We start from the raw sequence: 57671 nt of genomic DNA on the forward strand, positions 1-57671 counted from the left end.
CTGCCATCATCACTACAGTAAATGCCATGGCAGGTCCATTTTCTGGGTGTTTGGCTATCATGGTGGTAAGCACCGCCGCCATGACTACTGTCATCGGCCCGGTTGGCTCCGAGATCAAGGTGCGCGAGCCACCAAATAAGGCGGCAAACAAGCCCACTAAGATAGCGCCCCAAAGACCTGCTTGCGGCCCTGCTCCCGACGCAACACCAAATGCCAAGGCCATTGGTAATGAGACAATCGCGGTGGTAACACCACCAAACAGATCGCCCTTAATGTTCATAGATTCAAACTTACCCTTAACCAAACCGCTACTCCTTTTGCTTGGACGCCCCAATTGTATTGAATTCTTTTGGAATTAAAACACTGAATATAGTGCGGTTATTAACTATTTTTCTTAGGGCTTACACACGCTAGCTTGAACAATGCCAAAGAGCTGGGCTTTTGCAGTTGCTAGCTTCACTGCCTAAAGGGGCAAAAACCACATATCAAGAGCCTGAACAATTCACCTGCGTTATGAAGAAAGACTTGCAGACTAATAAACTACCGCTAGTTCTATTGAGCACTTAGTTCGCTGCAGAACATTGTTATTACTATGCTTAAGCGATGCTCTCTAACAGGTCTTTTGATTGGCTCCACTGTTTAGGTGATTGGCCATACATGCGCTTAAACTCGCGACTAAATTGAGATGAACTAACATAGCCCACTGCCATTGCCGCTTCACTTACATTTTTACCCGAGGCAATGTTCATGGCAGCTTGGTTCAATCGCATTGACTTCATAAACTGGATCGGCGACATCATCGTCGCTTGTTTAAACTTACGATGAAACACCGCTCTGCTCATGCTCACTTGAGAAGCTAGCTGGTCTATGGTGACATTTTCGCTTAAGCGAGCAGACAAATACTCTATAGAGCGGGCAATTTCGTTGCCAACACCAAAGGCTCGCCGCGCCGAGATACCCGCTTCTCCTTTTAACACTGCATAGTAGAATTCACGTAAACGACTATTACCCAAAATGGCAGTATCTCTTGAGCTATCGCCTAGTTGCAGCAGTCTTAATAAGGCATCAGAGAAAGTGTTATCCCAGCTAGCCAGCGATAGACTTTGAGCGTTATTTTTGGGGTGTTTTATCACTGCAGCTGCGCTTTCCATCTCTATCGCGAGCTCGGTCATTACTTTGGTATCAAGAGAGATGTACACACCGAGTAAAGGCTCCTCTGGCGAGGCTTCTGGTGTGCCTGCTTCCACCGGCATAGACATAGTGCAACACAGGTATTGGCTGTTATCGTAAACATAGCGATTACCCTCTACTATCGCCTCTTTCTTACCACTTACAATAACCACAACAGTTGGCTCATAAACCGCTGGCGCACAAGGGATTGCCGTGGTTACTTTAAACAAGCGAACGCCTTTTACCCCGGTTTCAACCATTCCTTCATCACTGATGCGACTGTCTATCAGCTGCTTTATTTCTTGTCTGAACATATCACTCATTCAAATTCACAAACAACCAGATTTGATACAAATAGGCATATTTTAGAGCTGAATCAGCCTATTAAACACACAGCGTGAGAGTTAAAGTTATTTTCAAGCAAAGATACTACGACAAAAAAGGGAGTGCAATGTTATTTCACCCCTACTACTCACAGGCAAAATTAACAGGTTTACAGAATGACAACGAAACAATTTACAGCTACAGCTTGGACTCCAGAACAGATTGGCTCTCTTGTTGGAAAAACTTACGTGATTACTGGCGCAAATAGCGGTGCGGGCTTTGAAGCTTGTCGCATCCTACTCACTAAAGGCGCAAAAGTAGTGATGTTAAATCGAAACCCAGCTAAATCGGTAGCCGCCATAAAGGCACTAAAAGCGCAACTGGGGAACGATGTGGATGTTAGCTATGTTCAGATGGATCTGGCTGAGTTGGACTCGGTGAGACACGCAGCTAAACAAGTGTTAGAGAGCACCAACAGCATTGAAGCGCTTATTTGTAACGGTGCTATAGCTCAAGTAGCCAAACAACAGTTCACTAAAGACGGCTTTGAAAGCCAATTAGGCGTTAACCATTTTGGCCACTTTCTCCTTTGTGGCTTACTGTTTGAGCGAATTGAAGCATCTCAAGGGCGCATTGTGGTGGTGGGTAGTAACGCTTACAAAATGGGCTTAAAAAAGATTCAATTTGACGACCTTAATTTTGATGCTAACTACACGGCATGGAACTCTTATGCCCAAAGTAAACTGGCGCAGATGATGTTTGCTTACGAGCTACAGCGACGCATCAAAGCCACAGGTAAACTGGTACAAGTTCATGTTTGTCACCCTGGCGCTTCACGAACTAACTTATTAAAAGACACGGCTAGCACCTTTAACAAAATACTCTGGGCACTGCTGTCTAGGGTAATCGCGCAATCTGCCGAAAAAGGCGCTTGGCCTGAGGTGATGTGTGCCACCAAACAAGGACTAGAGATGAACAAACTCTATGGCCCAACCAAGCGCGCCGATACCGTTGGCCCTGTGAGTGAATGTTTATTAGATGAGGTAGCACTTGATCAACAAATGGCGCAGCAACTTTGGCAGTTATCTGAAGAAAACACCTCGTTTAGTTGGCAGCTATAGGCTTGCCTAAAGTCGATCAAATTTGAACTAATATCTGTAAGTAATAAGTGGCCTTAATGAGAGCAGCAATAATGATAGAAACTAGCTTACTGTTAAGAGGCATTGGTATCGCATTGATCATTGCTGGCATTGTACTGGTAGCCAATCCCGAATTAGTCAGTAACAAGGCTATTCCTGACAATACCTTTGAAGCGATTGAACGGAGAATATGGTGGGGCTTGCTAATTGGCTTTGGTTGTTTGCTGATGTTTCATCATCAATTGCAACCTTGGGTGACAAGCCTGGCTGCCGCCAGCGCATCACTAATGTTTGGCCTACTTGTGGCAAGACTTATAGGAATAATGCTAGATGGCTCTGTGGCCAAACAGTGGCTAAACGTAGGTATAGAATTGATATTGTTAGTGCCTTTAGTGTGGTGGTACCTAAGCGTTCGCGCCTAAGCAAAGCCAGAACGGTAATGCTACCGGTGTCTGGCTTATTAAGTTTATAACTCAGGGGAAATTATAGCGCTTTAGTCGTGACCACCTCTCCCACCTTATTGATGGTAATTTCAACACTTTCTATGGGTTGTTTTAGTTTCGCTAAGGCATTTTTCACCCACTTAGATAGCCCACCGCAGCAAGGGACTTCCATTCGTAAAACTGTCAGGCTTTTAAGTTGGCCATAGCGAATCAGCATATTGAGTTTTTCCACATAAGCGTCTTGGTTTTCATCCAGTTTTGGGCAAGCAATAAGTAGTTTTTTGCCTGTCAAATAGCTGCTGTGAAAGTCTGCTGCGGCAAATGCGCTACAATCTGCGGCGAGTAACAAATCAGCCCCAACAAACACTGGATTGGCGCTATTAATTAGATGTAATTGAATTGGCCAATGACTTAAAGCACTAATGGGTGCGGTGCCATCACTTGAGAGGTGGTTGCGCTCGCCTTTGTCTTGAACAAGAACCTGCTCTTTTTTGCCGGGGCATGAAGTGGGGCTAACTTGTTCCGATACTTGTTTATGCGAGGGCACCGCAATATTTTGCTCCGCCAGCACTTGTAAGGCGATTTGGTAATACTCAAACTCTTGGTGCTCAAGCATATGCTCTAGATGCGCTTTAATCACATTAGGCCCACCTAATATGATATTTTCCATCACTTTACGCTCGTCATAAGCGCTAGCTTCACGCTTTACCACTGTCATTGCTCCGGTGGGACAATGCCCTAAACAAGCTCCTAAACCATCACACATTAAGTCACTAATTAGGCGAGCTTTTTGGTCGATGATTTGCAAGGCACCTTCATGGCAAGCTGGCACACATTGACCACATCCGTCGCATAAGGCTTCGTCTATTTCTATTATCTCGCGTAACATAGCTTCCCCACATTTATCTGTTTATTGAGAATTAAGCTGCAATATCAAAGCCAGTAAAAAGTAAACTAAGTGGCTGATATTTCTTTTAAACCAAGCAGATATGAAGTGAAGCGAACAAGCCAATGTAAGCTTTGTGCTAAGTGCGACAGCTCTAAGCTAAAAAACTAGGGTTTGTAGAAAGGCCATCCAAGGGTGAAAATATTCTCCGATACCACTATTACCCGCATCAATCTTGGCTAAGCGCTGGCTGGCAGAGTGATTCTTACTTATAATGCCCCTACAAACATTAGGTGCTAGTTTAACTAGTGCTGCTTTGGCTTAAGGCGTTAACCTCGCTAAGCCACCATAAACCGAAGATTAAAGAGAAAATATCATGAGCGATCTGCCTCCATGCCCAGAATGTGAATCAGCCTATGTATACCAAGATGGTTCACTACTTATTTGCCCTGAATGCGCGCATGAGTGGAACCCGAACGAAGTGGTTGTTGACCCTGATGCCATTATCTTAAAAGATGCAGTAGGCAACTTACTGGCAGAAGACGACAAAGTTACCTTGATTAAAGACTTGAAAGTGAAAGGATCGTCGCTAGTGTTAAAAGTAGGCACTAAAGCTGTGATTAAACGCTTTGTCGATGCCGACCACGACATCGACTGTAAGGTAGATGGCCACGGCCACATGATGCTGAAATCTAAATTTGTTAGAAAACAAAGCTAGCTGAACTCAGTTCTATCGCTAAATAGAAACCTGCACTAGCAGGTTTTTTTATACTTTTTAGCCACACAACATTAAGGAACACACTTTGGCAATCAATAAAGTACTGTGTTTTGGCGACTCTAATACTTGGGGTTACTCCCCTAATACTGGGCAACGAATGCCTGCAAACTCTCGTTGGCCTGGCATTATGGCAAGCTTGCTTGGCGAGGCTTACCAAATTATTGAAGCTGGACAACCCGGCAGAACCACCTACCCCAACTCACCAGACTTTGGTTTAAGCCGCGGTATAGAAGCCTTATTGCAAGACACCAATAAACACCAGCCAGACTGCTTAGTATTGATGTTGGGCACTAATGATCTATATCCAGATTTTCAGCTTACCGCAGAGCAGATAAGTGACAAGCTTGAGCGCATGATTATTGAGCTAGGCCAGCACTGTGTAAACCAAGGAATAACAAGCCCAAAAGTATTGTTACTTGCTCCACCAGCAATAGATGAAACAGGCCCTTTCGGTCAGCACTTTAAAGGCTCGCAAGCTAAGTCTCAGCAACTTGCTGGCTTCCTCGAAGCGAAAGCAAGTAGGCTTAACTGCGCGTTTTTTGATGTAAACAGCATTATTAAAGTTGATCAGCAAGACGGCGTTCATTTAAGCCCTGAGCAACATAAGCAACTTGCTGAAGCTCTTGCGGCAAAGCTGGCGTTCATTTGCCAGTAAGCGTAACTAAAGCCTCATGCAGAGGCTTTTAAATCATTACAAACCAAAATGCTTCGGCAGCTTGTGCGGTGCCCACTGTTGCCAACGATATAAAGCCTCAATAAAGAAGTAATCGCCAAAAATAGTACCGACTTCTGGCTCGCCCCACTTTTCTGAGCCTTTCAGCAAAATACTTTGGTAGTTAGTGTCCATTGCTAAATATTTCGGTGTTGAAAGTGAAGCTAGCATTTGCTGAGCGTCGTTCAGGTACTTCTCTTGTTGGGTAATCTTATAAAGCTCGATTAGTGCTGATGCCACAATCGCGGTAGCCGAGCTATCTCGAGGGTTATCCTCATCTAGAGGGGCGTCAAAGTCTGAATAGGGCACCAAATCTTGGGTTTGTTGCTTCGTGGCTTCAATAAAGTATTCATAAGACTTGATTGAGCGCTCTAGCATCCGATCTAAACCCGTATAACGATAATACATAGCATAAGCATAAACCGACCACGCTTGCCCTCTTGACCAGGTTGATTCAGTTTTCCAGCCTTGATGGGTTCTTTTCTTAACAACATCTCCACTAAGACCATAACTCACTACATGGTAAGTACTACCATTCTCTCTTACGCCGTGTTCCCAGGTTTTATCGGCATGAGAGATCGCCATGTTGGTGAACTCGGGCTTGTTGGCATGTTTGCCTACCCAAAGCACCAACTCCATATTCATTAACTGATCAATATTGACTTCAAAAGGTAGCCGAGTGGGATTACTTATCCCTTGCCGCCAAGAGCGAAACGCGCCGATATCTTGGTTGTAACGCTGTTTCACTAAGGTAGAGGCTCCATCTATCAATACTTGCTTGTAATCTTCGCTAAGCTCTCCACCCATGGTGTAGCCTAAACCAAAACTATTAAAAATTTGAAAGCCAGTATCATTGTCAGTGGCATAAGCGCGCGACCTTACACCTTCAGTCCAGTGCTTAGCATGCTGCTGCCATTGGTTATCTTCACTTAGCGCATTTAGATACCAAAAGATGCCCGGTATAAAACCGCTACACCAGCTTTTAGCGTACTCGTGCTGCCATTTTCCAGCTTCGTTGGTATAGGCTGTAAACCAATGTTTATTGTTGTTTAATGCCTCGGTGGCAAGCTGTTCAGATTTGCTTTCTATAAGCGCCATCACACTTTGTGGTGGCGCTTGGCCGGCCACCGCCTGGGCGTTGAAGGACAACGTGCTTACTACTAATCCTACGACAACAACGTTTTTAAGATTGGCGAGTTCGAAATGAGAAAGGGGCATTGTTACCTCATGATTTGATGCGTTGATAAAGTGAAGATACTCAAGCAAATTGCTGCCAGCAGGCTTTAGGCTCTAGCGTGGCAGCAAGGTGAGAGCCAACCATATGCAGGCTTCTATGTAGGCTCAGCCGCTGAGTACTCGAGCTTGTAGCAATGTGCTTCACTCATACCAAAGGTAAATTGGTTGTATACGCCGGCTTTAAAGTAACTTAACAGGTGGCGCCAATAATCAATGTCATGCTTAACAAGGTTGGCACCGTCTACGTCAACCGATAACGTTTTGTTGCCCACGGTAATATCAAAAGCGGTAGTTTTGCCTGTCGACGCTTTACCCAAGTCAATGTGGCTATAAGCGACATCAGGCTTACACATGTTCTTGTCTTTATTTATTTTGCCAAAAGACCCTTTACAAATTACTGCATTATTTTTGATGATTGCCCAAAAATGACCTTTCACACCATCGGCGTCACGCTTCCATACCACCCTTAATAGGGGGTGCGGCACATTGTGTGTACCCTCATCATCTAGGCCTTTGTTATGTACTTGTAGAAAGGTAATCTCATCCTGCTTTGAATCTGAATTTTTCATTGAAGCTGCAGGGTTAATCATTTCTACGTCTGCGCGTAATGAGTAAAAATGATCGGGTAAGTCGGTACGGAAGTTTTTATGCACCCGAACTTCATTACGTAAATGGTCGTTCTTCATTTTGAAGACCAGCGCTTCGCTTGTTTTATCTACATAAAAGTAAGGATTTACGATGCCACTAAAATCTCCATCTAGCGCAAAGTATTCCTTATTGCCTTTTTTACCCTCAGCATCTGAAATTTGCAGCTCAGATTCGCTTAAAACATCTTGGAACTTTGGGTAATTAACCGGCTCGCCCAAGCTACCATTGTTATCAGAAAACTTAACATTGGCTGAGGCCAATGTGGAAACGGCAAGTAAAGTAGATAGAGCGAGTATAGGTTTTTTCATAAGTCTTTATTTATGTAGTATTATCATACTAATATGTATTTAGCACATTCGAACAACAATAAAAGCCACTTAACACGATAGTGTGCACCAAAGCTCAAAAGTAAAGAGTTAGAACTAGCTTAAGGAATTGTTAACTGAGCAGAACTATTTTGCCCTGCTGGAATGTTAAGACTTGGCCCAGGGAATTCTCACTATAATTATTCTGATCTGTTCAGTTTCATATTTAAAGCGCTAAAATAAACGCCCAAGGCGCTAAACATGCTTTAGCGGCTCTTCTCAGCTTCACTCAAAGGACAACTTATGCTGTTTGTATGTTCTGATATTCATGGCGACTACCAAGCCCTAACACTCACTTTAGCCGCTTTTAAACGCAGCGGAGCTTCGCATTTAATCAGCTTGGGAGATGTACTTAACCACGGGCCTCGTAACCCCGTGCCCACTCACTATGCTCCTTTAAAGGTAGCAGAAGATCTAAACAACATCGCTGATAAAATTATTGCAGTTAGAGGAAATTGCGATAGCGAAGTGGACCAAGCCCTGTGTCACTTTCCACTATTAGCTGAATACAACCAAATGCTTTTAGGAACACGCAAAGTGTTTTTGTGTCATGGCCATAATTATGGGCCAAACAAGCTGCCACCTTTAAGCCCTGGAGATATTTTGGTGAGTGGCCATAGCCATATTCCGCAAGCCCAACGAGAAGACGGGCACTTTGTGCTTAACCCCGGCTCGGTATCAATGCCTCGACAACACTGGCAAGCCAGTTACGCCTTAATCACTGAACATCAATTACAGGTATGTAGTCTAGTTGATCACCAAGAGCTACTGAACTGCCCTTTAGATAAACATTCAGTTAACAGCTAGCAGAACAACTCTCTGTTAGCACTAACTTGCTTGGACTTGTCAGTTTAGAGTCACCGTGTTTACAGGCAAACATTGAGCATGTGAAACAAACAGTTCCCACCACAAACTGTGATGTACAGCAAAATTTATAAATGAAACTCTCAAAAACAGAAAGCAATATGAATAATTGCCAAGGCCATCATATTTAATAATACAATAGTATAATAGTGTTTCGCTGTTCACGAAAACTCCGTCTACGAGTTACATTTAACTAACAGGGAACTATCATGAAAAAGATTTATGTCGCTTGTGCCGTAGCTGCACTGTTTGCAGGTACTGCTGGCGCAGCGAATACACCGAGCGATTACCAGCTTGAATTAATGTCGAAGCTGGATGCCTCTAAAGCCCCGGCGCAAAACTTCGAAATGCGTAAGTGGAAGATTAACTTACCCTACCCTGATACCAAGCCTGAGCGCGAAGGTAAAACCATGGAAGTGTATGCATCTCAGCTAAACGATGCAGAAAATCCATTCTCCCATCCAGAATGGTTTTACACCAACGCAGAAACTGGTGCCATGGTATTTAAAGTACCTAACGAAGCCGTGACCACTCCTAACAGCAAAAACGCTCGTAGTGAATTACGCGCAATGTTAAACGTGACCTTGCCTACTGGCTACAAAGATCCAAGCACTAATTTTGTATTAGCCGCTCACGACAATGCGGCAGCTTACGGCTCTATTGGTGGGCGTATGAGCGCAGCCTTAAGTGTTGACCATGTAAGCCTAAGTGGTAACGATGCAAAGATGGGTGCTCACTCGGTGGTTATTGGTCAGATCCATGGTTCAAAAAATGAACCTTTAAAGATTTTCTTCCGCAAATTGCCAAACCATGAACATGGTTCGTTATTCTGGAACTATGAAATAAATCCTAAAGACAAAAAAGACCGTTTCGATATTCCTCATAACATCTTCGGCCAATACAACTTAACTAAAGAAGATAAAGATCCAGTTGGCGGCATCAAGCTGGGTGAATTGTTCTCTTATGACGTTGATATTGTTGACAACATAATGAACCTCACCTTTACCAAAAACCCAGGTGAAGCCAACGAGCAAGTTGTCACGTATAAGGTTAACCTGGCTCAACCTAACTCTGCTTCAGACTTAGATACTAGCTACGCGCAAGACTGGATGTACTTTAAAGCGGGTGCTTACAACCAGTGTAATATCAAACCTAAAACCAATACTTGGAGCTCGGGCTGTAGCAATAACGGCCTAGATGCTGGTGATTACACACAAGTAAGCTTCTATAAACTTAACCTTATTCAATAAGACTAAGTAAGCAAACAACTCCGTTTATAAACTGAAGCCCTTGGCATGAAAATGCCAAGGGCTTTTTTATCACGAGTAAAGCTATAACTTTTGTGCCTTCATCAATAATAGAAGGCCAAAAAGCGTAGTAGTGAAGTGGCGTTAAACAAAGTAATACTCATCGGGCTCTGGTTACACCCGATGAGTATTATGCTTAACAGCTCACTGATCGATAGGTATAACCAGCAGATCTATCGAGACCTTATTTACCAGCTCATGATGCTTAGATGCTAAACGATGCCAGAATCCATTATCATGACCACATACGATTAAGTCAGCGCCTACCTCGGCCACTGTTTCATCTAAGCGAGCACTTAAATCACCTTGCATAACAAACTGATTCTCGATGGCATAGTTGGTATCCACCACCAAAGCGTTAAGCTTATTAGCAGACTCTTTAAGGCTTGGATGCATAGGTTCTATGGCGGCTAAATCAAGATCGATTAGCCCACTGAATGCTGAATCGTTAGCGCTTTCATCAACAAAAATCAGTGATACTTTTGCATCAAGTGGTTTCGCTAGCAGAATGACTTTGTCGATTATTCTTCTGCTGTTTTCAGAGAGGTCGACGGCGACTAAAATGTGACGATAGCTCATGATGTGCTCCTCGTAATTTATTTAATCACTTTAAGCTTAGCAGCGGAAATACGCCTTAGACGGACTTGGCGCACATGCCAAGGGAATATTTGAGGCTAACTTGAGCTGGGTCATTATTAGCTTGAAAACAGCGTATCTGGGGTAACAAAAAACCAGCACAATGCTGGCTTTTAATTGTTCACTGCATAATAGCTGAAGCGCTACCTTATTAAAGCACAGCCCAATGTAAAGTAAGGCCCACATGGCTACCATCACAATCAGCAGTACAAAATGATGCTAAGAAAGGAGCGGTTTCTAAATCGTACTTGATATAGGTATAACGTAGCTCTATCCATGAACGCGATTCACCTAACATATAACCAACAAAGCCGGTATAACCCAGGGTGTCTTCATAACGTGCGTAGTACTTCTCCTCACTACCAATAAACTGGCCACCCACCTTGTTACTCATGTGATAAGTAAGACCGCCACCCAACTTAAAAGAGTCATTGATTTGGTAGTAAGGTAAGGCTTCTAATACAAAACGGGTAAACCACATACCTTGGTTACCACTAGAGGTACTAGCAAAACTAAACTGGGTATCTACATGATAACCGGCGTTAGTAATCAGTCGAAGGTCTTCTACAATAGGCCAGTCTATGCCAACGCTGGCTTTAAATAGGCTGCCACCTTTTAATACCGCATCATCAACTACGTTATTGTTTTCATCAACATAATAGGCTTCGGCAATGGTATCTCCACCATAGGTTGCCCCCAGGCTGAGCAATAAATCCCAGTTATTCTCTTTAGCGTAATCGCCGTAGCTAAAATCTGCGCTGGCTAAGTTAGACAGTAGCAAACACATACAAGCCAATAACTTCAATGCACCTTTTCCTTGGTGCTTTTTAAACAACGTCCACATTGTTGTTAAGTTCCCTTTATTGATAAAACGCGCAGTTTATCAGAAGCTATTGTTATAAAATACAATAGTTTAATAAAAAGCGACTGCTTGTTGATTTAGCCCAATCCTGTCCAACAAAAAGCCAGCATTGCTGCTGGCTTTGGTTATTTTCTTTACGTTCTTCTACGAATGATCTTGGGAGTATTAGCCTCTCCTACCATGATATAAATCAGCGACTTACTTCTTAACGCTACTAGGTTAGATATTAGCTAAGTCCATCATCGCCTTTGTGAGCAAGCTCATAGTGTTTATGAAACAACTATCAATTTAGCTAACTATTTCAGTTTGTTATGCGGGTTTTCAACTTTTTTACTTCTATGGTTCCGGTAGCATCACTTCTAAGTAAGTTGTAAATTTCCCCCTCTAATGTGAGAGCTTAAAATGATCAAACCTCGAACTTACCACCGCTTTGCAGCCAAGTTAGTTTTGCTTGGCCTATTTTCTCCTTATGCCATTGCCGCCGACTGTGAGTACTCCGTTAAAAAACAATGGGACAATGGCTTTCAGGCACAGGTGACAATAACAAACACCGATTCAACTATTATCGAGGGTTGGCAAGTTAACTGGCAGTATCAACAAGGCTCGCAACTTAGTACTAGCTGGAATACAGCTTTAACAGGAAGTAACCCTTACAGCGCGAGTAACCTTGCGTGGAACGCGACCATTAAGCCGGGCGAGTCGGTTGAGTTTGGCATTCAGGGCACGATGAACGGCAACAGTGCTGAGCAACCTACTCTCACCGGTGAAGTCTGCTCTACACAAACAACACCCCCTCCCAGTGAAAAGCCTGCAATTAGCGCTATAGATGCTGCGACCCTAATGGGCACTGGCTTTAACCTAGGCCAAATGTTCGACAATCAGCAACATGCCGCCACCTTGACCGAAGCATCAGGGAAAATAGATGCTTACTATGAGCAGGGTTATCGCAATGTACGAATTCCAATTAGCTGGACAATTGAGATATCAGGTTCAACCATTGCTGACGACACTGGCAAAATAGACCTTAACAATAGCCGCCTTAAAGAAATCATTAAAACCGTAGACCATGCTTTAGCTTATGAAGACATGTTCGTGGTTATAAATGCTCACCACGAAGCAACCATCAAAGACAATAACGATGCTGCAATGTTAGAAACCTTATGGACCGACATTAGCGCTTTATTTAAAGACCGCAGCAACCGTCTGATTTTTCAAATTCTCAACGAACCACACCTAAGTAATAGCGAAGCGATGCTGCCGTCAAAGCTGCGCCACATGACAGGGCTGGCATATAACAAAATCCGTGAGCAGAGCCCTAATCGCATTGTTGTGATAGGCGGGAATCAATGGTTTGGCGCTCATGAGATGGCGCGTACTTGGCCAAACTTGGATGCTGTTGGAGGAGGAAATGACCCTTATGTAATGGCTGCATTTCACCACTACAATCCTTGGCCTTATCACGGTGAAGGAAACTTAGCGACTAATTGGACTGAATCTGACATCAGTGACCCAATAAAAACCATGCAAAAGTGGGCAAATGGTGTTGGTCAAGGTATGCCTATCTATATCAGCGAATGGGGTACTAATTGGCAAAAATACAAAGGAGAAATGGACTGTAATAACATTAGAGCTTGGTACGAGCTACTAGATTTTAAATATGCTAAAGCGGCAGGAATTCCCACTTCTGTGTGGGACGACGGAGGCTGGTTTATGATTTATGATCACCGCACCAATGCCTACAATAACAATCTTTACCAATGCATTATTCAAGGCTCTTGTGAGTACAGCAGTGACGACAGCAGCCGAATAAACGCAGCCTGTAAATAAACGCCGTTAAATCTATTAAGGTAAACACAACACCCCGCGACAACACTGTCGCGGGCAACCTAGCATTGCAGAACGAGTTGGCAATCAGATCATTGCTTGTTAGCCACGATAACCAATACTAAATACCCCACCCTCTGTCACCGAGTTATAACCTATACCAAACACTAAATGCCGAGTTAGAGCATAACGAAGCCCAAGTTCGCCGCCCCAGTCTCTGTTCGTATCGGAATGCCATTCGGGTTTACAGTCTGTGCAAAATTGAGTAATACCGTCGGTATATTCGGTGGTGTCTTCTAACATTGCACCGCCACCGTAAAGGCTCAGATTATTGGTTAAGCTGTAACTCACTCCTAGCCTTAACATGGTTAAGTCTCTTTTGCCCTCGGCGGGTGCTTCGAAGCCTAGATCTTCTTCTTTGGATCTAGCGTAACCCAAGTAGTAACCCCAGTTAGGATAGTTTTTATCGTAATGGTTTACCGTTACAGTAAGGCCTAACATTGGTTGGTCGGGATGTTGATAATCGAGAAAAACCGCAGCCCATGGATAGGCGTTGGGCGTTTCTTGTTGCTGCGCAACAGCGTGAGCTGACATTGTGAGAGCAACCACAGTGATACTGGATGCCACTAACTTGGAGATGTGCACGAAATTCTCTACCTTTTAAACCTTACCTCCCTGTAAACCAATAATCTGCAGCAGATAATGGCAGTTATTCCTCACTAAAAAAACAGCAAGCCCTGCCACTAAGTAATTTATTAGGACAATTTGCTATAAACTTGAGAAAACCTTGAGCTAGCTGTTCATTACTTAACTAAAAAGCAAGGGCCTAAATGCTTGAGACAAGCTAATTCGCAGTAATTACATTTTGCATAAGCTATTGATTAAATTGCTTACTTGACTATGCTGAGAACATAAAACTTGTTGAGGATGTATTTATGTTTCAGCTTACTGGCCGCAAGGTTATTGTTTTCTTTTTGGTGTTTTTCGTCATTAACTACATCATTGCCGTTTTTTGGAGCATTGAGCCCGACCGAATAGAAGTAAAAGAATATGTTCTTGAACAAGCAGTGGCTAACGGCGAAGAGGCGGTAACTGGCTATGCCACCACCACCGCATTAATGTTTGTTGCAGAAACATTGCTGAACAAATCAGGCGGTTATTTAAGCAACGATAAAATGCCTCCTAGCGTGCTTATGGACAACATGCCGAGCTGGGAGCTAGGCGCACTTAACCAAGTTCGCGATTTATCGCTGATTATGCGTAAAGATTTTAGCCGCTCTCAAGCACAATCAGTTGAACACCCTCAGCTAAAAGTCGCCCAGCCTAAATTCAATATTGATCATACTTCATGGCAACTTCCCAGTGCCGAGCGCGAGTACCAAGATGCTATCGACGCCCTGGCTATTTATCGAACCCAATTAGCCGACCCTAAAGATCCAAACGCCCAGTTTTATGCGCGTGCCGACAACTTAGTAACCTGGTTAAACGAAGTACAATCGCGCCTTGGCAGCATGTCGCAAAAGCTTTCGGCATCGGTAGGTCGTGAGCGGATTAACACCAGCTTAGTGGGTGATGAAGGCGCGGCGCAATCTACCTTCGCTCCCTCGGAAACAATGGTAAAAACATCTTGGTGGAAAATTGATGATGTGTTCTATGAAGCACGTGGTGAAGCCTGGGCATTATTGCACTTTTTCCAAGCTATAGAAGTAGACTTTAAAGGCGTATTAGAGAAGAAGAATGCCACAATAGCGGTTCGCCAAATTGTTCGTGAGTTAGAAGCCACCCAAGAAACCGTATGGAGCCCAATGATACTAAATGGCACCGGCTTTGGACTTATGGCTAACCACTCTTTAGTAATGGCTAACTATGTATCTCGTGCTAACGCAGCCATTATTAACTTAAATAATTTGCTAACTAAGGGTTAAGACAAACCCTTAAACAATCCCAAAAGCAGCGTTGATTCGCTGCTTTTGTCCATTTACACTGGCTTAACTTTTAGTAAGGACAAGTAACATGGACAAACAACAAGCAATTGAAGCCGCCACTTTCCGCCGATTACTCGAACACTTAGACCAACACAAAGAAGTACAAAACATTGAGCTAATGAACTTAGCCGATTTTTGCCGCAACTGCTTAGCAAAATGGATGATGGCCGCCGCTGAAGAACAAGGTGAAAGCCTTAACTATGACGAAGCAAGAGAAAAGATTTACGGCATGCCATACTCAGAATGGAAAGAGCATCACCAACTGCCGGCAACTGAAGAACAAATGGCAATATTTAATGCCAAGCAAGCGGCAAAGAATCAATAAACTTAAGCTATATTCGCGTTAAACGAGCAACAACATTGTAATGAACGTTTAGCCAATCCGGTCCGTATATATAACTATCACTGTAAATGATTGAGGTAATGCAATGCCAAAATCAGTATGGATAAAAAGCAGTGCCAGCAATAACGCCAAGACCTTGGTATTTGCTGGCTCACTCTTGGTATTGCTTGGTATTAGCACCCTTTACGTTCCAGCAGTGTTAGTTTCGCTTGTCGCCTCAGTGATTTTCTTTTTAGCCTACTTGGGCATTAGAGTGGGTGTGGAAAAATGGATGCAGCCCGTCTACTCAGTAGTATTGTGTTACGACCACATTCAGTTCCACCATCGTTACGGTGGTTGGTGCCTACCTTGGGATAAGTTACAACGCATTGATGTCCCAAGGTTGAGCGATGGACTCAACTGGCATGATATGAACTACGTAGGGCTGCGCTTAAGTGACCCCGACTACTTACTCGATAGCCTGTCCCCACGCCTCTCAGCCCACCTACTTACCGAACAACGCGCAGCTTTACTGGCATCCTTACGAAGAAGCTGCCAGCACTGTCAAGACAGCAGAGTGAGCGATCATTTAATTGAAGATGACTACTTCAAATCTAATAGCGGTAAAATCTATACTGGATTAACCGGTATGTTTGCCAATCGAATGAAAAAACTCCGTGAGCTTACTGGCTATGACTTATTGATTGAGCAGGATATTCTCGACCGAGAAGCTGAAGATTTCATCAGCTTGGTGCGTAATTACAAAAGCCAAACCTTGCGCGAAAGCGAGCACTAATAACGTGGCTTATCACTTCCTTCAACGGTTCTTAGAAGCTTTAAGGTCCACATGTATTGCTCTGGCGAGCGCATAATAAGCTTCTCGACTTCTTGATTCATTCTTAAAGTATCTTGCGCTACATCTTTACTGGGAAAATCTTCCATAGCTGGGTGTATATACAAGGTAACTTTATGCAACTCGCTGTCGTAACCCGCATAAATGGGTACAACTTTAGCGCCGCTTAATTTGGTCATTTTACCCAGTACCGGCAAGGTCGCCTTTTTGGTAGCAAACATTGGCGTCATTAAACTGGCTTCTGGACCAAAGTCTTCATCCGGCAAATAAATACAACCAAAGCCCGCTCGAACCGCTTTTATTAATGTTTTTATGCCTGCGTTGCGTTCAAAAATAACGCCACCAAAACGAGTACGCTGTTTGGCCATCGACCAATCAACAATCGGGTCACCGGTTTTTTTAAACATGGTGCACATGTCATGCCCACGGGTGCAAAAATAGGTACCGAGAAAATCTACCGGATAGGTATGTGGCAATAAGACAATGAAGTTTTCATTATTGTCGAGAATGCTTTGAATATGTTCTTCACCTTTCACCACAATGCGGTTTTGTAGATAACGCTTAGAACGAACGGTCATCTCCCCTGCTCCCAAAATAAGCTGGGCAAAAATCTGCATGTTCTTTAGCATCAATTGCTCACGCTCTTGGGCTGACATATCTGGGAAGCAAAGCTGCAAATTAGTATCTGCAATAGCACGTCGCTTTTTTAAGGCTTTAAGGTTAAAAATACGATTAGCAATGGCAACGGCTACTTTGTCTCGCCATTTTACCGGTAGGTAAGCTAATAGGATGATTAATCCGCCCACGAGCCAAGTGCCCCAGTACTTTGGGGCTAGCCATGTTTTAGAAAAAGAAATAGAAAATGCTTGAGACTCAAACTTCGACATAGTCTAACAACACAACCTTTAGAATTTGATAAAACTGCGCGCCAGTTTACTCTGCAACGGCGCTAAAGCAAGTTTGCCAAAGGCTATGCGCTACAAAATAGAATGCGTGGCATCTAAACTACTCGATACAAAGTGGTCTAGTTGTGGCGCCATTAGTAGGGGTTCATCTTGCCAAATAATCGCTTTACGCATTTTTTGGCGCGCGTCTAACACCATAGATTCCGATTCTTTAGAACGTAACCAATGATCTTTGCTGGGCCACTGCGAATAAGAAATCCAGGTGCCATCAGAGGCTTTATGTAAACGAGAACCCAACGCCGCACACTTATCAATATTAAAATGAATAATCTCTGACCAGCCTTCTTTAAAGGACTGAATATGCTCTTCATTTAACTTCCAACGAAACAACACAACAAACATCGACAATCTCCTTATTATTCGCGCTTAATATAACTATGGCGCGAGCCTGCCTTAAAACACAAGGTCTCTAGCTAAACTCTAACAAACACTTATCAATTAGTTGACTTAACTCACTTTTTCTTTGGTCACTGGCGTAACTCGCAGCAACCGCATTGTGACAAAGTTGGGCAATTTGCTGCGGGCTCCAAGCAAAAGTTTCGCTACAAGCCTGCAAGTTATCAAGAAGATAACCGCCAAAGTAAGCGGGGTCGTCAGAGTTAATCGTTACCGCTAAACCTTTCTCCAACATTTCTGGCAAGGGATGCTCTCTTAAGTGCTCAACCACTTTTAGTTTTACGTTACTAAAAGGACAAACGGTCAATGGCATTTTCGCCGCAGCGAGCCTTTTAACCAGAACCTCGTCTTCTAAGCAGCGAACCCCGTGATCAATTCGGCTTACATCAAGTAGTTGCCAAGCATTGGCTACATTGGCTGCAGGCCCTTCCTCGCCTGCATGAGCGACGCGCTTAAGCCCAAGTTGTTTGGCCATACCAAACACCTGTTGAAACTTTTCTGGCGGATGCCCTTGCTCACTAGAGTCTAAACCCACACCAATAATATGCTGAAGATATGGCTTGGCGGCTTCTAAAGTAGCAATGGCGGAGTCTTCAGATAGGTGGCGTAAAAAACATAGAATGTACTCACAACTAATGCCAAATTTCTCATGAGCTTGCTGTTTAGCTCGGCTTAAGCCATTTATCACGGTGCTGATATCAATACCACGTTCGGTATGAGTTTGCGGATCAAAAAACACTTCAGTATGCAGTACGTAGTCACGGTGACAAGTTTCAAAATAAGCCCACGCTAAGTCGAAAAAATCCTGTTCCGTTTGTAAGACTTCTGCCCCCTGATAGTAAAGGTCTAAAAACTCTTGAAGATTGTTAAACTGGTAGGCTTCTTTTAAGGCCTCTACACTCGCGTATGGCAAAGTGATGTTGTTTCGTTGCGCGAGCCTAAACATTAACTCAGGCTCTAAACTGCCTTCGATGTGCAGGTGCAACTCAAGCTTTGCTATCTTTTTAATAAATTCTTGCTGATTAAACATCAATCGTTTCCTTCAACTGCTTGGATAATAATGAATATAAGCTATTTGTTGCCGTAAGGTTATTTTTCTCTAACGCTTTTTAGTCACACTACGTTACCCTGAACTACAGATAATAGGGTTCTAAGGAAAAGGAATGAGCAAAGCAGTTATTTGTGACATTGATGGCGTTTTACTACACGACAATCAACTGATAGACGGAGCCAAGGCATTTATCGAACGTTTACTGGCAAATGAAACCAAGCTAGTGATTTTAACCAATTATCCGGCTCAGACTCCGCAAGATCTGCAAAATCGCTTTCAAACTGCTGGCGTAGATATTCCTGAAAGCTGCTTTTACACTTCAGCAATGGCTACCGCAGATTTTCTCAAACGCCAAGATGGCAATAAGGCCTACGTAATTGGTGAAGGCGCGTTGATTCATGAGCTTTATAGCGCTGGATTTACCATTACTGACATCAACCCAGATTTTGTGGTGGTGGGTGAAACCAAAAACTACAACTGGAATATGATTCAACACGCAGCAAAATTTGTTGCCCAAGGCGCCCAGTTTATTGCTACCAACCCAGACACCCACGGCCCCAACATGAGCCCTGCTTGTGGTTCACTATGTGCTCCTATAGAACGCATTACCGGCCGTGAACCTTTTGTTGTGGGTAAACCGAGTGCCTGGATTGTACGTGCTGCATTAAACAAAATTGGCGCTCATGCCGACGATACCGTTATTATTGGTGATAATTTGCGTACCGATATCCTGGCAGGTTTTCAGGCTGGCTTAGAAACCATTTTGGTACTATCTGGTGTGAGCAGTGAAGCCGACATTGAAATGGTACCCTTTAGGCCAAACTATGTTTTCCCTGACGTAGCAGCAATCGACATAATATAACGATAAAGATTTAGCATTTAATGGATATATCGATACTAATAACAGTGACGTTTTTGGCAGGATTTCTTGCACATTTAGCTCACTTACCCCCACTGATAGGATTTTTAGCGGCAGGTTTCGCCTTACGCGAAATGGGCTTTGAACAAAATGAGTTGATCTCTACCGCGGCAGACTTAGGGGTAACCTTACTGCTGTTCACAGTGGGCTTAAAACTAGACGTTCGCACCTTGTTTAAACGTGAGGTTTGGGGAACCGCTACTGCCCATATGGGCACCAACATGCTGCTATTTATAGGCACCTTGTCTGCCGTGAAATGGTTAGGCATTAGCAGTATTGGCGAGTTATCTACAACCGGTATTGTGGTGTTGTCTTTTGCACTGTGTTTCTCCAGTACCGTGTTCGCAGTAAAAGTATTAGAAGATAAAAGTGAAATGAATGCACTGTATGGCCGAGTGGCTATTGGTGTGCTGATTATGCAAGATATCTTCGCAGTAGTATTTTTGGCGGCAACTACTGGCAAATTACCAACCATGTACGCACCTTTGTTACTGTTATTACTGCCTTTCAGGCCAGTTCTTTATCGGCTGTTAAACCGAGTGGGACATGGCGAGCTACAGCTAGTTCTTGGATTCTTCTTAACCTTTGTACTAGGTGCGCAGCTATTCGATAGTGTAGGTCTTAAGTCTGACTTAGGCGCGCTAGTTGTTGGTATGTTACTAGCCGGACACCCTGCCGCTAGTGGTATGGCCAAAGCTTTATTTAGCTTTAAAGAGCTTTTTTTAGTCGCTTTCTTCTTGTCTATCGGTTTATCTAGCGAACTAAGTTTTGAGTCGATTTACATTGCCTTATTCTTAGTTGGAATTTTAGTTATAAAGTCAGCGTTCTACCTACTCTATTTGCTGCAATTTAGGCTACGTTCGCGCACCGCATTTTTAGGTGCTATGAGTTTGGCTAACTACAGTGAATTTGGCTTAATTGTGACTGCTGTGGCCGTTCAATTGGGTTGGTTACATGCCGACTGGATGGCGACTTTGGCAATGGCCGTTAGCATAAGCTTCTTGCTGGCCGCGCCAATCCACAAAAACGCCGATATTATTTATCAGTTTATTCGCCCTTCGCTTAAACGCTTACAGCGCTCAAAATTGCACTTGGAAGACCAACCTATCGAGTTGGGTCAAATGCAGGTGGTGATATTAGGTATGGGGCGTATTGGTGAAGGCGCGTACGACATGCTGCAGCAACATTACCCAGACTTAGTCATAGGTATTGATACCGACTTAGAGAAGATTCAACATCAAATCGAAAGTGGCCGAGCCGTCATTCAAGGCGATGCAACTGACTCTGATTTCTGGGAAAAGCTCGCCCCATCAAAAGATCTAAAATTGGTGTTACTTGCCATGCCGCATCACCACGGTAATCAATATGCATTAAAGCAACTCAAAAAAGGTGAATTTAGAGCTAAGATTGCCGCGATTGCCCAGTTTGCCGATGATGCTGAAAAGCTAAAGCGCCTAGGCGCAGATGAAGTATTTAACTTATACAATGAGGCCGGTGCAGGTTTTGCAGACCACGTACACGCACAACTCATTGCTAACAATAAACCACATGAATAAAGCTTAAAATTTGCAAAAAGACTTACAAAAATAGCCAGTTTGTTAAATATTATTAGTTTTCTGGCCTTTTTTAGCAAAAAATGTCATTCAGGACTTGCAATAATTTCTGATCTTGGCAAATTGAGGGCAATATTGGAACAAATGGCGAAGTACCATTTGTTCGAGAGTAAACACAAAGTAGTTAAGGGAAGAGTATGTGTTCCATATTTGGAGTTCTAGACATTAAATCTGACCTCAGTGTATTGCGTAAGCAAGCACTTGAGATGTCAAAGCGTTTACGCCACCGTGGCCCGGACTGGTCAGGTATTTACACTTCAAAAAATGCCATTTTAGTGCATGAACGTCTATCAATTGTTGACGTGAATACCGGCGCACAGCCTCTATACAATCCCGAAAAAACTCACGCTCTTGCAGTAAACGGCGAGATCTACAATCACAAAGATCTTAAAGCCCAGCTTAATGTTGATTTTGAATTTCAGACAGAGTCTGACTGTGAAATCATCTTAGCCTTGTACAAAGAAAAAGGTATTGAGTTCTTAGACGACTTAAACGGTATCTTTGGTTTTTGTTTATACGACTCTGAAGAAGATGCTTACCTAATTGGTCGTGACCATATTGGTATCATCCCTCTTTACACTGGCTACGATGAGCACGGTAACTTTTATGTTGCCTCAGAAATGAAAGCGCTGACGCCAATTTGTAAAACCGTAAGCGAGTTCCCTCCTGGCCATTACTTGTACAGCAAAAACGGCGAGCCGGTTAAGTACTACAAGCGTGATTGGATGGACTACAAAAACGTAGAAAACAACGACGCTAGCGTAGAAGATTTAAAAGTAGCTTTAGAAGCAGCCGTTAAACGCCAACTTATGTGTGACGTACCATACGGAGTGTTGCTATCTGGCGGTTTAGATTCATCAGTAATTTCTGCAATCACCAAAATGTATGCCGACAAGCGTGTTGAAGATAACGACAACTCTGAAGCTTGGTGGCCACAACTACACTCATTTGCAGTTGGCCTTGTGGGCTCGCCAGACTTAATTGCTGCGAAAAAAGTAGCAGACCATTTAGGTACGGTTCACCACGAGATTCACTTTACGGTTCAAGAAGGTATTGACGCAATTAAAGACGTTATTTACCACCTTGAAACCTACGATGTAACCACGATTCGTGCGTCTACTCCTATGTACTTAATGGCCCGCAAAATTAAAGCGATGGGCATTAAAATGGTACTGTCTGGAGAAGGTGCTGACGAAATCTTCGGTGGTTACTTGTACTTCCACAAGGCACCAAACGCCCAAGAGTTCCACGAAGAAACCCTTCGTAAGCTTGAGAAACTGCACATGTTCGATTGTAACCGTGCTAACAAATCTCTTGCTGCTTGGGGCATTGAAGGCCGTGTACCATTCTTAGATAAAGAGTTTATGGATGTTGCAATGCGCATCAATCCAGAAGCTAAGATGTGTGCAGGCGAGAAAATTGAGAAGCACATTGTACGCGAAGCTTTCGAAGGTTACCTACCTGCTGAAGTGGCTTGGCGTCAAAAAGAGCAATTCTCTGATGGTGTTGGTTACTCGTGGATTGACAGCCTTAAAGAATTGGTTGAACTAGAAGTGTCTGACCAAGAATTGTCGAATGCGGCCTTCCGCTTCCCAATTAACACCCCAGATACCAAAGAAGCTTACTTCTACCGCGGTATGTTTGAAGAGCATTTCCCACAGGATTCTGCAGCAGAATGTGTACCTCATGGTAAGTCTGTAGCATGTTCAACGCCTGAAGCGATTGCTTGGGATGAGAGCTTTGCAAACAACGCCGATCCTTCAGGTCGCGCAGTACTGTCTGTACACAACGAAGCCTACTAGTTAATTAAGCCTTAAGCTTAAAACAAAAAACCGATGCGAAAGCATCGGTTTTTTATTGGCTGTAATTTAACTCCAGCACTTGAACTGAGCTTTAAGCTCAAGCCATGCAAGCTACATATGCAGTAGTAAACGATGTTTCTTGAAAAGCTTTAAGGCCGGTTGCAGCAAACTCTACCGGCATTGGATTATCTTTAAGAACTTGCTTAGATTTAGTCGCTGATACTAACTCAACGTTCAAATCGCCAATTAGCTCGATAGCCGCTTCTAATTTGAAGCCTACCGCACCACCGGCAAATTTGCCTTTCATTGGGCGCTGTTTAATCGCTACCTTTTCAACCTTGTAATCACTCATCAGTTTAGCAAAAGCAAACTGGAAATCACGTAAGTGCTGAGCACTATTAATGTCACTTAAAGTTAGGCGGCGCACACGACAATCTGGAATTTGAAACAATCCATCTTCCAGCGTTAGCAAGCTAACAATAACTTCATTACTTTTTATTTCTACACCGCATACTTTCATCTTGCTACCTTTTTAATCTGCGTTCGTGCAAGCTAAGTGTTGCACAAAAAAGGCCGCAATGCGGCCTAATAAATTTTCTGCTCTAAGCTAGCTTAGAATGGCATTTTCATACCTGGAGGCATTTGCATCCCGCCAGTTACATCAGCCATTTTTTCTTTGCTGGTTTCTTCTACGCGGCGCACTGCGTCATTAACCGCTGCAGCCAGTAGATCTTCAATCATGTCTTTGTCATCGTCCATTAAGCTCTCATCTAGCTCAACACGACGAACGTTGTGGTTACCTAGCATAACAACTTTCACCAAGCCTGCGCCTGACTCACCAGTAACTTCCATTTTGGCGATTTCTTCTTGAGCGCGCTGCATTTTATCTTGCATTTGCTGCGCTTGCTTCATTAGGTTACCCATTCCGCCTTTAAACATAACTATTCTCTTCTCTTCTATTAGTTATAACTGCGACATTACATCGAGATTAATGTCGAAAATCAAGTTGTTCAGTGGTATTTCACACTGTCGTTATCTAATTCTGCGCCAAAGCGTTGCTGTAATACCTGAATATTTGGATCACCCAATAGTCGATCTATGGCTGCGTTGGTATTTTGTCGATGAAGCAACTGTGCCAACTCCAGAGGTGTTTTGCCATTTGGGCTTTCACCTATATTAATTTCTAATTCTATTCCCTGTTGCAAACATGCGCTCAATTGCTGATTTAGCTCTTCTACCGAGCTGGGTTTAGGCAAATGAGATAACTGAGGTTTTAGCAGCAACGTTACGCTACTGCCATCTAATTGATAGAGGGAGTTAATCGCAATTTGTCTCGCGATAGGTCCAAGTTCCATAAACTTAACCATCTCCGACCAACGTTCATCATTGTCACTGGTGCTAGCGCTAAACTTGGCAGACTCTTCAATAACCACCGCCTGGGTAGCTTGCTCGTTATTGTCGACCTCGCTATTGGCTGGTGCTATAGGAGCTTGCTGAGCTACATTTGGCGTTTTATTTCTGGAGGCGCCCGCCTCTTTAGACTTTTTTTCAGACTTTCCTCGCCCACGTAGCTGGCTTCTTAGCTGCAATAAAGATGCAGTTTCTTCTTTAGCCGGTGCTTGAGGAAGATCTACTGGAGCTTGCTCAGGCATTGCAGTTGGCAAGTCTTGAGCTTGGTATTCGGCGGCGTAGTTCGGCTCTTCATATTCAGCATCAGCATTCATCTCAGCAAACTGGGCGTAATAACTATCGTCAGCTGTTGCTTGCGCGGCATCAGCCTGCTTAGTACTTGTTTGAGGGGCAGCTTGTGCAGCAGGAGCCTGAGTTTTTGAATTTTTCTGCGGGCTTGGACTTGCCTCTGGTGGCGTGCTCTCTATCACAGCTTCTGCTGCAGCGGGTTCCGCTTGGCTGCTGACATCTTGCGGTGAGGCAACTTCTTCAACTTGCTGTTGCTGTTGCTGTTGCTGTTGCTGTTGCTGTTGCTGTTGCTGTTGCTCAGAATTATCACCACGTAACTGATTTTTTAGCTTAGCAATGCTCTGCTCTCGCTGCACTACCCGCTCGTCTTTATCAACCGGAGTTGGTGCATTGTGGTTAGCATGTGAAACCGCAGGTGTTGTAGGCATTTCATAGCCTTGCTGAGTGGCTTGCTCAATAATCTCTTGCTGTTCTTTAACTAAACTCTTGTCTGCTAAATCTGAAGTGTTTGGACTATTTTCGTTGCTAGCGCTTGATGTCGTTACCTCAGCCTTCTCTGCTGGCTGAAAAGCCAACATTCTCAACACTGTCATTTCAAAGCCGCTACGTGGGCTTGGTGCGTAAGCAAAATCACGCTTACCGGTAATAGCAATTTGATACAGAAGTTGAACTAACTGAGCATCTATCTGTTCTGCTAGCATTTGAATGGTTTCGTCAGCCTGGCTAGCGGGTAGAACTTGCGCCATTGCCACTTTATGAATAATTTCGGCAAGCTGCTGATGCAAGTGCTCATAGTCTGGAGACATCGTGGCGAGTTCAGAAATTTTGCTAAATACCGATTCGGTTTGCCCTGCTACAACATGGCAAAGCAACTGCCTTAGTTGGTGTGGATCTAACACGCCCAGCATATTAAGCACTTGCTGGTAGGATAACTCTTGGTTAGAGAGCGCTAAAGCTTGATCGGTCAAACTTAAAGCATCACGCATACTACCATCGGCGGCATGCGCTAACGCGGTAAGCGCTGCTGGCTGATATTGACGCTGTTCGGCATCTAAAATATGCGCAAGTTGCTGAGAAATTTGCTCTTCGCTAAGTGCTTTTAATTGAAACTGCAAACAGCGAGATAATACTGTTACCGGAAGTTTTTGCGGATCGGTGGTTGCCAGCAAAAACTTAACGTGTTCTGGAGGCTCTTCTAGCGTTTTCAATAGCGCATTAAAGCTGTGGCGAGACAACATATGCACTTCGTCGATCAAGTACACCTTATAGCGGCCTTTGGCTGGGCTATATTGCACGTTGTCTAAGAGTTCGCGAGTATCTTCTACCTTAGTACGTGAGGCGGCGTCAATTTCTAACAAGTCAACAAAGTTACCTTGGTCAACCTCCAGACAATTACTGCACTTACCGCAAGGGGTAGACGACACTCCTAGCTCGCAGTTGAGGCTTTTGGCGAACAAGCGGGCGATAGTAGTTTTACCTACACCACGGGTGCCACTAAACAAGTAGGCGTGGTGTAAGCGCTGCTGATCCAAAGAGTTTATCAAGCCTGCCAATACATGTTGCTGGGCAACCACTTGTTGGAATGTTTTTGGTCGCCATTTTCTCGCTAGGGCTTGATAATTCATTAAATGATGTTGTCCTATTCGCCTTCGAACTCAACTAGATAAGTTGATTCTACTCCGAGTGTCGTTAATTTCTGTGCGCCAGGTAAGTCTACCAAATTAATAACAAAGGCCGCATAGTTGATTTCACCGCCGAGTTGGCGAATCAGCTTAACCGACGCTTCAGCAGTTCCGCCAGTTGCAATTAAATCGTCCACCAACAGTACTTTGTCACCAGATTGAATTGCGTCGGTATGGATTTCTAAGGTATCCATTCCATATTCAAGTTCGTAGCTTTCGCCAATCACTTCGCGAGGTAACTTGCCAGGTTTACGAACCGGAATAAAACCAACCCCTAAGGCCAGCGCTAGTGGCGCTCCAAAAATGAACCCTCTCGCTTCGGTGCCAACAATTTTCGTGATGCCGAGATTTTCAAAACGCTGTTGCCATTCATGAATAACCAAGGCAAAAGCCTTAGGATCTTCAATTAAACTAGTAACATCCCTAAACAATATCCCCTCTTTTGGGTAGTTTGGGATAGTTTTAATTGCGTTCTTTATATACTCAAGATTAGCGCTGCTCATACCGGCTTCCATTTTCCAAAAAAAACGCCCAAACAGGATGGGCGTATTTACAATCTTTAATTATCTCAGTTTATGGCGATAAAGCAACGCAGTGCTTACCTTGAAAACAGCTAAAAACTAAGCAAATATTTTTAATAGAGACAAGCTCAAAGGCAAGGTCGGCAGCAGTAGAGCTACTACAAAACCCAGGAAATAGAATACGTTATAATCTTCTTTAAACTGCTGGTCCATCTAAACTTCACCTTTAAACTAAATTCAATCAACATTGATCTGGATCAATTATACTTGAGCGTCAGCTCCATAAACACCCAGCAAAAACATGGAAATAAACTAAGCGAACCACATAAATATCAAGATAATTAGCCTTGCTAATTTGCTAGCAGGACACGCCGCAAACCGTTAGAATGGCCGCTTTTTCAAACCAAGGTTTACCTATGCGCGTAGTGTTAGCCCCCATGGAGGGCGTCGCAGATGCTTCCATGCGTCAGCTTTTATCTAGTTGTGGCGGCTATGACTGGTGTGTAACCGAGTTTATTCGTGTAACCGACGTAGCCCTGCCCGATAAAGTATTTTACAAATACTGCCCCGAACTGCATGAGCAAGGATTAATTGCTGGCCATACCCCGGTTAGGGTGCAGCTCTTAGGCCAACACCCAGGTCCAATGGCAGAAAATGCCATAAGAGCTATTGAGCTTGGCTCTCATGGTTTAGATCTAAACTTTGGCTGCCCTAGCAATACCGTTACCGGTAGTTGCGGTGGCGCCTCCATGCTAAAAGCGCCTCAGTCAATTTATGATGTTGTTAGCGAAGTGAGAAAAGCCATACCCAAGCAGCATGTTGTATCTGCCAAAATTCGTTTAGGCTGGGAAAACAAAGATGACTGCTTCGATATTGTACAAGCAGTGCAAGAAGCCGGAGCGACTGAGCTAACCATTCACGCAAGAACTAAGCTCGACGGCTACAAAGCCCCAGCGCACTGGCACTATATAAAGCAAGTAAAGCAGCAATTCTCTATTCCTATTATTGCTAATGGAGAAGTTTGGAACCGTGAAAACTACTTACAGTGTAAAGAAGCTAGCGCCTGTGAAGATGTAATGATTGGCCGCGGTGCACTCACCATTCCCAACCTTGCTAAAGTAGTACGCGGCGAAGAGGCTCCGCTTTCTTGGCCTGGGGTGGTCGAGCTGCTGATTCGCTATTCTCAACACGAAATCACCAGTGAAAAAGCCAAGTACTACCAAAGCCGCGTGAAACAATGGTTAAGATACCTTTCTGGCTACTACACAGAAGCCGACGATCTCTTTCGCAACATAAGAGTTCTAAAAGATACCCATTCTATTGTTGAGCAGATCCGTTTACAGCAAAGTAAGTTTTGACCTTTCCTTAAGCTTGCCTTTACGTTTCTTCGCATAAACTGGTCATATTCTGTATTAGATCAACAAAACCCCAATAAAAGTAGTTATATAGCTTTTTAGTGTTTCGTTTTGATTCACATCATATCTCGGGATAAGACCCGATGTTTATACTGCTAGCTCATTTATTAATTGGGCTTAAGCGTGGAATTTAGAGATTATCAGTTGCGACTAACGCAACAACTTGAGCAGTTAAAGTCTGAAATAATCTCAATTTTAACTGCCTCAAAAAAAACCAGTTTAAAACTAACAGCCGACAAACTTCAGTCTTTAACTAATGAAGAGCTGATTGATCAAGCTTTAAAATTACAACTCTCTGAGTTAACGACTCAGTTAAAACAGTTACAAAGGGTTGATGCTGCGCTTTGCCAAATAGACTTAGGTTTATATGGCCTATGTAGTGACTGTGAAGAAGAGATTGAAATTAGTCGCCTAGAAAACGACCCAAGCACCCAACGCTGTCAGCGTTGCAGTGACAAACACCGTATGTTTAAACGGCGCGAAAGTTTCGCACTTTAAACACTACTGAAACCAGCAAATACAAAAAAGCCCGCTATTGCGGGCTTTTTACTTCTATCTTCTTAGAAGAATTAGAAGTTGTAACGTACACCCACTGCTAGGCGGTTGTCGTCAGTTTTGTTACCAGAAGTAGACTTAGTAGTCTCATCTTGGTACTCAGTGTACAAAAGAACGTTGTTCCAGTCGTACATTGCACCCACTAAAGCAGTTTTTAAGTCTGCTTCTGAGTTCTTGTCTTCTTGGTAGTTCCAACCTGTATAAAGTTGAAGACCCATGTCTAATGTGTAAGCGAATACACCTTCGTGGCCGATTGCTTTGTCTGATACGCCAGTAGCGCCATCAAATTCTACGTGGTTTTTAAACTCACCGTAAGAAACAGCAGCGTAGATAGGACCTTGGTTGTAGCTAGCAGCTAAAGCAGTTAGCTTAACGTCGCCATCGTTGAATACTTCAGCTTTCTTAGCATCAGTACGGTTCATTTGGTGGTAAGTTGCACCAATGTTTAGACCGAAATCGAAATCATAAGATACCGCACCAGAGTAGCTATCTTTACGACCTTCAGCTTCGTCAGCAAACTGATACTGACCGCTTAGGTTAACGCCGCCAAAGCTACCGTTGTATTGTAGAGCATCGTTTGCACGACCAGCACCAGTTTCACCGTGGCCACCGTCGTAGATACCCATTGCTGTTCCGCCGTATACCCAGAATACATCGGTAACGCCAGTAACAGTGTAGTAAGTAGACCATTGCTTACCGTAAGAAACAGAACCGTAGTCTGCATGGTCAAATGCGATAAAACCTAAACGGTTAAAGAAAGGAGCGTCGCTGTCGCCATTTGGGTTATCGATACCATATTCCATGGTAGCGCGAGCAGTAACGTTTTCGCTTAGTACGCGAGAAAAGTTTAGGTTAATACGTGAAGAGTTGTTTTCTGAACGTGCTTCGCGGCCTTCGCCTTCTACGCCGTTGTCAGCTGACTCAACCATAAGGTTAAGGCGACCGCCGATAGAAAATGAATTTTCGCCGTCGTTGTAAATTTCTTGAGCGTTAGTTGCACCAGTTGCAAATAATGCTGGAATTGCGATTGCTAGAATAGTCTTTTTCAATGTTCCACTGCCTATTTTGAGATTAATAATTTATCTCTTCCATGACCCATTCATACATCCTTGGAATGGCTTCCCTGAGCAGTGAAGTCCTTCTCACGGCCGATATATTTGCCGATAACGAGAGCGAAATCAATATTTTTTTGAAGTTTTTATGAACTTTTCCAGTTATTTAAAACTACAATAGGCATCTTGGCGAAATAATCATCTAAATAATGTCTATTTTTTAACAAAAGATTAAGCAAGTTGAGGATTCAAAAAGATTTTTAGAGAGGAGTTGGAGACAAATTAAAGATTTTTTGGTGCGGTAAAACTAAAAAAGCTCACCGAAGTGAGCTTTTTGCTACAAACTTATTGACTACCAGTAAACGCGCATACCAGCAGCAACGGTGCTTGCTTTGTCGAAGCGAGTTGGGCCAATATCCACACCAGTTTCGTTATTCGTTACACCTAAAGTAGTACCGTCTAAGTAAGCATACTCAGCATATACACGAGCCCAACTATTGAACTTGTGCTCAACACCTAAGTAAAACACGCTTGAATTATCTTTAATATCAGAACTACTAATATCAACTCCGCCTACAGTACCGTCAAATGACACGTACTCATAACCACCGTATAAAGCGGTTTTACCAAATGAATAAACACCACCTAGACCTAATGCGTCTTCAGTGATTTTGTCATTTTGCTGAGTGTATTCATTGTTGTAGTAACTACCTTTAAGGTATAAGTCACCGATGCTGTAATCAGCTTGAAGAGTCCATGCAGCTGTTTCTAATGTTTCAGTTACACCAACGTTATCTTTCTCACCAGCGTAACCAGCAATAAGACCAAGACCTGCAATGTTACCATCTACAAATATCTCGTATAACTCAGCTGCTGACTCGTCTTCGTCTAGGCCGTAAGAAGCACCAACACCAAATGACTCACCGTTGAACTTGTACTTAACTAGGTTGTCGTGTAAACCACCTGATTCGGCAGTGTAACGTAAAGCAGTACCACCGAAGAAGTAAGATTGGTCAGCACTTCCGTAGTCATCTTGGTGAGTCCATTGACGACCGAACGTTAGCATACCGAAGTCACCGTCAAAACCAGCGTAATGAAGACGGTTCTCTAAAGCGCCACCGTTACCAGAAATGCCGAATTCGAATAAACCAATGGCGTTAATGCCTTCGCCAATTGCGTAACTAGCACTAAGGCCAGCACGTGAAGAACCAGCACCTAAAGTAGTTGTACCGTCGATTTTTTTATCGTCTGCGTCTACAGTATCAACGCCAGCTTTAAGTTCTGTACGTAAGTGGCCGTAGAAGTCTACAGAACCTTCTTCGCTTTTTAGAATCTCAACTGCGCTTGCAGAACCTGCAAATAATACTGCTGGTATTGCTACCGCTAGAATTGTCTTTTTCATTTTTCCTGTGCCTTCTTAGCAATTAAACACTTGTTCCTTAAATTCCCTGTGTGACAGTGATTTCTCACTGTCTGGTCAATACATTATCAAGCTGAAATTTTTTTGCAATAAAAAATTGAACTTTTATAAAATCACGTAAAACCCTGTATCTGCGTGCTTTTAGAGTGGTCAAACTATAATCAGGCACAATAAAAGAATGTATTAGAGATAAAAACGTGATCTAGCTCTAACAGTATTTAAGCCAAGAATTTGATTTTTTTACAGTGTTTTATGTTGCCGCACTTATCTATAATATATATCTGAAGAACAAGCACTTATTTATAAGTTGTTAACAACATTGAGGAATTCATGTTAACAGAAAAAAATAAACAACGAATTCGCCATTGGTATAATACTCTTCAGGAGCAAAATCCAACATTTGTTAAGAGAGCTGCACAAAGTTCTCTTATTGCGCAAATAGCCAAAACAATTGCAGGGGACATTAATCGTAAACAACGGGTACTTTTAGCTGAAGCTGGCACAGGAACCGGCAAATCACTGGCTTATTTACTAGCATCTATACCTTTAGCGAAAGCGCTAAATAAAAAAGTTGTGGTATCCACCGCAACCGTTGCCTTGCAACAACAACTAATAGAAAGTGATTTACCCACTGTTCACCTCGCAGCCCATGGCGAATTTGAATTTGCCTTAGCGAAAGGCAGGCAGCGTTATTGCTGCGCCCATAAACTAGTTGCAGCTACTAGCACCGATTTGGGTCTTAGCCCAAAACAGCTAGATCTCACCAAAAGAATGGCGATTGCTTTACAACAAGGTAAATGGGATGGCGACAGAGATAGTTGGCCAGGGCAAGTGCCGTGGCAAATTTGGCAGCATGTGGTGGTTGATACCTTAAGCTGCTCGGTGCAATCGGCAAGGCATCGAAGTTGTCCCTTTCATAAAGCACGCAAAGGATTAAAAAAAGCCGACGTGATAGTGGCAAACCACAGTTTGTTGCTTGCCGATCTTCATGCCGGTAGTGGGCATATTCTGCCAGCAGCAGAAGACTGCATTTATATACTAGACGAAGCGCATCAGTTTCCTGAGATAGCAAGAGAAGCTAGCGCTAAGCAATTAATGCTAAATCATGCACTAAAAGAGTTAGAGAACCTAAAGCTGTTCGACAAAGAATTGGCCAACATTCTAAATCCTAATGCTGTTGCAGGAAGCAGTCTAAAGCTAAAAGAGGCCTGCGCAGAGTTGAACCGCTGCTTTAATAAACTTAAAGATGTTGCCAATGCCAATAAAGAATCTTTTGATAACAGTCAGCATTGGCGCTTTGCGCTAGGAAAAACGCCCTCTGCGATTATTAACCTAGCCAGTAATTACCATAAAGAAGCCAATAAACTCAGTAATAGTTTGCAGCATTACGCTGGAGTCATCCAAGAGAACGTGGCAAACAATCAAATGAAGTCTGCCCAAGCTGAAGCTCTACTTAGCCGCTTAAGCGCAATGCAAAGCTTGGCAGAATCTTGGTTAGAGGTGCTGTTTAGCTATGCCAGTGAAAACAATCAAAAGAACTATGCCTTTTGGTTTACTCGTAAAGATAAAGAAATACAGCTGTGTAGCTCACCAATAGAAATTGGTGGCTTACTGCAACAACTGCTGTGGCAAGATGCTTTTTCAGTTATTGCCGTTTCAGCAACACTTAGCGCGCTAGGTAACTTCTCCTACTATCTAAATCAAGTTGGCTTGGCTAAACTGCCCAAGGAACAATTAGTCAAACTGCCCTCTCCTTTTAACTACCAACAAGTTACTTTGAGTGTGCCCAATAACATTGCCGAACCAGACCACCCCGAGTTTGCTAACAATGTTGCACACCAGATATTGGCTGCTCAGCAAAACCAAGGCGGTATTTTGGTATTGTGTAATTCTTATCGTTTAGTCGATAAAGTCGCTGAGCAGTTAGAAGGCAAAAAAATTGACAACCTCTGGATCCAAGGCCAACTTACTAATCAGCAAATCTTGGCCAAACACCGACAGAGCCGCCAACAAAACCAAACCAGTACTATTCTGGCCACAATAGGCTTTAGTGAAGGCATTGACCTACCCGGTGACTTGTTAACAGACCTTATTGTTGCTCGCCTCCCCTTTGCAGTGCCTACTGAGCCGGTAATGGCTAGCCACTCTGAGTTATTAGAAAGCCGCAATCAAAATCCTTTCATGTTACTCACCTTGCCCAGTGCGAGTCGAAAACTGGTACAGAGCTGCGGAAGGTTAATGAGAAAAGAAAGTGATTCAGGTAGAATCGTGCTGCTCGATAGTCGACTCACTAGCCGTAGATATGGCAAGCAACTATTAGCGGCATTACCACCCTTTAAAAGAAGTGACCATTAATGTTAGAACTGGGACTCGACCCTTCTGTTTTAATCCTAATCGTAGGCATTGGCCTAACCGCAGGTTTTATTGATGCGATTGCTGGCGGTGGTGGTCTATTAACCATTCCTGCCTTATTAAGTATTGGCCTACCTCCACACATAGCGCTTGGTACCAACAAGCTCGCGGCAAGCTTTGGCTCAAGTACTGCGGCTTGGACCTTTTATCGCAAACAACTGTTTAATCCAGTGTTTTGGCTTTGGAGCTTTGTTGCTACCGCAATTGGTGCTTTTGCCGGCACCTTTATCGTAGATTTTATTAGCACCCAGTGGTTAGAAAAGTTGTTACCTCTGGTGATTATGGCAACGGCTGTTTATACCATCCTTAATCGTAAACAAGCCGACGGCCAAGCAGTGCTGCCCAAAGTAGACAAAAAACTTAAAAAGCAGATGCTTGGGCAAGGTTTAAGCCTAGGTTTTTACGATGGCGTTGCAGGGCCAGGCACTGGCGCATTCTGGACAGTTTCATCAATGGCCTTATATAAGATGAACATTTTACTGTCCTCAGGCTTAGCTAAAGCCATGAACTTCACCAGTAACTTTGTCTCCTTTATTACCTTTGTATACTTAGGCCACGTAAACTGGGCTATTGGCTTAACCATGGGTGTAAGCATTATGCTAGGTGCCGTAGTTGGCGCGCATTCGGCGATTCACTTTGGTGCTAAGTTCATTCGCCCGGTATTTATTACCGTGGTAATGGTTATTGCCGGTAAACTGGCTTGGCAAGCATGGTTGAGTTAGAACTTGAAAAGTTGGCGCAAAAACTTCGCCAACTAAAGGAGCAAGCCGAACATCGAGACTTGCAAGGTGAACGCAGCGCCTATGCAAAAACCGCAGTACTTGATGAACGATTTAGCTGTCGCAGCGATCTGTTTAGTGACTATGTTAGCGAGCTTGAACAAGATCTCTTACAAATTAGTCGCTTAGGTGAAAAAACCAAAGACATCGACTTGCTCAAGCTATATTGCGATCGATTTGTCGGTAAGTTTGCCATGCTACAAGGCAAAATCAATCAAGTTACTCGCAAACAAAAACAACGCTCCATTCCCCAGCAGCAGCGAATCCAGAGTTGGCAAAATCGCTTGAATAAAGTAATCAACTCTGGCGATCAAAACCAACTGCACGAAAAGCTTAATCAACAAAAGCAATTTGAAGCTCAGTTAGAGCAAAAGATTGCTGAAAAAAACCAAGTACTTAATCGTAGTAATATCAAGACAGATACTGCTAGACTAAGCGCAGAGATCCTCAGCTTAAAAAGTCGTTTAGGTGAGTGTCAAAAAACCACGTGGAAACTGGAACAAAAAATCAATCAGTTAGAATCACGCTTTAAGGAGTAATTCATGCGATTCTTTGGGAAGACTGTAAGCTTAACATTTGCTTGTATAGCAAGCTTCAACGCCTTTGCCGCGAGCTTTTCTACACCTAGTTATTTTGAAATAATGTATGTAGATAAACAGTCTACTGGAATGCTTAGCTCAGCTAAAACTGAAATAGAGTTAACTACAGGGCCTCATCAAGTTGTGGTTCGCTATAATGATGTTGTTGGCTCTAGTAACAGTTCAGAAATCATCAAATCACAGCCTATTGTAATCAACTTAAATGTAAGAGATGGCCAGTCTATCTTATTGGCATCGAAGCAGCCAAGAGGCATTAGTAAGGCTAAAAAGTATGCAGATAAACCAAGCTTTAGCTTAAAAGATGAAAACGGTGGTTCTGTAGATTCTAGTTATTATGTTCTTCCTTTAAAACCAGGGATGCAGTTATCTCGTGATTACTTAGAAGAGATTGCAGCTATTGAAGCTAAACAAGGTACAGCAGCTCCGGCAGCAGCTGCCGCCACAACTGCAGCCGTGGTTGCTAAAACTGATACTCCAACAACTAGCACTACGAGCAGTAACAGCAATGCCACCGCAGCGGCCGCTAGTAACGACGTGGCTGTACCTGCAAGTGACAGTACCGAATTACAAATGCTGCAGTTTTGGTATCAACGCGCCGATGCAGCTACCCGCAAGCAATTCCAAATTTGGGTCATTCAGCAGCAATAAGCAGCGCATCAACATTGACCTGAGCTGGAAACAGCTTAGGTCATTTTTCTATAGTTTTAATCCACCGGATCTCTATGTCTCTTAACTCCGCTCCAAAACACATTCAGCTGGCTGTAGATTTAATTCAACTACTTGAAGAAAACCACATCGAGCCAGAGCTCGCGCTTAAAGCACTAGAAATAGTCAGCCAAGATTGTAAGAAGAAACTTGCAGAACAAACTCAATCAGAAGATTAAACCTCGAAACGTCACACCTAATATAACTAAGTGCTCAGTAATAGGCTTAAGAGCCTGAATTTTAGATATTTGTTATAAAACTATTATTGTTAAATTTTTATAATCATCGCAAAACCATAAACATATATGGTTAATATGATTTGAATGAGCAATAAGTGCACTGTATTTTGTGATCTAAATCAGAACTTTAGTTCCCTTCCACTATAAACTTTCAGCCGAACTCAAAACAAAACACCCACGGTAATTCACTTAAAAGTGAACAAGGAACTACCCTATGAAAAAAATTGCACTACTTTCAGCTGCCGCTTTATTGGCCAGCGCTCCTGCCAGCGCCGAATATTTATACGGTTACGGTAACATCAGTGTTAACTATTTAGACTGGTCTAAAAACACTCAAGATCGTACCGATTTTCAAGAAGATTTCGCTTACCTTGAACTAGAAGGTGGTGCAGGTTTTGATTGGGGCGAAGTTTACGGCTTCTTTGATCTAGAAAACGTTCAAGATGGTAGCGACGAATTACGTACAGCATATAAAGGAACTATTGCTTACAAAATTGCTGATACCGACTTCCGTTTGTACGGCCAACACTACGCAACTGACTCAAAAGTTTTTGCTGCCAACAACACCGTTCTAGGTGGCCAATACCGCTTCCAAGGTGACGGTTGGTTTGTTACGCCTTGGGTTGGCGCTCACATGACTATCACTAACCCTTCTTGGAACGATGGTTTCACGGGTTTTAACGGTGGTATGTTTGGTTGGACCGCGGTTTACAACTTTACTGCTTGGGATCAAAAATTCTGGATCTCTAACTGGCACGAATCTGAGTTCGCTCGTAAATCAGATTACACCGACGTATCAGGCGAAACCGATGATGTTTCAATGAACGGCGCATTAGCATTTTGGTGGGATGCCACTGAGCACGTAACTACTGGTGTTCAATACCGTTACGCTTACAACAAGCTAGGTACTGTAGGCAACCAAAACGCCTTCATTTACTCACTACGTTACAACTTCTAAGTTCTTAAATAGTTGAGCGAAAAGCCAGGCATTGCCTGGCTTTTTTGTTTAAGGGAGGTGTAAGTGGGTAGTACTACCAGACGAATGTTTGAGTACATCGATGCGGCTGGTAATTTGCTCTTTCATCTCCGACACGTGAGAAATTACCCCTACCATTCGACCGGCGCTTTGTAAGTCCACCAAGGTTCGAATCGCCAGATCTAATGACTCTTGATCCAAGCTACCGAAACCTTCATCAATAAACAAAGTATCTAGTTTTATTCCACCTGCATAGGCTTGTACCACGTCAGACAATCCTAATGCCATGGCTAGCGCAGCCATAAAGCTTTCGCCACCACTTAGGGTTGCTACAGAGCGCACTTTGGAAGTGTAACTATCTTCGACTTCTAACTCTAAACCAGAGGCTTTGTTGCCTTTAGCCCGCTGCTCTTTGCGAATAAGCTGATAACGCCCTTTACTCATAATGCTTAAGCGCTGACTGGCTTGCAGCAATACGTCATCCAGCAAAACACTCAATACAAAGCGTTGCAAACTCACTTTATTTCCAGTTTGACCGTTAGCCACATCGGCTAAAGTCCCTACCACTTGGTATTGCTCCGCCAAACTTTGGGCATTCTTATCTGCTTGGTTTAGCTTATTTTGAATATCTAACAAACTTAGCTGGCGATTGTTGAACTTGTTCCATTCGGTATCTGCTAAGTCTTTTTGCTCAAGTAGTTTGCTAAGCGCTTGCGCCAAGCCATCAAGATCTTGCTGTTTTTTACCTTTTAGTTTGGCTTTTAGTTGCTCTAATTGAGCAGACACTTTAGTTAAATCGCTATAATAAAGCTCTAGCTCCTTTGCAAGCTCTGCCATTTCATCATCACTAATCAAGGCCATGTTAAAGGCACTTTCATTAGCAAAGCTAGACTTTGCTAAGTGTTCAGTAAACTTAGCTTGTGCCTCACTTAAAGCTTGCTGAGCAAGTTGCAGTACCTGCTTCGCCGCAGTAGCAGCCGATTGTTTGGCACTCAAATCTTCACGAGCAGTATTGTGTTGCTGGTTTATCGCTGCAATAGACGCCTTTAGTTGCTCTACTTGCTGTTGTTGCAAGTTTATCGCGTCTTCAAGAATTGACGGCTGCTGGTACTTTACTGGTAAGTTTTGCTCGGCACTTTCACGCTGGCCTTGCAAAACATCTAACTGACTTTTAGTTTGCTGATATAGCTCTCGCGCCTGCTCCACTTGAGCTTGCAGCCTTAACTCTGTTTGCTCTGTTTGCTCGAGTTGTTGTTGCTGTTGTTTAGTTAGCGAGTGAGCTTGTTGGGCGGCCGCCAATGCTTGCTGAACAGCATCGAGTTCCGCGCGAAGCTGTTGAACTGATATTGCCGCTTTATCTCCCAAGAGCTGGCTGAGATTCTGCTGTTGACTTAGCCATTCGCTTTGCTTGGTTTTTAATGCTTTGTAATGCTGGCGGGCTTCTTCTAGTTTATCTCGTGCGACTTGCTCGTTGTTACGCGCCTGCTCTACATCATTTTCGCTAGGCAATGCATGTTGACTCACCGCAAGTTGAGGATGCGCGGTGCTGCCACATACTGGGCAAGCATCACCAGTTTGCAGTCGCTGCGCCATAATCGCCGCTTGACCTTGGTGCCAAGTTAGTTGAACTTGATTGGCCTGCTGTTGAGCTTGCTGGTAATGGGCCTTAAGCTGCTTACCTTGATCGGCAGATTGTTCAACTTCAGCATTGTTATCGTTTAGCTGTTGATTGAGTTTTGCCAAAGCATCAGCCTGCTCAAGAAACTGTTGGGCTTGGCCTAACAGTCGCTGTTTGTCGGCTTGCGTTTCCGCCAGCTGCCGACTGCTTGTAAGTTGCTCGCTCAAAACGACTTTGCTGCTCGCTAGTTCGGTTAGCTGCTGCTTTAAGCCTTTGCCTTGCTCTGCTTGGCTGTCTAGCTTTATTTGGGCAGCGGTTTGTTGCTGTTTGAGTTTTTCTAGTTCTTGAATAAGTGGTTTAAAGTTTTGTAGCGACAATAACTGTTCTTGAGCTTGGGCTAATTGCGCTTCTTTCTCTGGCATTTGTTCAAGCTGTTGCTGCGCTTTCTTCAAGTTTTGTTGAGCGGTGCTTAATTCGGCTTCGCCTTGGCTTTGCGCCAAGCTGGCTTGCTTGGCTTCGTTAAAGCGCTGCACTTTTGCAGTATCAAAGGCCTCAATCGCTTGAGCGGCTTTGGCTTGGTCTAAACGAGTTTGCTTTTCGCTAATACTGGCTTTTTGTTTGTTTAAAGCACTTAAAGATGTTTTGAGTGCAGCTTGTTGATTAAAGTCATCAGCAAGTACCTTGGCCGCTTCATACTCTTTATTTGCTGATGAGTAGTGAGCTCCAGTTTGCTGCTTTTGCTCTAAGGCTTGTTCAAGTTGCGCACTTAATTGGGCTAACTCATCGCTTAATTCGCTTTGCTCAGTGAGATCGGCACTTTGTAAAATACCTTCACGAATATTTTTTTGCTCTAAAGCTTGAGTGCGAATACAGGCTGCTTGAGTTTTTAGACTGTCTTCAATTTTTCGATAAATATGAGTTTGAAAAAGTTGAGAGAATATTTTCTCTCGCTCTTTAGAGTCTGCCATCAATAACTGACGAAACTTACCCTGAGGCAAGACCATTACCTGGCGAAACTGATCGGCATCTAAGCCAGTGAGCATCTCTATCTGGCTATTTGCTTCCGACACCTTGGCAGGAACGAGTAGCTCTTCGCTGCCGTCATCATTCACTAAGCTTAACTGGGCTTCTGGTTTTTGTTGGGTATAGCCATCGCCAGATTTTTTAAGGCGTGCTTGTTCTGGTACTCGGCGGATCTTGTAGTGTTTATCGCCTAGTTCAAACTCAAAGCGTACTTCAGTGAGCAACGCTTCATCGGCCAAGTCACAGCGCATTTGCGCAGCTTCGCGTTCATCGCCAGTACTCTTACCATAAAGGGCAAAACAGATAGCGTCTAAAATCGTTGTTTTACCCGCTCCGGTAGGGCCATTAAGTAAAAACAAGGGATTACGGCCAAGCTTGCGAAAATCAATTTCTTCCGTTCCAGCAAAGGGGCCAAACGCGCTCATGCTTAGGGTAATTGGGCGCATTATTGATCTCCGCGGTGTAATTGGTCGATGGTTTGTTTCAACAGTTCTTGCTGCTCTGGGCTAAGTGACTCTCCAGATACTTGGTCAAAAAAGTCAGTGAACATATCAAACTCCCCTTTTTTGATATGCTCTCGATTTAACTCAAGTTTTTTATCACCTGCCATAAGGCCAGTGCGTTCTAGGTGAAGCACGTTGGGGTATACCTCACGAAGCTTGCCCATGGCATCTAAAATGGCCGACTTATCTGACAAACGCACCATTAAGTAGTCTTCTCGGCCGGCATCAGCACTGCCGCTCGCCAACAACTCTTCAAGATACCCTTCTATAATTCGTACATCGCGCTTCGCCTCAAGGGCGACTAGCTCGATATTGCATTCACCTTCACTTAACTCAACCACAGTCACCGACTTAGCCTGATGTTGCTCGCTAAAGGAGTATTTTAAAGGTGAACCTGAATAGCGTATTTGTTGTGCACCTTTGTACTGAGGCCCATGTAAGTGACCTAAGGCAACGTAGGAAAAATCCTCAAATAACGTAGGTGAGATTTTGTCAGCCCCGCCAATGCTAAGCGGGCGCTCAGATTCAGACTCATCACCTCCATCTAAAAAGCAGTGACCAATTACCACTTTGTTTAGGCCTTCACTGTCATGCTGTTTAACTTGTTCAACCAACACTTCCATAGCCTGTTGATGGCTAGATGCTTCACATTCATAAACATCTCGCACAGTGGCTGGCTCAGCATACGGAAGCGGGTAAAAGACCACTGACTCGCCGTTTTTGGCGTCTAATTTAATGGCAGGAATTTGTTGCCCTAAGGTGCCACTAATATAAAGACCGCTTTCACGCATCTGCCTAGATGCAAAGGCTAAGCGCTGAGCGCCATCGTGATTTCCAGCGATAAGAATCACCGGAATACTTAGTTGGTTAACGAGCTTATCTAAGGTGTCATCAAGCAATTTTACTGCGTTACTTGGCGGCACAGAGCGGTCGAATATATCTCCAGCCACAATCACGGCGTCAACTTGGCGCTGCTGCGCAATTTGAATAATTTGTTCTAACACATACTCTTGATCTTCCAATAAAGACTGATTGTGGATCTGGCGGCCAAGGTGCCAGTCGGAAGTATGGAGAAATTTCATTCAATATCCGTAAGTTAAGCCTGAAAGCAGGGTTAGTGCGTGAATAAATGCAGAGTCTGCATTATCGCTAAGCGATGCTTTTATGGCAACGAATAAGCGTAACTAGCAGCAAGTAAAACAGCAATCTGTGGCTGTTTATGTGAATGACCAACAGAAACTCGCATAGCGCCTTAGACTCTGGCAACATGTCACTAATGTTTAGCGTTAATTCAAGGAAGAGCAGTGTCTGATCAAGGTTCTACTGGCAACGTGCTTGCCGCCATTTGTAGCTTTTTTATTCCCGGCTTAGGTCAACTGGTTCAAGGTAGAATTCTGTCTGCCTTGATGTTTTTTGTGATAACCGCTGCAGGCTATGCCTTATGGTGGTTAATTGTCCCCATTGTAATTGCGGTGATCGTTCATATCTGGGCCATTATTGATGCTGCCCGATTTACGCCAGGGAGTGAACAATGAGAATCTTTAGCATAATGTTAATGCTTACAAGCCTAGTAGCTTGCGAATCCACCTACTACTCGGCCATGGAAAAAGTGGGTTATCACAAACGCGAGATATTGGTTGACCGAGTGGAAGACGCTCAAGAAAGTCAGCAAGACGCACAACAACAATTCACCTCTGCCCTTGAGCAACTAAAAACTCTCACCGATTTTGATGGTGGAGATTTAGAAGATATTTATGACGAAGTAAATGCGCAATACAAAGACTCAAAAGCCGCAGCCGAAACCGTTAGTGAGCGCATTGACGAAGTAGATAGCGTTGCAGAAGCACTGTTTGATGAATGGCAAGATGAGTTGGAGCAATATCAGTCGGCTAGTTTAAAAGCCGAAAGCAAGCAACAACTTGCTGATACACGTAAACGCTACGCCGCGATGCTTAAGGCAATGCGCCGAGCAGAAGCACAAATGGCCCCAGTATTAACACGCTTAAACGACAACCAGCTCTATTTAAAACATAACCTAAATGCACGCGCCATTGGAGCGGTAGGTAAAGAATTCTCTCGCCTAGAGCAAGATGTCGCCGATGTAATAAAGCAAATAAGCAAAGCCATTGCTGAATCAGACAAGTTTATTGCCAGCATGAAGTAATCAGCATTGCTAAGGCTACAAGTTTCTACTTGTAGCCTTTTGTTTACGATTTATCCTCTGCAACCGCCACCCTTTCCCATCTGTAACATTTCTTTCATAAAAATGAAGTAAATTCGCCACTCGCATTTATTTGAGAACCTAAGCAATACAAATAATGAAAGCTAGTAACTCTGTATTGCTGGCCAGGATGCCCTATTGATGTTTTGTCGGATTAAAAAACTACAACTAAAGACAGCCTTGTTAGCGCTATTTTTTAGCCTGCTCCCCATTGCCATAAGCTACCTGTGGATTGTAGAAACCAGCAAACAGCAGCGACGAGATGCTTTTCATCATGACTACCAAATTACCTTCAAGAACATTAGCCATAATCTTAATGCCATTGATCAACAGTTTAATTTGCTAACTGAAGTAAGTGAAAACTGCCAAGAAGACACCCTTATCGCCCTGCGTAAAGTTCACTTTAGAATCTCTTACATCGCAGAAATGGGCATAGTGAGCCCGCACGGTAAACTGGTGTGTAGCAGCTGGGGGAAGCTTGACTCCCCTATCGAAGTGCTTAAGCCGATAAGCTCTCAAGTACTACGTCACTTTGGTCCACTGGCTCTAGAGTACACCAAAGAGCCTGCTATGATTGTGGCCAAAACTCGCCCAGATGGCAGCGAAATAAACGCAGCGATACCGCTACAAGTATTTCGCGCATTTATAGAAGGTAACAGCCAATCTGGCGATATTGTCGCCTTGAGTGACAGTAACAATGGCACACCACTTTTTGTAAGCGGCAGTTACAGCCTACCACTGGCACTCACCTCACCTTTATTTCCTTTGCGCCAAAGCAAAACCAGTGGCTTCGCGCTATTTGACGACGGCAGCAATAAGTATTTTGTAAGTGAAGTATTTGCTGCGCTGCCAGGGCTTACCCTTATCGCAAGTCGTCCAAGCGCAGAGCTATACAAAGGTGTTTATCGCTTAAGTCTAATCCAGCTTTGTTTGTACTGCTTACTACTGTGCTGCAGCATGTTCTTGGTGTATCGACATCGTAGCCAACGCTTAAGCCAGCGCTCTCGGCTTAAGTTAGCACTCAAAAATCATGAGTTTATAAATTATTATCAAGAGATCTATGATACTCGTAACAAACACTTAGTTGCGGTAGAAGCATTGGTACGCTGGATGCACCCGGTGGATGGTTTACGTTACCCCGATGCATTCTTGCCCGATGTTGATCGCTATAACCTGCAGGTTGCGCTTACCGAACAAGTTATTAGTAATTTAAAGAACGATCTTCATTCTTTACTCGCTAAGCAACCTTCGTTAAAAGTAAATATCAACATAACTGGGCAACATCTAAAAGACGCTTCTTTCATCAATCAAGTACTAGCCACCCATGCTGAGTTTCCTAATCTATGTTTAGAGGTTACCGAAACTGAGTTGGTAGAAATAGCCTCTCCTCAAGTACAACAGTCTTTACAAAGGCTTAAGCAGCGAAATGTTAAACTGGCCATCGATGATTTTGGAACCGGTTACGCAGGGCTGCAGTACCTACAACAACTACCGCTAGATACTTTAAAAATTGACCGAAGTTTTGTTGTCGCCATAAACACCGATTCACCACAAGCGAAGGTATTAGATGGTGTGATCGACTTAGCCCTTAATTTGGATCTGCAGATAGTGGCAGAAGGGGTAGAAAACCAACAACAAGCCGATTACCTGATATCCAAAGGTGTTTATTTGCACCAAGGTTGGTTGTACGGTAAACCCCAGCCAATTAAGCAATTTAGTTAATCTTTCTTCCATTTGGTTTAGGCAGTTTTTTCAAATGCTTATCAATACTTGCAAGGGGCGGCTTTCAGCCGCACAATAGCCGCGTTAACTAAGGAGTAAGACAAATGGTTTCTAAATGGGCTAAGCGCTTTTTTCAAATGGCTGAACTGGTGGGTTCTTGGAGTAAAGACCCCTCTACCCAAGTGGGAGCGGTTATCACCGAAAACAACCGCATTGTATCTTTAGGATTTAACGGCTACCCCCATGGAATTTCGGATAGTGCCGAAACCGACAACCGCGAAATGAAACTACTCAAAACCCTGCATGCCGAAGAAAACGCAATTTTATTTGCGAAGCGAGATTTGTCTGGCTGTGAAATTTGGGTAACTCACTTTCCCTGCCCTAATTGCGCTGCAAAAATCATTCAAACCGGTATAGCTACGGTTCACTGTCCAGAGCAATCTGAAGACTTTTTATCACGCTGGGGCGACAAAATTAAAATCAGCGAAGACATGTTTAGCCAAGCTGGGGTTGCCGTAGATTGGTTGCCACTTGAGCAAGATTAAACATGATGTGCAGGGTTGCTAGCTAAGCAACCCCATTATATGTAGTACAAAACAAGCTTAATATCGCTTTCTAGGCTACTCATACCAGCCAAACAGTTTGAGTTTAATCTGACAAAAATAGACGCTAATTTTTCACCTAGTTCAATAAAAGAGCTGCGGCGAGCAACGCTCAGAATTACGAAAATCAGTCACTTACTTACATGCACAGTGCTAGTTTTATTGTCTTATTAAGCCAATAAAATATCTAATAAATGGCTTGCTGCTATTACGAAAAGCCACTTTTAAAGCTTAGTCGACCATCATTCATCATCTAGAACTGAAACAATTGGTCGGTAAAGCCAGCTTAAGAAAAACCATTAACTTAGTAAAACTTCACATTTCTCCAAGCGAAACCTCATCTAGTCCACAGTTTTTAACCTTTTCCTTTTAATCATACAAAAATATTTAATAATCTGATCAGGTTCACAGATACAAATCTAAAATCCCAATAGCATATTTGTATTACATTAATACCAGCGACGTTGTCACCCATAAGGACTATGATGACTAATTGTAAACCTTTAGCTCTTGAACTTTGTATAGCTACTAGCTTTAGCGCTTTAGTCGCAGAATTAGAATTTGTGCTTGGTGGCTGTGCTCAAGGTCAAGCAGCTTAGGTATGAATAATCAAGACTTATTGGCACTGTCTAAGTCGAGTGATTTTTCCCAGTTTACGGTGAAGAAGAACTTAGCTGAGATTTGGTCCAAGCGAGATATAGAACTGTTATACCCAAAACAATAATTAGTACCCTAACTCCCTAAATATAAAAACTGGGCTTATTACTGGGCCCTAACTTGGAAATGGAATTTATCATGACAAAAATGAAAAGCCTTTCAATTGCAATTGGTGCACTATTAATCGCAGCGCCTGTAGCTGCTGGACAATTTGATTTTCGTACTGAATACAAACACGAATCTGAAGATCACGCCTACCGTATTAAAATTGGTGATTCAACCAAAGTAAGTGATGCTGGTAAGTGGAACTACAGCGTTGAGATGAAGTTCTTTAGTGGCGATAAAGAAAACGGCGAAAGCGGCGGTTTTCTACAAAACTTGCAACGTGGTGACTCAGAGTTTGACCTAAGCTACAGACACAAATTGAACAAAAAATGGTATATCCAACCTGGTATGCCAATTACCTTCGGTGATGAGCGAGTAACCTACAAGCCACAATTTCGAGTGGGCTACACTGCAGATTTTGGCTTAAAAACAGCCTTACGCTACCGTTACGAAGTCCGCCAGTATGCTGATGGTAAAGAAAACGGTGAAACTTGGTACAAATCTAAAATCACCTTAACCGGTGGCTACAAAGTTAAGAGCATGCCAAACCTTAAGTTAGACTATGAGGCAAACTACTGGAAGAGCCACACTTACGAGTGGGATGCGATTGCAGGAAAAGCCAAAGATCCACAGTTTAACAATGGCGACGATAACTGGGATGCTGGTATATTCATCGGTTACCAAATCGAAAAATGGCGTCCGTATATGGAATTTTGGAACTCAAGCGTGAGCTCTAAAACTGACCAACGCCAACTTAAAACCCGTGTTGGTATTAAGTACAAGTTTTAAACCTTTCGTAAATATTTAGCTTTCCTTCTTTAAAGCCAAGCAGGTGTTCTGCTTGGTTCTTTTTTTATGCGGAGCAAACACTCGCATTGGATAACATTTCTTGTTTGCGCATTGGCATTGAATCAATAATTGCGAATATTTCTTGCCAATCTGTTTCTGCTCCCCAACGATGTTTCTCGTGGCCATCTTTACCAATTAACACCGCTATATGTTTGTTTTCTTCCACTCGATACTTATCCCTGAGATAAGAAACTCCGTGGCTTCCTACTTGCTCTGCTTGCCCGAGTGCCTGCTCAGCTGTCATAACCATCACCACTAGATCACGCTCGCGGATCTGGCAACGGTAACGCATCTCTTCAGCTAAGAACTGATCGACCGCACTGTCTTGCTGTGGAGCAAAAAACAGTACACTTCGGTGTGCCCAATAGTCGCTATCCATTGGGTAAGACATGGCAAGGTTGCTGGTAAATAACAAAATAGGTGCTAGTAATCGCGTCATCTTGAGTCCCCCGTTTACTAATAGTTAGAACGAAAGCTTAGAAGGTTTAGTTCAATTTATCGGCACTTAATCTAGAGACTGCTGGTCAGAAATTTTTACAGTAAAAACTAGTGCTTTGTAAGTGGTTAATATCATGATGAAAAGTCACCTAAGCAAGCTGCAAGCGACCTTATTAACAAAAACATTATTTGAAAGGCTAGGACACAGCACTACAATTGGTAACAAAAGTGTCATTAATGTTTACATATTCTTAATCTTTAACTGTCCTATCCTTCTTACGCACTGATTTTTATAGCTTTTATATTCTGGCGCAATTATTGATTTGATAGGCATTCATTTTACAAAGGAATGCCTAATGCTCATCACAAGAAAGTTACTCTCTTTAAGCTTTTTGCTACTCACCGCACCGGTTCACGCAACTATCATCGCCTACGATATGCTAAACAGCAGTAGCCTTAACTTAGTCGACTACCAAAACCCTTTCAGCCAACAGTTTAGTAGCGCGCAAGATGGCTTCGATAAGTATCAAGCAAACACCAGCTTAAGCATTCCTAACAGCCTCATCGATTCAAGCCAAAGTAATCCAGGCGATAGCCTAGGTATTGTTGATTCGCAAACTGACCAAGCAAGCTTTTTCGGTGTCAGTGATACCTTTAACCCTGACAACCCAAGCGGAGATACACAAGCTAGCTGGCTATTTGATATTAGTGGTTATGCCTTAAGTTCCATATCCATTTCCATGGCTGCCATGGGCGACTTTGAAGCCTCTGACTCCTTTAGTTTTAGCTATGCCATTGATGCCTCGCCCATACAACTACTGTTTAGCAGTTTTGTTGATGAGCAGGCCACCCAGAGCTATACCATGGCCAACGGCAATCAATATCAACTAAACGATCCGCTATCTATCAACAACCAAGTGCTAGACAATCAGTTTAAGCAGCTTAGTCAAAGCCTTGTTGGCAGCGGCTCAGTATTAAGCTTGTATTTTAACGCCAATCAAAATGGCGGCAATGAAGCGTTTGCCTTTAGAGATATTGTGATTAATGGAGACGAGCAACTGGCCAGCCAAGTTTCTGAACCACTGAGCATTTGGCTTATAGTGTTGGGTTTACTTGCTTTAGCTGCGCGCAAAGCTCGTATTCAAGCTTAAAAAAAAGCGAGAGCGTGTAGTTACGCTCTCGCCTTGCTATTACCGTTTATTGTTATTTTTACTGTTTAATGCCCGCAAATACCACCACGACTTTATCGTCGCCTTTGTTGCGACTAAAGGCATAAGGTTGATCACTAATCTTATTGTGTTCACCGGCGCCAATGGCAACGTGACGATCACGGAACTGACCTACAGTTTGCCAGTGTTTAACTAAGGCTTGGCGGTCTTTGTCTTTAGCAATTTGATCCCAGTTCATAAACGAGCGAGTGGGTGAATCAAAGGCGTCAGACTGCGGACCACGAGGGCGACCACTTTCGTCACCGTAATACAATTGCACTCCGCCAGGCATCATTAACAATGCCGTCCCCGCACCCGCTTGCAGTGGGATATCTTGATAGTTTGAGTAGAACAACTTGGTATCGTGCGAACTAATGTAAGTAAGCAAGTTAAATGTAGGATCGCTGTTTATATCTTTTGCGTAGGTCGCGTACATTTTTTCGTTTTGCGCTAAACATTGCGAGCCCTTAAGCGCCGCACTATCGCCTGCATATTCAAAGTTGATTAAGCTATCCATGCCATTGTCGAAGTAAAAGTCGCGGTATGCCCCGTGATGCCATACTTCGCCCACCATCCAGAATGGTTTGTCATCAATGGCTTTTTCAGGGTTTTCCTTTTTCCACTCAGCTAGTGCTTCAGTAGCAGAGTCTTTAAGCTTGGCCCATACTTCGGCTTCTACGTGCTTTACCGTATCCGCTCTAAAGCCATCGATACCGTAATCGCGAACCCAATTGGTGTGCCATTCAACCAAGTAATCTAAAACGGTATATTCTTCGCGCTCTACCGCTTTAGTATCTTTCTTGTTTTTAAGGATCGGCGGTAAACCTACGTGCTTGGTGCTCTCGGTTAATAAGTCAGGTAAACCCGCTAGATTCATGGTGATATCATCGCCACCTGGCGCGGTATAACCAGCCATACCGCTGCGAACCCAATCTGGTCCCCACCAATTCTCTACCCATTCGCTAGAGCTCCAACGAATAAAGTTGTTGTAGCGATGCCAGTTATGGCCTTTGTCAAAGTCAGGTTGCCAATCGGTCCACTTCTTCGGCACTGGCGCACCAGGCGCCATTGCGTTGATGCCAAAGGTTTGCATGTCATCCATAGTTGGATAACCAACGTGGTTTACTACCACGTCTACTAATACTCGAATGCCGCGTTTATGGGCTTCATCAACAAAACGGCCAAAGTCTTCTTCACTACCTAAGTTTGGATCAATCTTAGTAAAGTCGAGTGCCCAGTAACCGTGATAACCATAAAATGGGAAGCTGCCTTTATCACCGCCGCCCACAAAACCATGGATCTGCTCAACAATAGGCGTTACCCAAATCGCGTTCATGCCCAAGTCTTTAATGTAATCTAGCTTGGCAGTAATGCCGCTAAAATCACCACCTTGGAAGGTACCAATTTCTTGTTTGCCATCGGCTTTACGATTTAGTGGGTAATCGTTACTGGTGTCACCATTGTTAAAGCGATCAGTCATGATGAAATAAACGCTGGCATTATCCCAAGAAAAGTCGCTAGCTTCTGCATCCGCCGCTTCAAGCAATAATATGCCGCCACTTGCTGGATCTGGCTGCATGGTAACTTGGCCATTAGCTACTTTTTGAGTTTGACCAGAATAGAAATCTTTAACAGTTTGGCCATTAGTGAAAGTAGAGCTCACATCAACCGTTACTGGCTGACCATCCCAAGCAATACAATCTACTGCCGGCGGCTTGCGTTTAAAGGTAGAAGCTTGCGCCTTGCGTGATACTTGCACGGTAGGCTTGTCGGCATCAGAGTTATCTAGGATTAACTCGTAGTTGCCAGCAAACAAAATTTTCAGTTCGAAATATTTGTCTTTAGCGCAGCTATTTAAGTCTTGAGGTTTTGAGAAGCGAAGTTTGCTTTTGTCGACAGGGCCAAAACGTAAGCCACATTGTTGGCCTTCGTCTGAGATCTGAATGTTGTAAGTGCCTTTTTCTAGCGGAACGGTAATTTTATATTTACTTTTTCCGGCAAATTTTAAGCGTTGCTCAACATTGACCCCGCTATCGGCATAATTCATATAGAGTGGCGTTTTGATCATCGCCGCCGACAAGTTTGCCGAACCGCCCGCCATTACTAGCGCCGCACTCAATAAACCTAGTTTAAAACCTTTCATTCAACCTCCATGGCATTTAGCTAACGCAAGCTGCGTGCAAACACCTCGTTCAACCATTTGAAGTGATGAAAACAAAAGCTACTTAAGTTTTCACTAACAAAGCATGATTATTTGCGAATTTTATGACTGACAGCGCTTTCATTTGGTAAAACAGCAACTTCACCGCTATATCAACATTCATTGGCGCGTGCCCCTTGCTGCACCTGTGATGTTGTTTTATGATGTCGGGTCTTTATTGTGGTTATTTTTGCAGAATAATTAGCTTAAAAATCACAATTTGCAGACAGATAAAAGAAACAGTTTAAGTTAGTAGTATTCGCTTAAAGCTTGACTAAATAAATAAGAATAGCGCGAGTGAGAGCAACAGACAGGGTGTAAAGGAAGCCATGAAAAAAACAATGTACGAAAAGATCTGGGACGCGCATGTAGTCCACGAACCTAAAGGTAGCGCATCTATCCTTTTTGTTGACCGTCACCTCATGCACGAAGTAACAAGCCCGCAAGCCTTCGAAGGTCTGCGTATGGCTAACCGCCCGGTTCGCAACCCACACAGCATTTTGGCCACTATGGACCACTGTGTTCCAACTAAAGCAGCCGACCGCGCATCTTTGCCTGATCCTATCGGCAAAAAACAAATTGAAGTTATGGCGCAAAACTGTGCCGATAACAGCATTAACTTATACGACATGAACAATGCTAATAACGGTGTAATTCACATCGTTGTGCCAGAGCACGGTTTTGTTCATCCAGGTATGGTGGTTTGTTGTGGTGATAGCCACACGGCTACTCACGGTGCCTTTGGTGCCCTAGCCTTCGGTATTGGTACCTCTGAAGTTGAGCACATCATGGCAACTCAGACCATCCAACAACAACAATCAAAAACAATGTTAGTTAAAGTAGATGGCGAGCTGTCTGAATTTGCTACTGCCAAAGACATTGTATTAGCCATCATCGGTAAAATTGGTACTGCTGGCGGTACTGGTTATGTTATCGAGTTTGCTGGTAGCGCAATTGAAGCCTTAAGCATGGAAGGTCGTATGACCGTATGTAACATGGCAATTGAAGGTGGCGCGCGTGCTGGTCTTATCGCACCTGACCAAAAAACCTTTGATTTCCTAGAAGGCAAAGAGTTTGCTCCTCAAGGTGAACATTGGGATCAAGCGGTTGCATACTGGAAGTCACTCACTACCGACGAAGGTGCTGAGTACGACGCAGTAGTAGAATTAGACGCAGCAGAAATTGCACCACAAGTCACTTGGGGTACTTCACCAGAGCAAGTACTTCCTGTGGATCAACCGATTCCAGATCCTGCTCAAATCGAAGACTCTATTAAATCTTTAGCGGCTAAAAGCGCGCTTAACTACATGGGTTTAGAAGCCGGTAAGAAAATGACCGACTTCCCTGTAGATGTAGTATTTGTAGGCTCATGTACTAACGGTCGTATCGAAGACTTCCGCGCCATTGCCGCTGTGTCTAAAGGTAAAAAAGTAGCGCCAGGCGTACAAGCTATTGCTGTACCAGGTTCTTACCCAGTTAAAGAACAAGCTGAAAAAGAAGGCATTGATAAAGTGCTTATTGAAGCGGGTTGGGAATGGCGTGAACCAGGTTGCTCAATGTGTCTAGCGATGAATGGTGATTACCTTCAGCCTGAACAGCGTTGTGCATCAACTTCAAACCGAAACTTCGAAGGACGACAAGGTAAAGGGGGTCGTACCCACCTTGTATCACCAGCGATGGCAGCTGCTGCAGCCGTTGAAGGTAAGTTCGTCGATTTACGTAATTGGAAATAATGTAAACACGTTGATTAATCAATGTGAGTGAAATTTTTGGAGTTAATTATGCAACCATATAACAAACACAACTCTGTTGCTGCGGTAATGAATCGCAGTAACGTAGATACAGACCAAATCATCGCTAAGCAGTTCTTGAAAAAAGTAGAACGCACCGGTTTCGGCGTTCACCTTTTCCACGATTGGCGCTACCTAGAAGATGGCTCTGAGAACCCAGAGTTTGAATTAAACCGCCCTGAGTTTAAGGGTTCGAAAATCCTAATCGCCGGTGATAACTTTGGTTGTGGTAGCTCGCGTGAGCACGCACCTTGGTCAATTGCTGATTACGGTTTTAATACTATTATTTCAACCAGCTACGCTGACATTTTCTTCAGCAACTGCTTTAAAAATGGCATTTTGCCAATCATCGTTGATGCTGAAACACTACAAGCATTAATGGACGAAGTTGAAGCAGCACCTGGAATTTCAATTACTATCGATTTAGAGAATCAAGTAATTCAAACTCCAGCCGGTAAAGAAGTTGCGTTTGATGTAGACCCATTCCGTAAAGAGACTTTATCTAAAGGCCTTGACGATATTGGCTGGACTTTAAAATTCGAAGACAAGATCACTGAATTTGAAGCCAAACACAAACAACAACTACCTTGGTTGTGGCCAAGCGCATAGTTGCAGCTAGGCGCTACTTAGGTAGCGCCTACTCTTTAGCTAACTTCTTACTGCGAGACATGGTTTATGGAGCAGAACCGCTCAATACAACTCATGGACACTACCCTTCGCGATGGCGAACAAACCCAAGGTGTGTCTTACTTCCCTCAAGAAAAAGTCAGTGTAGGTAAAGCCCTACTCCAATCCTTAAAAGTTGATCGTATCGAAGTCGCCTCTGCACGTGTTTCAGACGGTGAAAAATCTGCGGTACAACAGCTTACCGAATGGGCTAAAGACGCAGGTCACCTTCATCAAATCGAAATTCTTGGTTTTGTTGATCACTGCAAAAGCGTTGATTGGATTGTTGAATCTGGCGCTCAAATTATTAACCTACTGACCAAAGGCAGCTTAAACCACTGTACTAATCAGCTAGGTAAAACCATTGAGCAACACATCGCCGACATCAAACAAACGGTGAGTTATGCTCAGGCCCAAGGCTTAAGTGTAAACGTCTATCTAGAAGACTGGTCAAATGGCTATGCCGACAGCCCTGAATACGTATACCAGTTAGTCGATGCGCTTAAAGATTTAGGCATAGAGCACTTCATGTTACCCGATACCTTAGGGGTTATGGCACCAAAAGAAGTGTTTGATAGCTTAACTGACATGATTGAACGCTTCCCAAATATTAAGTTTAACTTTCATCCACATAACGATTACGGCTTAGCTACCGCTAATAGCATGGCAGCCGCAGAAGCTGGCGTGGCCGCTTTACACTGCACCATGAATTGTTTGGGTGAGCGTGCCGGTAATGCTTCTTTAGCTGAAGTGTCGGTAGTACTAAAAGACAAGTTAGGTTTTAAACTCAATATTGATGAAAAAGAAATTCACAATATTGCCAAACTGGTTGAAAGCTTTTCAGGTAAACGACTAGCCGCTAATACTCCAATAGTTGGCGCAGACGTATTTACTCAAACCGCAGGTATTCACGCTGACGGAGACCACAAAGGCGGTTTATACATTACCGAACTTAGCCCAGAACGCTTTGGTCGTGAACGTAGTTACGCCTTAGGAAAAATGGCTGGTAAAGCTTCAATCATTAAAAACCTTGAAGCCATGGAGATTGAAATATCTCCCGAGAACCAGAAAAAGCTGTTAGATAAAATTGTTAAACTGGGTGACCAAAAGGCCACTATCACGCCAAACGATTTGCCCTTTATCATTGCCGACATCATGGAAAGTAACGACTTCGCGCATATTGAGCTGCTCAACTGCTCAATTACCAGTGGTTTAGATCTCGAGTCTTCAGCCAACATTCGCCTTCGTATCGGCGACAAAGTGTTTAAGAGCTCAGGACACGGTAACGGTGGTTTTGATGCCTTTATGAAGGCGCTTGCTCAGCCTTTAAGTGAATCAGAGCTCACCATGCCAGAGCTTATAGATTACGAGGTTCGAATTCCGCCAGGTGGCCAAGCAAATGCGCTAACCGAGTGTGTGATTCAATGGGCAGATGATGCAAAGCAATTTCATACCCGCGGAGTTAACTCCAACCAGGTATTTGCTGGTATTCAAGCTACCTTGCGTATGCTGAATGTGCGCTTACATCAGCGCCAGCAACACTAGTACAACTTCTTTAATAAACTAAAAAGGCGAGCCATGCTCGCCTTTTATATTTGAATGGTTTAACGAAAACTCACCTTGCTAAAATGTGGGTTATCAACCATGACCTCTAACTGCTGTATGTCATCTAACACCACTAAGAATTGCTGATTAGCATGCTTAAGTAAAATACATTCCTGCTTGAGCTGGTTGCGCTTTGTATTCAACGCGAGACCTTGAATTTGCTGACCACTTACCAACAATACCTTCACTAGGTAGCGGTACATACAGGCTATTTCGATGTAATCATAGTTATCACAAGAAATCATAAGCACTCCGATTAGCTATGCGCAAATAAAACATCATATCCAATGATTCAGCTAACGCCCTAACACGTGCTAATATAGCGCCAGCTGCTGATTTAGTTGCAGCGCACTACCCTAGCCATTGCTTCCTTCGACATAGAGATACCCATGCCATTTTCCAAACTTGGTTTACACGCACCACTGGTGCAAGCCTTAAACGAATTAAACTACCAACAGCCTACGCCGATTCAGGCTAAAGCGATACCGTTGGTATTAAATGGCAAAAATCTGATTGCGGCAGCGCAAACAGGTACCGGTAAAACCGCAAGTTTCGTATTGCCCATTTTGCAAAACATTACTCAACAAACAATTCCACTGCGCGGAAAACGCGTGCGAGCATTGGTGCTAACACCTACACGCGAATTAGCCCAACAAGTTGAACAAAGCATTCAAGACTACGCTAAACACCTTGAAATAAGCTCACTGGCAATGGTGGGTGGAGTAGACTCAGAGCCACAAAAACAGGCCTTAATTTACGGCGTAGATATCTTAGTTGCCACGCCCGGTCGATTGCTAGACATGATGTATCAACGTGCGGTGAATTTTGACCAACTAGATACCTTGGTGCTAGACGAAGCCGACCGAATGTTAGACATGGGCTTTATTGACGACATCACCAAGATTGTGGACCGACTCCCCGAGCAGCGCCAAAGCTTACTGTTCTCCGCTACTCTATCGAAGCAAGTAAAACAACTGGCACAAACCTCTATTGGTGAAGCGCTTGAAATTTCACTGGCTCAAAACAAAGACAGTGCACCTAGAATTGACCAGTGGCTTGTCACCGTGGACAAAGACAAGAAATCGGCCCTGTTAAGCCAAATGATTAAAGACGGCGATTGGCAACAAGCGCTGATTTTCATTCAAACCAAACATGGCTCTGCCAAACTGGTAAGCCAGCTCGAAAAGCGCGGTATCAAAGCCGAGGCTTTTCACAGCGGTCGCAGCCAAGCCTCACGCAATAAGCTTCTAGAAGACTTTAAATCTGGAGATATTAAGTTTGTAGTGGCTACCGGCATCGCCTCTCGTGGTATCGACATTGAAGAGCTAAGCCGAGTGGTCAATTACGACTTACCAGACCAAGCCGACGACTATGTGCATCGAATTGGCAGAACCGGACGAGCTGGTGCTCAAGGTGAAGCAATCTCTTTTGTATCCAAAGATGACTTTAGAAACCTATGCGCGATTGAAAGCCGAATTGGCCACTTAATAGAACGTAAAGTGATAGAAGGTTTTGAGCCAATCAAAGAAGTGCCTGTTTCAATTCTCAACTACAAACCCAAGTCTAAAAAGGGCAATGGACATTACAAAAGCTCGAAAAAAACTAGCAGGTAATTGCTAACAGCCTTCACTGCTAGTGAGGGCTGTTTAGTCAGTTCCAGAAGAAGCTAGTTAACTTTATAGACTAGCTTTTAAGTATCGAGGGTTTTACCTTTGCCCTGCCCGAGTCTTCATAAAAAGGATTTGGTTTTCCCTTTCCTGTCAGTTTCCAGCCTAATAGTTTCACAATCAGTTTAAATTTGGTTTTACGCGGGGATGCTCCCAATAGCGCCTCAGGAAGCGGCTTTAAAGCTTGATGCTCATTTACTGCTCCTAAGTGCTCAACTTGATTTACCAGCTTCTCAACCTGCTCAGCTGGCATAAAGTCTTGATAAACCGTTACTAAAGGGAACTTAAGGCTCACAGTATTAGCGATCGGTGTATTGCAGCACTGACTATACCAGCGATAAATGCCTTTTTGCGTTAAACGTAAACACGCTAACTGCTGTTTTCCTTCTGTTATTTCAACTTTTGCGGGCGCAGCTAAGACTAATTCCGAGCCACCGTATTGATTGAGAGAAGCGCCTTCGCTCGACAAATGGCGAGCAAACTTACGGCAATCCTCGCAATAACATACTAGCTGCTTAACAGCACTTGGGCTGACTTGCTTTATCTGCCCTTTTATTTGCCCACAACGGCATTGTAGTTCGACATCCATGCTTACTCCATTTGACTTAGGGCTGTGTTTTAAAGGGGAGCAGCTTTTTACACTGCTCGGCATATTGTGCGATATGTTGCTGCTCTTCGATGCAAAAGGCGTTTATTGCCGCGGAGAAATTATTACGAGCAACATAGTGAGAAGAATAAGTAGTCACTGGTTCAAATCCCCGATAAAGCTTATGCTCGCCTTGAGTACCGGGGTTAAACCGCTGTATTCCCTTGGCGATAGCAAACTCGATGCCTTGATAAAAACACAACTCAAAATGCAGCATATCTAGCTCCTGCAAACAGCCCCAATAGCGGCCATATAAGTTATCATGATCGAAAAAGAACAAAGCACTAGCCACAATTTTCTGGCCTTTTTCTGCTGTCACCAGCAGCATGTTTTCGCCCATTTGCTTAGCTAGCTGCTGAAAAAAGCTAAGGGACAAATAACCTTTTTGTCCGCGCTTCATATAGGTAGTTTGATAACAAAAGTAGAATGCTTCTAACGCTTGGTCATCAATTTCTTTGCCCATTCTCCAGACAATTTCATCCACACTACTTTTAGCTACTCTACGCTCTTTGTTAGTGGTTTTTCTTTTGCGGGAGGTAAAGCGTGACAGATAATCTTCAAAACTAGTATAGCCTTGGTTATGCCATTCAAACTGCACGCCGTGACGTGTCATCATGCCATTGTCTTGCAGTTGTTCGGCAAAAGTTTGCTCAATAAAATTACAATGCCATGAGCTTAAGTGCTGTTGTTGGCAAATATCTACAACACTATCCGCCAGCTGAGCAACTGCGCTATCAGTAAGGGCCTTACCAAAGTGCTTTTGCCCGGCAATAGGTGTAAAGGGTTGCATGGTAACCAGCTTGGGGTAATACTCTAAACCGTAACGCTGGTAGGCGTCGGCCCAGGCCCAATCAAACACGTACTCACCGTAACTATGTGACTTTAAGTAGCTGGGAAATAATAATTGGTGATCGGGCAACTCAATATGATGTGGCTGCCAGCCAGAGTTATCTCCCACACATGCTTGTTGCTCTAGCGCTCGCAAAAACACCAGGTTG

At 43.5% G+C, this 57671-nt stretch carries 56 protein-coding genes (2 of these 56 cut by a window edge); 32 read left to right on the plus strand and 24 right to left on the minus strand.

Annotation, left to right across the window (positions count from 1 at the left end; all coding sequences use genetic code 11):
• A protein-coding gene (locus G6R11_RS08980) for a SulP family inorganic anion transporter (protein ID WP_205472745.1) crosses the window boundary here: on the minus strand, positions 1–280 show its 5' end (the start). The gene continues 1382 nt to the left of window position 1, outside the view; only the first 280 of its 1662 coding nucleotides appear in the window; its start codon is at positions 278–280; its stop codon lies off the left edge, out of view.
• A 316-nt stretch (positions 281–596) separates the two neighbouring features.
• A complete protein-coding gene (locus G6R11_RS08985; protein ID WP_163132739.1) occupies positions 597–1484 on the minus strand; it encodes an AraC family transcriptional regulator in 888 nt (295 codons plus the stop codon).
• 186 nt (positions 1485–1670) lie between these two features.
• On the opposite strand from G6R11_RS08985, the gene G6R11_RS08990 reads away from it, so the two are divergent.
• Entirely contained in the window at positions 1671–2615 is a 945-nt protein-coding gene (locus G6R11_RS08990; RefSeq protein WP_163132740.1) for an SDR family oxidoreductase, read from the plus strand.
• Between the two features lie 56 nt (positions 2616–2671).
• Positions 2672–3055 carry a DUF4345 family protein gene (locus G6R11_RS08995; RefSeq protein ID WP_163132741.1) on the plus strand — a complete coding sequence of 128 codons (384 nt, stop codon included), beginning with the start codon at positions 2672–2674 and terminating at the stop codon, positions 3053–3055.
• A 61-nt stretch (positions 3056–3116) separates the two neighbouring features.
• On the opposite strand, the gene G6R11_RS09000 is transcribed toward G6R11_RS08995, so the two are convergent.
• Positions 3117–3965: an ATP-binding protein gene (locus tag G6R11_RS09000; protein WP_163132742.1), complete on the minus strand. Its 849-nt coding sequence runs from the start codon at positions 3963–3965 to the stop codon at positions 3117–3119.
• A 373-nt stretch (positions 3966–4338) separates the two neighbouring features.
• Between G6R11_RS09000 and G6R11_RS09005 the strand changes: the two genes are divergently transcribed.
• Positions 4339–4680, plus strand: coding sequence for a zinc ribbon domain-containing protein YjdM (locus G6R11_RS09005; protein ID WP_163132743.1), 342 nt, complete (start codon positions 4339–4341; stop codon positions 4678–4680).
• An 85-nt stretch (positions 4681–4765) separates the two neighbouring features.
• Entirely contained in the window at positions 4766–5395 is a 630-nt protein-coding gene (locus G6R11_RS09010) for a GDSL-type esterase/lipase family protein (protein ID WP_163132744.1), read from the plus strand.
• A gap of 36 nt (positions 5396–5431) precedes the next feature.
• On the opposite strand, the gene G6R11_RS09015 is transcribed toward G6R11_RS09010, so the two are convergent.
• Together G6R11_RS09015 and G6R11_RS09020 are read right to left on the minus strand one after the other, a co-directional pair.
• Positions 5432–6670: a glycoside hydrolase family 88 protein gene (locus tag G6R11_RS09015; protein WP_163132745.1), complete on the minus strand. Its 1239-nt coding sequence runs from the start codon at positions 6668–6670 to the stop codon at positions 5432–5434.
• 113 nt (positions 6671–6783) lie between these two features.
• Entirely contained in the window at positions 6784–7644 is an 861-nt protein-coding gene (locus G6R11_RS09020; protein ID WP_163132746.1) for a polysaccharide lyase family 7 protein, read from the minus strand.
• Between the two features lie 300 nt (positions 7645–7944).
• Between G6R11_RS09020 and yfcE the strand changes: the two genes are divergently transcribed.
• Complete coding sequence (yfcE, locus tag G6R11_RS09025; protein ID WP_163132747.1) at positions 7945–8508, plus strand: phosphodiesterase; 564 nt, start codon at positions 7945–7947, stop codon at positions 8506–8508.
• Between the two features lie 266 nt (positions 8509–8774).
• Complete coding sequence (locus tag G6R11_RS09030) at positions 8775–9815, plus strand: polysaccharide lyase family 7 protein (RefSeq protein ID WP_163132748.1); 1041 nt, start codon at positions 8775–8777, stop codon at positions 9813–9815.
• A 201-nt stretch (positions 9816–10016) separates the two neighbouring features.
• On the opposite strand, the gene G6R11_RS09035 is transcribed toward G6R11_RS09030, so the two are convergent.
• Both G6R11_RS09035 and G6R11_RS09040 read right to left on the minus strand, forming a co-directional pair.
• Positions 10017–10451 carry a universal stress protein gene (locus G6R11_RS09035; RefSeq protein WP_163132749.1) on the minus strand — a complete coding sequence of 145 codons (435 nt, stop codon included), beginning with the start codon at positions 10449–10451 and terminating at the stop codon, positions 10017–10019.
• Positions 10452–10659: 208 nt separating this feature from the next.
• Positions 10660–11352 (minus strand): hypothetical protein, encoded by a 693-nt coding sequence (locus G6R11_RS09040; RefSeq protein ID WP_163132750.1) that lies wholly within the window; start codon positions 11350–11352, stop codon positions 10660–10662.
• Between the two features lie 420 nt (positions 11353–11772).
• Here G6R11_RS09040 and G6R11_RS09045 point away from each other — a divergent pair, with 420 nt between their 5' ends.
• Positions 11773–13197 (plus strand): cellulase family glycosylhydrolase, encoded by a 1425-nt coding sequence (locus G6R11_RS09045; protein WP_163132751.1) that lies wholly within the window; start codon positions 11773–11775, stop codon positions 13195–13197.
• Positions 13198–13296: 99 nt separating this feature from the next.
• Here the strand turns inward: G6R11_RS09045 and G6R11_RS09050 are convergent, their stop codons facing one another.
• Positions 13297–13839, minus strand: a complete 543-nt coding sequence (locus G6R11_RS09050) for an outer membrane beta-barrel protein (RefSeq protein WP_163132752.1) — start codon at positions 13837–13839, stop codon at positions 13297–13299.
• Positions 13840–14129: 290 nt separating this feature from the next.
• Between G6R11_RS09050 and G6R11_RS09055 the strand changes: the two genes are divergently transcribed.
• The 3 genes from G6R11_RS09055 (at position 14130) to G6R11_RS09065 (ending at position 16297) form a co-directional block, all read left to right on the plus strand.
• On the plus strand, positions 14130–15119 hold the full coding sequence (locus tag G6R11_RS09055) for a DUF2333 family protein (protein ID WP_163132753.1): 990 nt from the start codon (positions 14130–14132) through the stop codon (positions 15117–15119).
• A gap of 88 nt (positions 15120–15207) precedes the next feature.
• Positions 15208–15504, plus strand: coding sequence for a DUF1244 domain-containing protein (locus G6R11_RS09060; protein ID WP_163132754.1), 297 nt, complete (start codon positions 15208–15210; stop codon positions 15502–15504).
• Positions 15505–15607: 103 nt separating this feature from the next.
• Entirely contained in the window at positions 15608–16297 is a 690-nt protein-coding gene (locus G6R11_RS09065) for a DUF2982 domain-containing protein (protein ID WP_163132755.1), read from the plus strand.
• Here G6R11_RS09065 and lpxM read toward each other — a convergent pair.
• From lpxM to G6R11_RS09080, 3 genes are all read right to left on the minus strand, one after another.
• Positions 16294–17241 carry a lauroyl-Kdo(2)-lipid IV(A) myristoyltransferase gene (lpxM, locus tag G6R11_RS09070; protein WP_163132756.1) on the minus strand — a complete coding sequence of 316 codons (948 nt, stop codon included), beginning with the start codon at positions 17239–17241 and terminating at the stop codon, positions 16294–16296. The genes G6R11_RS09065 and lpxM overlap by 4 nt on opposite strands.
• A 90-nt stretch (positions 17242–17331) precedes the next feature.
• Complete coding sequence (locus tag G6R11_RS09075) at positions 17332–17661, minus strand: antibiotic biosynthesis monooxygenase (RefSeq protein WP_163132757.1); 330 nt, start codon at positions 17659–17661, stop codon at positions 17332–17334.
• Positions 17662–17728: 67 nt separating this feature from the next.
• Positions 17729–18745: an adenosine deaminase gene (locus tag G6R11_RS09080; protein WP_163132758.1), complete on the minus strand. Its 1017-nt coding sequence runs from the start codon at positions 18743–18745 to the stop codon at positions 17729–17731.
• A gap of 133 nt (positions 18746–18878) precedes the next feature.
• On the opposite strand from G6R11_RS09080, the gene G6R11_RS09085 reads away from it, so the two are divergent.
• The 3 genes from G6R11_RS09085 (at position 18879) to asnB (ending at position 23100) form a co-directional block, all read left to right on the plus strand.
• Complete coding sequence (locus tag G6R11_RS09085; RefSeq protein WP_163132759.1) at positions 18879–19628, plus strand: HAD-IIA family hydrolase; 750 nt, start codon at positions 18879–18881, stop codon at positions 19626–19628.
• A 20-nt stretch (positions 19629–19648) separates the two neighbouring features.
• A complete protein-coding gene (locus G6R11_RS09090; RefSeq protein WP_163132760.1) occupies positions 19649–21241 on the plus strand; it encodes a cation:proton antiporter family protein in 1593 nt (530 codons plus the stop codon).
• Between the two features lie 194 nt (positions 21242–21435).
• Positions 21436–23100 carry an asparagine synthase B gene (asnB, locus tag G6R11_RS09095; protein ID WP_163132761.1) on the plus strand — a complete coding sequence of 555 codons (1665 nt, stop codon included), beginning with the start codon at positions 21436–21438 and terminating at the stop codon, positions 23098–23100.
• 97 nt (positions 23101–23197) lie between these two features.
• Here the strand turns inward: asnB and G6R11_RS09100 are convergent, their stop codons facing one another.
• The 4 genes from G6R11_RS09100 to apt form a co-directional block, all read right to left on the minus strand.
• The gene (locus G6R11_RS09100) at positions 23198–23620 is read right to left on the minus strand and encodes a DUF3010 family protein (RefSeq protein WP_163132762.1); all 423 of its coding nucleotides are present in this window, start codon (positions 23618–23620) and stop codon (positions 23198–23200) included.
• Between the two features lie 92 nt (positions 23621–23712).
• Complete coding sequence (locus tag G6R11_RS09105; protein WP_016401138.1) at positions 23713–24039, minus strand: YbaB/EbfC family nucleoid-associated protein; 327 nt, start codon at positions 24037–24039, stop codon at positions 23713–23715.
• Between the two features lie 71 nt (positions 24040–24110).
• Positions 24111–26423 carry a DNA polymerase III subunit gamma/tau gene (dnaX, locus tag G6R11_RS09110; RefSeq protein WP_163132763.1) on the minus strand — a complete coding sequence of 771 codons (2313 nt, stop codon included), beginning with the start codon at positions 26421–26423 and terminating at the stop codon, positions 24111–24113.
• A 14-nt stretch (positions 26424–26437) separates the two neighbouring features.
• Positions 26438–26983 (minus strand): adenine phosphoribosyltransferase, encoded by a 546-nt coding sequence (gene apt / locus G6R11_RS09115; protein ID WP_163132764.1) that lies wholly within the window; start codon positions 26981–26983, stop codon positions 26438–26440.
• Between the two features lie 434 nt (positions 26984–27417).
• Between apt and G6R11_RS09120 the strand changes: the two genes are divergently transcribed.
• Together G6R11_RS09120 and G6R11_RS09125 are read left to right on the plus strand one after the other, a co-directional pair.
• Positions 27418–28359 carry a tRNA-dihydrouridine synthase gene (locus G6R11_RS09120; RefSeq protein WP_163132765.1) on the plus strand — a complete coding sequence of 314 codons (942 nt, stop codon included), beginning with the start codon at positions 27418–27420 and terminating at the stop codon, positions 28357–28359.
• Between the two features lie 180 nt (positions 28360–28539).
• Positions 28540–28914, plus strand: coding sequence for a TraR/DksA C4-type zinc finger protein (locus tag G6R11_RS09125; protein WP_163132766.1), 375 nt, complete (start codon positions 28540–28542; stop codon positions 28912–28914).
• Between the two features lie 71 nt (positions 28915–28985).
• Here G6R11_RS09125 and G6R11_RS09130 read toward each other — a convergent pair whose 3' ends face one another.
• A complete protein-coding gene (locus tag G6R11_RS09130) occupies positions 28986–30020 on the minus strand; it encodes a porin (RefSeq protein WP_163132767.1) in 1035 nt (344 codons plus the stop codon).
• Positions 30021–30375: 355 nt separating this feature from the next.
• Positions 30376–31425, minus strand: a complete 1050-nt coding sequence (locus G6R11_RS09135) for a porin (RefSeq protein ID WP_163132768.1) — start codon at positions 31423–31425, stop codon at positions 30376–30378.
• Positions 31426–31773: 348 nt separating this feature from the next.
• Between G6R11_RS09135 and dinG the strand changes: the two genes are divergently transcribed.
• The 6 genes from dinG (at position 31774) to G6R11_RS09165 (ending at position 37135) form a co-directional block, all read left to right on the plus strand.
• Positions 31774–33798: an ATP-dependent DNA helicase DinG gene (gene dinG / locus G6R11_RS09140; protein WP_163132769.1), complete on the plus strand. Its 2025-nt coding sequence runs from the start codon at positions 31774–31776 to the stop codon at positions 33796–33798.
• A complete protein-coding gene (locus G6R11_RS09145; protein ID WP_163132770.1) occupies positions 33798–34577 on the plus strand; it encodes a TSUP family transporter in 780 nt (259 codons plus the stop codon). Before dinG ends, G6R11_RS09145 begins: the two co-directional genes overlap by 1 nt.
• The gene (gene priC, locus G6R11_RS09150; RefSeq protein WP_163132771.1) at positions 34565–35173 is read left to right on the plus strand and encodes a primosomal replication protein PriC; all 609 of its coding nucleotides are present in this window, start codon (positions 34565–34567) and stop codon (positions 35171–35173) included. Before G6R11_RS09145 ends, priC begins: the two co-directional genes overlap by 13 nt.
• A 3-nt stretch (positions 35174–35176) precedes the next feature.
• Positions 35177–35881 carry a DUF2057 domain-containing protein gene (locus tag G6R11_RS09155; protein ID WP_163132772.1) on the plus strand — a complete coding sequence of 235 codons (705 nt, stop codon included), beginning with the start codon at positions 35177–35179 and terminating at the stop codon, positions 35879–35881.
• Between the two features lie 74 nt (positions 35882–35955).
• The gene (rsmS, locus tag G6R11_RS09160) at positions 35956–36117 is read left to right on the plus strand and encodes a pleiotropic regulatory protein RsmS (RefSeq protein WP_163132773.1); all 162 of its coding nucleotides are present in this window, start codon (positions 35956–35958) and stop codon (positions 36115–36117) included.
• 274 nt (positions 36118–36391) lie between these two features.
• Positions 36392–37135, plus strand: a complete 744-nt coding sequence (locus tag G6R11_RS09165) for an outer membrane protein OmpK (RefSeq protein WP_163132774.1) — start codon at positions 36392–36394, stop codon at positions 37133–37135.
• A gap of 48 nt (positions 37136–37183) precedes the next feature.
• On the opposite strand, the gene G6R11_RS09170 is transcribed toward G6R11_RS09165, so the two are convergent.
• Entirely contained in the window at positions 37184–40240 is a 3057-nt protein-coding gene (locus G6R11_RS09170; protein WP_163132775.1) for an AAA family ATPase, read from the minus strand.
• Positions 40240–41379: an exonuclease SbcCD subunit D gene (locus G6R11_RS09175; protein WP_163132776.1), complete on the minus strand. Its 1140-nt coding sequence runs from the start codon at positions 41377–41379 to the stop codon at positions 40240–40242. The genes G6R11_RS09170 and G6R11_RS09175 overlap by 1 nt, the downstream gene beginning before the upstream one ends.
• A 222-nt stretch (positions 41380–41601) precedes the next feature.
• Here G6R11_RS09175 and G6R11_RS09180 point away from each other — a divergent pair, with 222 nt between their 5' ends.
• The 6 genes from G6R11_RS09180 (at position 41602) to G6R11_RS09200 (ending at position 46393) form a co-directional block, all read left to right on the plus strand.
• On the plus strand, positions 41602–41832 hold the full coding sequence (locus G6R11_RS09180) for a hypothetical protein (protein WP_163132777.1): 231 nt from the start codon (positions 41602–41604) through the stop codon (positions 41830–41832).
• Entirely contained in the window at positions 41829–42461 is a 633-nt protein-coding gene (locus G6R11_RS09185) for a DUF2959 domain-containing protein (protein WP_163132778.1), read from the plus strand. Before G6R11_RS09180 ends, G6R11_RS09185 begins: the two co-directional genes overlap by 4 nt.
• Before the next feature lie 198 nt (positions 42462–42659).
• Positions 42660–44240 (plus strand): EAL domain-containing protein, encoded by a 1581-nt coding sequence (locus tag G6R11_RS09190; protein ID WP_163132779.1) that lies wholly within the window; start codon positions 42660–42662, stop codon positions 44238–44240.
• Between the two features lie 104 nt (positions 44241–44344).
• Positions 44345–44785 (plus strand): dCMP deaminase family protein, encoded by a 441-nt coding sequence (locus G6R11_RS09195; RefSeq protein ID WP_163132780.1) that lies wholly within the window; start codon positions 44345–44347, stop codon positions 44783–44785.
• A 658-nt stretch (positions 44786–45443) separates the two neighbouring features.
• Positions 45444–45566, plus strand: coding sequence for a hypothetical protein (locus G6R11_RS21880; protein WP_255494589.1), 123 nt, complete (start codon positions 45444–45446; stop codon positions 45564–45566).
• A gap of 71 nt (positions 45567–45637) precedes the next feature.
• Positions 45638–46393, plus strand: coding sequence for an oligogalacturonate-specific porin KdgM family protein (locus G6R11_RS09200; protein ID WP_163132781.1), 756 nt, complete (start codon positions 45638–45640; stop codon positions 46391–46393).
• A gap of 64 nt (positions 46394–46457) precedes the next feature.
• Here the strand turns inward: G6R11_RS09200 and G6R11_RS09205 are convergent, their stop codons facing one another.
• Positions 46458–46892, minus strand: coding sequence for a DUF4174 domain-containing protein (locus tag G6R11_RS09205; RefSeq protein WP_163132782.1), 435 nt, complete (start codon positions 46890–46892; stop codon positions 46458–46460).
• Positions 46893–47247: 355 nt separating this feature from the next.
• Between G6R11_RS09205 and G6R11_RS09210 the strand changes: the two genes are divergently transcribed.
• Positions 47248–48042 (plus strand): hypothetical protein, encoded by a 795-nt coding sequence (locus G6R11_RS09210; RefSeq protein WP_163132783.1) that lies wholly within the window; start codon positions 47248–47250, stop codon positions 48040–48042.
• A gap of 58 nt (positions 48043–48100) precedes the next feature.
• Here the strand turns inward: G6R11_RS09210 and G6R11_RS09215 are convergent, their stop codons facing one another.
• Complete coding sequence (locus G6R11_RS09215; RefSeq protein ID WP_163132784.1) at positions 48101–50242, minus strand: alpha-amylase; 2142 nt, start codon at positions 50240–50242, stop codon at positions 48101–48103.
• 386 nt (positions 50243–50628) lie between these two features.
• Between G6R11_RS09215 and leuC the strand changes: the two genes are divergently transcribed.
• From leuC to G6R11_RS09230, 3 genes are all read left to right on the plus strand, one after another.
• Positions 50629–52032 carry a 3-isopropylmalate dehydratase large subunit gene (gene leuC, locus G6R11_RS09220; RefSeq protein WP_163132785.1) on the plus strand — a complete coding sequence of 468 codons (1404 nt, stop codon included), beginning with the start codon at positions 50629–50631 and terminating at the stop codon, positions 52030–52032.
• 48 nt (positions 52033–52080) lie between these two features.
• Entirely contained in the window at positions 52081–52698 is a 618-nt protein-coding gene (gene leuD / locus G6R11_RS09225; protein WP_163132786.1) for a 3-isopropylmalate dehydratase small subunit, read from the plus strand.
• Between the two features lie 93 nt (positions 52699–52791).
• On the plus strand, positions 52792–54300 hold the full coding sequence (locus G6R11_RS09230) for an alpha-isopropylmalate synthase regulatory domain-containing protein (protein WP_240352429.1): 1509 nt from the start codon (positions 52792–52794) through the stop codon (positions 54298–54300).
• 59 nt (positions 54301–54359) lie between these two features.
• On the opposite strand, the gene G6R11_RS09235 is transcribed toward G6R11_RS09230, so the two are convergent.
• Positions 54360–54605, minus strand: coding sequence for a Rho-binding antiterminator (locus tag G6R11_RS09235; RefSeq protein WP_163132788.1), 246 nt, complete (start codon positions 54603–54605; stop codon positions 54360–54362).
• Between the two features lie 144 nt (positions 54606–54749).
• Between G6R11_RS09235 and G6R11_RS09240 the strand changes: the two genes are divergently transcribed.
• The gene (locus tag G6R11_RS09240; RefSeq protein ID WP_163132789.1) at positions 54750–55973 is read left to right on the plus strand and encodes a DEAD/DEAH box helicase; all 1224 of its coding nucleotides are present in this window, start codon (positions 54750–54752) and stop codon (positions 55971–55973) included.
• Positions 55974–56043: 70 nt separating this feature from the next.
• On the opposite strand, the gene G6R11_RS09245 is transcribed toward G6R11_RS09240, so the two are convergent.
• Together G6R11_RS09245 and G6R11_RS09250 are read right to left on the minus strand one after the other, a co-directional pair.
• Positions 56044–56616 (minus strand): DUF6151 family protein, encoded by a 573-nt coding sequence (locus G6R11_RS09245; RefSeq protein ID WP_163132790.1) that lies wholly within the window; start codon positions 56614–56616, stop codon positions 56044–56046.
• A 16-nt stretch (positions 56617–56632) separates the two neighbouring features.
• Positions 56633–57671, minus strand: the 3' portion of a protein-coding gene (locus tag G6R11_RS09250; protein WP_163132791.1) for a GNAT family N-acetyltransferase. Its footprint extends 101 nt past the window's final position; 1039 of the gene's 1140 nt are visible here — the last part of the coding sequence; its start codon lies beyond the right edge, outside the window — the gene reads right to left on this strand; the stop codon is at positions 56633–56635.

This window comes from Agarivorans sp. Alg241-V36 (assembly GCF_900537085.1).
Classification (GTDB): Bacteria; Pseudomonadota; Gammaproteobacteria; order Enterobacterales; family Celerinatantimonadaceae; genus Agarivorans.

Bases quoted from the DNA above. Each gene is read 5' to 3' on its own strand.
- apt (WP_163132764.1), bottom strand. From the start codon at position 26,983: ATGAGCAGCGCTAATCTTGAGTATATAAAGAACGCAATTAAAACTATC.
- G6R11_RS09240 (WP_163132789.1), top strand. From the start codon at position 54,750: ATGCCATTTTCCAAACTTGGTTTACACGCACCACTGGTGCAAGCCTTA.
- G6R11_RS09060 (WP_163132754.1), top strand. From the start codon at position 15,208: ATGGACAAACAACAAGCAATTGAAGCCGCCACTTTCCGCCGATTACTC.
- G6R11_RS09075 (WP_163132757.1), bottom strand. From the start codon at position 17,661: ATGTTTGTTGTGTTGTTTCGTTGGAAGTTAAATGAAGAGCATATTCAG.
- lpxM (WP_163132756.1), bottom strand. From the start codon at position 17,241: ATGTCGAAGTTTGAGTCTCAAGCATTTTCTATTTCTTTTTCTAAAACA.
- G6R11_RS09035 (WP_163132749.1), bottom strand. From the start codon at position 10,451: ATGAGCTATCGTCACATTTTAGTCGCCGTCGACCTCTCTGAAAACAGC.
- G6R11_RS09170 (WP_163132775.1), bottom strand. From the start codon at position 40,240: ATGCGCCCAATTACCCTAAGCATGAGCGCGTTTGGCCCCTTTGCTGGA.
- G6R11_RS09040 (WP_163132750.1), bottom strand. From the start codon at position 11,352: ATGTGGACGTTGTTTAAAAAGCACCAAGGAAAAGGTGCATTGAAGTTA.
- G6R11_RS09145 (WP_163132770.1), top strand. From the start codon at position 33,798: ATGTTAGAACTGGGACTCGACCCTTCTGTTTTAATCCTAATCGTAGGC.
- G6R11_RS09245 (WP_163132790.1), bottom strand. From the start codon at position 56,616: ATGGATGTCGAACTACAATGCCGTTGTGGGCAAATAAAAGGGCAGATA.
- G6R11_RS09030 (WP_163132748.1), top strand. From the start codon at position 8,775: ATGAAAAAGATTTATGTCGCTTGTGCCGTAGCTGCACTGTTTGCAGGT.
- G6R11_RS09005 (WP_163132743.1), top strand. From the start codon at position 4,339: ATGAGCGATCTGCCTCCATGCCCAGAATGTGAATCAGCCTATGTATAC.
- G6R11_RS09105 (WP_016401138.1), bottom strand. From the start codon at position 24,039: ATGTTTAAAGGCGGAATGGGTAACCTAATGAAGCAAGCGCAGCAAATG.
- rsmS (WP_163132773.1), top strand. From the start codon at position 35,956: ATGTCTCTTAACTCCGCTCCAAAACACATTCAGCTGGCTGTAGATTTA.
- G6R11_RS09175 (WP_163132776.1), bottom strand. From the start codon at position 41,379: ATGAAATTTCTCCATACTTCCGACTGGCACCTTGGCCGCCAGATCCAC.
- G6R11_RS09015 (WP_163132745.1), bottom strand. From the start codon at position 6,670: ATGCCCCTTTCTCATTTCGAACTCGCCAATCTTAAAAACGTTGTTGTC.
- G6R11_RS09045 (WP_163132751.1), top strand. From the start codon at position 11,773: ATGATCAAACCTCGAACTTACCACCGCTTTGCAGCCAAGTTAGTTTTG.
- G6R11_RS09090 (WP_163132760.1), top strand. From the start codon at position 19,649: ATGGATATATCGATACTAATAACAGTGACGTTTTTGGCAGGATTTCTT.
- G6R11_RS09200 (WP_163132781.1), top strand. From the start codon at position 45,638: ATGACAAAAATGAAAAGCCTTTCAATTGCAATTGGTGCACTATTAATC.
- dnaX (WP_163132763.1), bottom strand. From the start codon at position 26,423: ATGAATTATCAAGCCCTAGCGAGAAAATGGCGACCAAAAACATTCCAA.
- G6R11_RS09165 (WP_163132774.1), top strand. From the start codon at position 36,392: ATGAAAAAAATTGCACTACTTTCAGCTGCCGCTTTATTGGCCAGCGCT.
- G6R11_RS09080 (WP_163132758.1), bottom strand. From the start codon at position 18,745: ATGTTTAATCAGCAAGAATTTATTAAAAAGATAGCAAAGCTTGAGTTG.
- G6R11_RS08990 (WP_163132740.1), top strand. From the start codon at position 1,671: ATGACAACGAAACAATTTACAGCTACAGCTTGGACTCCAGAACAGATT.
- G6R11_RS09185 (WP_163132778.1), top strand. From the start codon at position 41,829: ATGAGAATCTTTAGCATAATGTTAATGCTTACAAGCCTAGTAGCTTGC.
- G6R11_RS09230 (WP_240352429.1), top strand. From the start codon at position 52,792: ATGGACACTACCCTTCGCGATGGCGAACAAACCCAAGGTGTGTCTTAC.
- priC (WP_163132771.1), top strand. From the start codon at position 34,565: ATGGTTGAGTTAGAACTTGAAAAGTTGGCGCAAAAACTTCGCCAACTA.
- asnB (WP_163132761.1), top strand. From the start codon at position 21,436: ATGTGTTCCATATTTGGAGTTCTAGACATTAAATCTGACCTCAGTGTA.
- leuD (WP_163132786.1), top strand. From the start codon at position 52,081: ATGCAACCATATAACAAACACAACTCTGTTGCTGCGGTAATGAATCGC.
- G6R11_RS09020 (WP_163132746.1), bottom strand. From the start codon at position 7,644: ATGAAAAAACCTATACTCGCTCTATCTACTTTACTTGCCGTTTCCACA.
- leuC (WP_163132785.1), top strand. From the start codon at position 50,629: ATGAAAAAAACAATGTACGAAAAGATCTGGGACGCGCATGTAGTCCAC.
- G6R11_RS09190 (WP_163132779.1), top strand. From the start codon at position 42,660: ATGTTTTGTCGGATTAAAAAACTACAACTAAAGACAGCCTTGTTAGCG.
- G6R11_RS21880 (WP_255494589.1), top strand. From the start codon at position 45,444: ATGAATAATCAAGACTTATTGGCACTGTCTAAGTCGAGTGATTTTTCC.
- G6R11_RS08985 (WP_163132739.1), bottom strand. From the start codon at position 1,484: ATGTTCAGACAAGAAATAAAGCAGCTGATAGACAGTCGCATCAGTGAT.
- G6R11_RS09085 (WP_163132759.1), top strand. From the start codon at position 18,879: ATGAGCAAAGCAGTTATTTGTGACATTGATGGCGTTTTACTACACGAC.
- G6R11_RS09215 (WP_163132784.1), bottom strand. From the start codon at position 50,242: ATGAAAGGTTTTAAACTAGGTTTATTGAGTGCGGCGCTAGTAATGGCG.
- G6R11_RS09135 (WP_163132768.1), bottom strand. From the start codon at position 31,425: ATGAAAAAGACAATTCTAGCGGTAGCAATACCAGCAGTATTATTTGCA.
- G6R11_RS09000 (WP_163132742.1), bottom strand. From the start codon at position 3,965: ATGTTACGCGAGATAATAGAAATAGACGAAGCCTTATGCGACGGATGT.
- G6R11_RS09195 (WP_163132780.1), top strand. From the start codon at position 44,345: ATGGTTTCTAAATGGGCTAAGCGCTTTTTTCAAATGGCTGAACTGGTG.
- G6R11_RS09235 (WP_163132788.1), bottom strand. From the start codon at position 54,605: ATGATTTCTTGTGATAACTATGATTACATCGAAATAGCCTGTATGTAC.
- yfcE (WP_163132747.1), top strand. From the start codon at position 7,945: ATGCTGTTTGTATGTTCTGATATTCATGGCGACTACCAAGCCCTAACA.
- G6R11_RS09065 (WP_163132755.1), top strand. From the start codon at position 15,608: ATGCCAAAATCAGTATGGATAAAAAGCAGTGCCAGCAATAACGCCAAG.
- dinG (WP_163132769.1), top strand. From the start codon at position 31,774: ATGTTAACAGAAAAAAATAAACAACGAATTCGCCATTGGTATAATACT.
- G6R11_RS09155 (WP_163132772.1), top strand. From the start codon at position 35,177: ATGCGATTCTTTGGGAAGACTGTAAGCTTAACATTTGCTTGTATAGCA.
- G6R11_RS09100 (WP_163132762.1), bottom strand. From the start codon at position 23,620: ATGAAAGTATGCGGTGTAGAAATAAAAAGTAATGAAGTTATTGTTAGC.
- G6R11_RS09120 (WP_163132765.1), top strand. From the start codon at position 27,418: ATGCGCGTAGTGTTAGCCCCCATGGAGGGCGTCGCAGATGCTTCCATG.
- G6R11_RS08995 (WP_163132741.1), top strand. From the start codon at position 2,672: ATGAGAGCAGCAATAATGATAGAAACTAGCTTACTGTTAAGAGGCATT.
- G6R11_RS09055 (WP_163132753.1), top strand. From the start codon at position 14,130: ATGTTTCAGCTTACTGGCCGCAAGGTTATTGTTTTCTTTTTGGTGTTT.
- G6R11_RS09205 (WP_163132782.1), bottom strand. From the start codon at position 46,892: ATGACGCGATTACTAGCACCTATTTTGTTATTTACCAGCAACCTTGCC.
- G6R11_RS09210 (WP_163132783.1), top strand. From the start codon at position 47,248: ATGCTCATCACAAGAAAGTTACTCTCTTTAAGCTTTTTGCTACTCACC.